Raw genomic sequence first — 57,671 nt, forward strand, 5'->3', positions numbered from 1 at the left:
TACTATTCCCAACTCGTGACCGGTAGACCGGCCGGATCACAGAAACCTGAGGGTGCATGAAACCCGGGACGGTTCAGTGCTTGCCTGGTGCGCTCAGATGGGAACAATCACGTTTCACCCGTGGCCAGTACGACGGACAGATGATCCAGGTTCTGTTGATAGGCCGGACGAGTTGCGGATTGATCTCGACCCCCAGCCCGGAATTCCGTTCACAGAGGTAGTTCGAGTGGCGCTGGCCGCTCGCGACTTGCTGAGCGAAGTCGGGATGACTGGTTACTGCAAGACTTCAGGCGGACGAGGTGTCCACGTCTACGTGCGGATAAGGCCTGATTGGGGATTCGACGACGTACGTCATGCGGCCATCGCCTTCGGCCGGGAGTTGGAGCGGCGCGATAAGGGAGTAACCACCGAATGGTGGAAGGAACTTCGCGGCAACAGAGTGTTCGTTGACTACAACCAGAACTGTCGAGATCGGACGATCGCTTCAGCTTGGTCGCCGCGGGCGCGCCCTGGCGCTCCTGTCTCGACGCCGGTGGCGTGGGAAGATCTGGAAAAGACTGACGATCCAAGCGTTTTCAACATTACGACCGTGCCAGAACGTTTCAGTGAGATAGGTGATCCGTGGTTAGGTATCGACGAAAAACAGTTTTCGCTTGGTCCACTACTGAGGCTCTGGGAGTCGGATCCGGTCGAAAAGAACTTTCCCCCTGACTACCCGAAAATGCCTGGGGAACCTCCGCGCGTACAGCCTAGTAAAAAGGTATCGGCGAACTGGGATGCAGATGGCAACCACCTTTGAGTGATCCTTAAACGGAATTGTCGCTTCACGATACGAGGGCGGCGCGGCCGACCGGCCAATTTGTTCGACATCAATTACGCCAGCGGGAGGCATGAGGTGAAAGCGATTCGGTTTGACAAACACGCGGAGCGTTGCTGCGCGAGGTGGAGGCGCACACGATGCGGTCACCGGCACGGATCACCCCGATAGTGTAAAGAGGTGCGTTTACTCCGGGTGCATCTTTATGGGTATCGATCGGTGGAGTTCCTCGACTTCGAAGTCGGGCCCTTCACAGTTCTCTTCGGGAAGAACAACGTCGGCAAAACCAACGTGCTTGAAGCGTGGCTCGGCATGCTGAACCCCGGGCAGGCCAGAGTTGTGCGTGGGACCCCTCAACGTCTCGACGACGGGCCTTCCGGCGCGTTGTACGTTCAACTGGAACCTGGATTGTCCTTCGATGACCGGGTATTGAAGGTGGCATCTCAAGCAACAGGCTTCGCCGCACCCGATCGAATCGCATTTACCGGTGAGGGACTGCTCCTAGCTGACCCGTTCGACTACGCCGATGACGGCATAGTGCACTGCTCGCATTGGCAAGGCGAGACAATCGAGGGTCCTAACGTTCACGCGGTCAACATGGACTGGGACTTCGAGGACCTCCACACCCGCGTCGAGACGAAGATCGAACACCTCGCGTCCACGCTGCTCACGGGACGCGTGGAATCGGTTTGGTTGGAGTCCGTCGAGGACTCATTCGCCTACCGGCTCCATCCTGAAACGCAACGCCTTCTAGAGCAATTCAGTTCGCTGGCAACGGATCTGCTCCCGGACTTCGTGGACGGGGGCATCAACGCGTTTATTAAGGTGCCGGGCGCCTGGGGCAAGTCGAAGATCTCCATCGAGTACGTACAACGCGGACAGGGCCAGTGTTCGGACGAGGTTGACACCGCCGGACACGGCGCCGCTCGATGGATCGCGGCCGCCTGCCAACTAGCGCTGCATCTTATGGAGAACTTTCCGGACATTCGAACACTGCATGATGCCGGCTTCAAGGGTTTCTCTGGCCATGTGCTGATAATCGACGAGCCCGAAGCTCACCTGCATCCCTCAGCAGTCGAGAGCGTCGTCCGCTGGTGTCAACGCGTGGTCTCCCACGGATTCAACGTCGTGGTGGCGTCACACCACGACGAGTTTCTCCGAGCCCCCAGCGAAGATGTCACGCTCGTTCACATCACGAGGGACGAAGACTTGATTGAAACCTGGGCGCGCACCCTCACCGCGGCCGATACCCGCCAACTCCAGGAACTTGCGGCCGATGTGGGGGTTCACCCTGCTACGGCACTGTCACTGAATCGGGGGATCCTGTTCGTTGAGGGTCCATTGGACGTGGCGGTTTTGGATGAGTACGCCGGCGGAAAGTTGGACGCCGCCGGCGTCAAGCTCATACCAATCCATGGGACAAAGAACCTCGAAGGTCTCATCTCCGCCGAGTTGGTCACGAACCTCGGGATCAAGTACGGAATCCTTACCGACGCGACGATTACGGCCACAATGAGGGATCGTTCCGGAAATAAGAGGTCGTCCGAGGAGCGGAAAATACTCCGAATACTGCAGAGAGCCGAGGAGGAGGGTCTACCGACGCCGGCGGTGTTTGGCGTGCCGGAGGCAGATCTACTGTTCTGTTTGCCGCCACAAGCGATTAGTGACTACCTCGGGCGACCGTTCCCGGAATGGAAGGCCCTCGTCAACGAGTGTCGAAGCGTGTTAGGCAAGGGGCCATCGGAGTCGGTCAACTGGAAGACATACGCCAACGAGAGGTACGGGCTCCCGCTTACGACTCCGGGCGGTGTGAGAACAATCGTACGCAACCTCGACCTGGCCCGGATCGAGTTCCCATCGATTAACGCAGTCGTCGCCCAAATAGTGAACTGGGCCGCCAGCTGAGCGCCGGTGAGGCATCGCACGTTACATCTCGCGAGTAGGGCGACGATTGGGTCCCACACTCGCGCAAACGATCTGAGCCCTCTACCGTCTGCCGTTTCTCTGACGGCGCGGCTTCCCAGATAGATGCCCGGCGAGCTACTCTGGGATTGTGCAGTCAGGCAGCCGCCCCTCCGCTCAGCGCCGTCGCGACCCGCGTGGTGACACCGACCTCGTCGTCGCCAGTAACTTCATTCGTGCAGTTCGGGACTCTGGATACGTCAGCATGTCCACCGCCTTGGCCGAACTCGTGGATAACTCGCTGCAGGCGAGTGCTACATCCATAGCCATTACGATCGGACGTCCTGATTCGGGCGACCTGCCGGAAATCAACGTCGTTGACAACGGACTCGGTATGAGCCGTGCCGAACTGGAAACCTGCTTGCGATTCGGTGGCACGGGCCGCTTCGACAGCCGCGAGTCGTTCGGTCGGTTCGGAATGGGGTTGCCAGCGGCGTCTCTCAGTCAGTCCCGACGGATCGAGGTGACCGCCTGGCAGGCGGGACGGACGCCACAGACGGTCCGGCTCGACGTTGACGATGTCGTCAACGGCGTGCCGGCCGGATTGCGACCACGACGATCTGGAATGCAGACCACTAGCCCCAACGGTTGCATCGTTTCGTGGCAGCGCTGTGATCGCGTTGAGTATCAGAGACTCGCATGGCTCGAGCGTGCACTTCATCGCGACCTTGGCCGCGTGTTCCGGCGGTTTTTGGACGCTGGCGTGTCCATTTCGATCAACGGCACACGGGTGAAATCTCGCGATCCGTTGCTCCTGCGCAGGACCGTCGACGGGCACAGTGCGGCACTTGCGTTCGAGCCAACACGATACGAATTGGCGACGGCAGCGGGAGGTACCTCGTTCGTCGAGGTTCGTTTCAGCTTGTTGCCCGTTGCAGCATGGCATCGCCTGGACAACGCCACGAAGCGACGGACAGACATCGTAGGCGGCGGCGGGGTATCGATAATGCGGGCCGGTCGCGAGATCGCGTTCGGATGGCACCTCATGGGCGGCAAGCGCAAGGAGAATTACGACGACTGGTGGCGCTGCGAAATCGAGTTCGAGCCGGATCTCGACGAACACTTCGGGTTAACGATCAACAAGCAGGGGATACGACCGTCGAGTCAGCTCAGAGAGGCTCTTGAACCCCAACTCGAATCCGCGGCGCGTTCACTAAACGCCCGCGTCAGACAGGAATTCGAGGACATCAAGTTCCGCGCGGCGACCGCCGTGTCCTGCCGGATCGCCGAGGCTACCGACCCCCATTTGCCGGTAATCACTCATGCTCGCCGGAGGAAGTCGGGCAATGGCGGACTGTCCTATCGGTTGACGTCAACCGCATTGCCGTCGGAGACGATGCTGTCCACGCGCCTGGACGACGGAATCCTAGAGGTAACGCTGAACGTCGACCACCCGGCCTACGCGGCGCTCTACGGGCCATTACAGAGTCTCGCCGACGGATCCGCCGAAAATCCCCTTCGCACTGCGATCGAATTGCTCATTCTGTCGTTCGCGCGCAGTCACCTCTCCAGCGGAGGGCATGCAGATCAGACCGACCTTCTGGCAATTTGGAGCGACACGTACGCGAGGATGCTCCAGAGAATATGACCGAACCCAAGTATCTGCCCCTGGCCCTTCCCCGGGGCGCATCACGCCGTGAGCGCACCGGTTTCAAACAACTGTGTGCTCTGCTAGCGAGCACCCCACGCGCGCAGATCGCCGGACGCGATCACGCGTGGTGGATCGGTGCCGCCGGGCTCGGCGACCTCTACGACCGGCCCTACCTGGCCGCCGCAGCCCACACCGCGATTGATCTGATCGACCAAGGTTGGAAGGTCGACGTCGACAAGTTTGGTGCCTTGTTCTCGCCGCCGGTGGTGGGCGCGGACCGGGAAGCGGAAAAGGCGAGGGTTCGCACTCAGGAGCATCTTCGTCGCGACCTACAACTGCGTAAGCCAAGCGTGCGCCGCTTCGTTGAGCGAATGGAGCGCGCGCGCCTGCACGACGGACGACTAGTATCCGTGTTCAACCTGATGCGCGACGGCCGTGAGCTTGCCGCGGCGCTCAGTAATGCCGAGACCCCCGCAAGCGTGATCCAGCCGTACGTGCAGATCGTCGACGGCGGGAGTTGCGAATACACCGGGTTGGCATTGCAGGATGTTTGGCGGTATTTCAGACACACCTGGTCGAATGCGTATGCGACGGTTCCGGGACGCTCAATGCAGGTGCTCGTTCGCGACGCTGCCACCGAATTCCACGCGGTCATCGGCATCGCGGCGATTTCGAGTCCGGTGGTGCAGATCGCCGAACGCGATCGCTGGATCGGTTGGGAAACCGATCAGTTCGTCGCCGAGGTAGACCGTCAGCCCTCAGCGGCGGTGGCGAGATGGCTCCGACGGCGCATCAAGACCCACCTTGAGGAGATCTACATCGTGGACCTTCTCCGAGACGGGGTCATACAGCACGCGGACCTGTGGACGCCAAACCCCGAGGTGATAGCTCGACTGCGTGCGGACGCCGAACGCCACCGCCGTCGGCACCACCGCAACAGCGTCGTGCGTCACATCAAGAACATCGGCATCGGCGAGTGGGCCGCTCGCGCAGAGACGGATCTCTTCCGCAGCAAGCGGTCGACGGCTTTGGCAGACACCCTCGAAGCCGCGCAGGCCCTCGCTCCCTACTTAGAACCCCGCGCCACCATTCGGGGCCTTACCGACGCGCTAGCCGACCCGAAAGCCAAGGCCCAGATCCGCAAGCTGGTGCGGCGCGCCCGCGGCGAGCGCGTTGGAACTGTAATTGCGGACCTGACCGTGTGCGGCGCCGTCGCGCCGTACAACGCGTTAGCCGCGGGCAAGTTGGTGGGCGCACTGGCCGTATCGCCGACCGTGCTGCAGGCTTACAACCGCAAGTACGGACGCCCCAGCGAGATCGCCTCGGCGATGGCCGGTCGACCCGTTGTGCGAGAGACGCGCCTCGCCTTCATTGGGACTACCTCGCTGTACGGCACGGGTTCGAGTCAGTACAACCGGCTGTTCTGGCCACAGGAAGTCATGGGAGGACCAGCCGGCGAGCGGATGGGTTTCGTCGAACTGGGCCGATCCCGCTCCTTCGGTACGTCTCACGTCAGCGACGAGACCACTGATGCCCTGGTCCGGCTGTCCTCGTTAACCGGTGGCACAGTGCGCGTGAACAGTCTGTTCGGTGAAGGAGTAAGCCCGCGGCTGCGCAAGGTACGGATCGGACTGTCCACGCTGGGCTGGCCAGCCAACGAACTCCTCAAGCACGGTCGGGAACGCATCGTTTACGGAGTGCCGCTCGTCCGTAACCTCAAGCTCTACGCCCTCGGCGTCGAATGCGAACCGGACTACCTCGTTGACGTCGACATGCCGGATGCGGACGAGCAAGTGGGTCGGTGGTGGTTCCAGCGATGGGGATTGCCCCGCGCGCAGCAGCCGAAGGTCATCGCTGACATCCGAACTCACCGCACCGTGATGCCGATCAGACACGGTGCGCGCGTTCCCCTTCCGGACGACGACACGCTGCTCGAATTGCCCTACGCCGAGGATGCCGGGGAACTCTGATCAGTCCGCGGCCGGGGCGGCGCGTGGTCCGTTGACCGGTTCGACGCGGCGGAACACCTCCGCGCTAGCGGACATGTACGCAACGGTGATATCACCATCGGTATCGGGGTCGGTATGCGCCCGTAGTCCCAGAATCCGCACGGTATCACCGTCCTTGAGCGCCGCCGATGCTGGCGTGGTTCGCAGCAGAAGCAGACGTCGCCCCGTCCCTGGGGACAGCATCCAGCGACTATTCACTCCGTTTGGCGGGCCGACGACCGCCTCGAGATCGAACCACGCACCGTCGGGAACCTCTGTCGGATCCGCGGCCACGTCCTGCCAGTACGTGTCGCACAGCTGCCGTACGTGACAGAGCGCGCATCCCTCGGGACTCGGTACGGCCGTAGGCACGTCGTCCTCTTCGGCACGGTCCGCCGCCGCGATTCGGTCTATGATCTCCCTTTTCTGTGCGTGGAGTTCATCGGCGCTCGGCCCGATCAACGACACATCCACACGGGGATAGGACACGACGAGTTCGGTCGCCGGGATCCCCGCAGGGTTGGCGGTGCGGTCCAGGCTCCACATCAATGCGTACATCTGCACCTGCTCGATGTGACCGGCATCTTCGACGCCGGTCTTGTAATCGACGATGCGGGCGTGGGAATCGGTCACGACGATTAGGTCCACTTGACCGTGCAGCCGCACCCCTTCGGCGGTTAATGGCACCTCCGGGTGCGCCCCCGTCGGGAGGGGGCGACGCCGAGGCGGTCTCGGCAGACCGTATTCGCCACCGTGTTCGCTTGGTGCGGCGGGCGGGTTCGCTGCGAACGTCAGCCGACTGAGGTGCTCCTGGACCTGTGCGCGTCCATCGGCCACGCGGGCGCCGAGATCGCGAGTGAGCCGCCGTCGCCGCTCGGCATCGATGCGGGGGTTGTCCATCAATCGCTCGAGCCGTCGGGCCAGCGAGCGCTCGACGACCGCGGTGAGGCCGTTCAAGCCACGGAGAACTCCGATCGCGGCAGGGCCGGTCGCCGACCGGCACCCGTGGTCGGCCAAGGCCGTGACGATCGTTTCGAGCGCATCGTGGATCACGTCGCCCATTAGAGCCGCGGTGGTGGGGAGCCGCGGATAGCCTCGGCCGCCCCACAGGTCCGGATAACGGGCGCGGGAGAGCGCGTACTTGCGCGGGCAGGCTTCGACCTCCTTGAGCGCCGAGTAACTCCAGTTCGACGGCGGTGCCGGCAGCAGCGCTTGTGATGCGGCGACGCCCGTCTTATATACGCGCCTGGACTCTCCTAGCTCAGCCACTGCAGAACCTGTTGGCTAGCGAAGGGCAGGTTGCGTGCGACGACCATAGCGTCGATGGGATGGACAGGCACACTGCCGAATTCCATGGCGTCGGTGAGCGCCTCAGAGGACAGCATGGTCTGGCTTAGTGGGCTGTGAACGGCGAAGATCCACCGTTGCACCCCGCGCTCGGCCAACACCGGCGCCACGACGTCACCGATGCCCTCGATGTGGATGGTCGCGTTGCGTGTAAAGGTAACTCCGTCCACCAGTCGGCCGTCGAGATCAGCGAATAACTGGTCAGCGGCACGCCCAAGGCGCGCCGTATCGAGGTTAGGCGGTGTTCCGTCGAGGAGGTATCGGAGCAGGCTCGCGCCAACCCTGCGGTCGAGCAGCCCGTGTTCGAATCGGTTGCGAAACGACCGCAGGCAGCGGTAGCACGACTCGTCACAGTCTGCCGGGCACTGCTCCAGTCGTGCCAGCGTGTCCTCGTACAGGACTCGGTCGAGTGTGCTCAAACGCCTCGTGAAGCCGGCTCCGCCGGGAAGGGTGTCGTAGAGGTATATCTCCGCCTCCAGGCCGTTGCCGGCGTTCTGGGTGAGCGCGGGACGGAACTCCGCTTGAATCTCGGCCGCCTCGATCTCCAGTCGGTCGGTCGCGGCGATCGTCAGCGCCTCGGCAATGGTCCGCAGCGCTACCTGGGTGGAGAGCAGTTCGGGTCTCAGGGTCAGCGGCGGTTCTACGCTGAGTCGGACGAGGAGGACATCCGAGACGAAATCGGTGCCGAGCACCAGTCCGTGGGTGGAGCGCGACCCCGGGCAATCAGGTTCCTCGTCGGGATAGGGCTTGCGGTGGGTGCCGTTTACCTCCCCCGTCGCGCTTGCGGTCGGTTCGATAAGACCGCAGATGGTGCAGTAGCTGTAACCTTCCCCGCGGGGTCCGGTATTGGTGACCAACAACGTATCCCGCCGATATGTTTGCTCAAGGCGGTCGGTGATATGGGTCCAGTCACTCGCGTCGGAAGGACCCTCGGCGACCAGCTTTGCGCGGGTGGCATAGCTCGGCTCCGGAACGTCGTCAGGGCTGGTGCCGGGGTCCTTGGTTACCGGATGCGCGAAACCGGGTGGCCGCATCCAGTTCATCGCTTTACCGAATCTGCCCTCTGCTCCGCACGCGGGACAGTCGATCTCGTCGCCGCGCTGCGCCTGATCCTGTCGGACGTGGCGCGCGTAGCGGCACACCTGGCATTCGAAGTAAAGTGACCGGTCACGCCAAGCTCGGGCACGTTCAGTGAAGAACGGCGAATAAATCGCCCCCGAGGTCCACTCCCGACCGTCGATCCAAACCACCTTGCCAGGCGCGTACTGCGTCAGCGCGACGGTCAGACCCTGGGTCGGTGCGTAGAGGTACTCCACATTAAATCGCCCGGAACTCTCCCGGTCGAACACATGAAATCCAACGACGTCGGTGGGAAAGGCGTACCGCGGGAGGACGCCCCTGTAGAGCAGCCGATCAAGAAGGTTCTCGGTACTGCGGCTCACATGGGGCGCCTCAGCGGAGTCCTCAGCCGGTTGGTCGACCGGATCGCTCGCCGCGTCCTCGCTCACTGTGGCACTCCGTTCACGTCGTTGGCAGCGTCGTCGCCGCCCTGATCCAAGGCAGCGTCGAGGTCGGTCAGCGTGCGTGACACGATCCCGTCCAGCACGGCTCGGCGATTCCCCTCCGCGAGTTCACCGGGTAACCAGGCGTCGATGTCGGCGCGCAGGCCCTCCTTGTGCGTGCGTAGCCACTCCTCAAAGTCAGTGCGGTTCAACGGCGATGTGGTGCCAACAAACTGGCGAACCGTTCCCAGCACCTCGAACAACTGCCGCTGCTCATCAGGGGCGATGTCCGGCAGACGATCCCGCAGATATCGCTGCAGCAGGTAGGCCACCACGTGGCGGCGGGCGATCTCGTCGTTATCCATCGTGAGCACCGGGTCGTCGACTTCGCCACGGATCATCTGATCAGGCGTTCGGAAATAATGGTCGTCATGGGTGTCGGCACTTCCGAACGCCAGCACCGTTGCGACGGCGTTACCCCGGCGACCGGCCCGGCCCGCGCGCTGCTGGTAATTCGCCCGTGACGGCGGCATGTTCCGAAGTGCGACTCCCGACAGGGTGCCGATATCGATCCCAACCTCCATCGTCGTCGTGCAGGACAGCACGTCGATCGCCGACCGCGACGATCCACCGGGCCCCGGCAGAGCGAGGTCCACGTCCTGGAATAACAGTTCGTATTCCTCGGCTTTTGAGAACACCGCGTTCGAGTGCGCAGCGTTGAGCTGCGCTGTGTGCTCGGCGGCGATGATGTTCATTGGTGGTTCGGGCGGATCGCTCAGCGCGCGTATCGAACTGGCGCGGTAGTAGCCCTTGCGTGCGTGGAACACCGGATCGGTCTCAGGGTCCAGCACCCGCACCTCATCGGCGCGGCAGCTGACGCAGCGCACGGTCCCTGGATACGGACGCTGTGTGTGGCGGCAGCGTTCGCAGTAGCCCCACTGTCCACCAGTCAGCAAGGCGACCCTTGTTGCCAGCAGGCGGAAGGTGTTAGTGCCCTGTGGTTCACAGAACGTCGCCAGCAGAGTCGGCAGCCACGATCGTCGGAACGCGTTCTTATTGGGTGTGGATTGCAGCCATCTGTCCACCACTGTGAATCGGCCCCCGTGAGGCCTGACGCCGCCCGGGGTGTTCACCCAATCGCCGTTCATCCCCGGTATCCACACTCCGCGTCCCGGAAGGCACCATTGCGCCAGCCACAGCCGCACCAACGCACGCTTGGACTCGTCGGTGTCGGCGATTCCCGCGATGGACGGAAGTTGCGGGAACAGCGTGTCGGCGAGGTTTTCGCGCTCGGCGATCGACGCCAAACCAAGCGAGGACAAGCCGTAGTAGCGATCGGTCAACGTGTCGTAGATCGTCCTCAACAACGACTGCGGCGGATGCGCGTTGACCATAAGCAGTTCCTGACGCGCGTCGGCGTCTCCGTCAAGGGCCCCGCGCCCGATCGCCGCGCCGACCTCGTCGAGTGCGTGCATGGACTCACCGGGCAACAGTTCAGGTCGCAGCCGCACGTTAAGTCGCCGCGCTCCCACCATGACTGCCAGGAACAGCCGGTCCAGAGCTAACTGCCGACTGACGCCGGGCAGCGCGGCGAGTTCGCTCCACCCACGCAGGACCAGCGGGCGGATGACGTCGCGCATCGCGTACTTCTGCAGGTTCGGTGCCAGCCGCGCGGCGACTTGCCGAGAGTCGGAGAACGCCAGAACCTTACGTCCGCGTAGCGGGGCGAACACCGAGTAAGGCTGCGCCCCGGGCGGTTGCACCTCGATCTGACGTGTAATCAACGCCTGGAATGGTTGGTCGCCCTTTGTCTGATGGTCCTGCACCGCGGACCGACGACCTGCCGACCGCCCGCAAACGCCACATGGCTTGAACTCTCCATTGGCCTCACCCTGATCGTCACCGTCGGCATCGTCGACGGCCTCACCACTACGTTGTCGCGGCAGAAAAACACCACGCATGCGTGGGCCTTCACGGTCTGGATTGAGCCGTCCCGTAACGAGATTGAGTTCGGCAGGCTCCACATCGCCGGTCGCGGGGCGCTCGAGCAACAGGTCTAGGGGATGCAGAAGTGGGATCGACCCCGATACCGACTGGAACTCCCCTCCCGGCTCATGCCAGAGGTAAGTCGGCTCCACGACGTCGTCGGTGTACCCCCGCGCATAGGCCGACCCGCAGTGCCGGCAGGTGTACAGCTCGAACACCCTGGCGCCGCAGTCACATGTGGCCCGCGGCTGCGCGTAAAGCGCACCCACCGGGCTTGGATTGGGGTGAAGCTCGCGATCAACCGATGTGCAGTCGGGGTCCAGGCAGGCCCACAGTCCCGGGAGCCCCCGATAAAACGCATGCACCCGGCACGGCAGCAGACCCGCGTCGTCGGCGGATCGGCGCGCCGCGCTGCCCAACGCCACGAGTGTCGAGGCCGCGCGGTCTGCTGACGCGGAGTCCAGTTCGGGGAAGAGGGCGGCCCCAAGTTCATGGACGGGTTGCGCCCTCCGCATCGTCTCGTTGACAAGCAGTCCCAACGGGCCGAAAGCGTCGAGCGCTTCGTAGAGCAGTTCACCGACGGTCCGGTGAGGGTCGAGCGCGACGCCGCAGTGGGTAAGCAAACTGCTAACCGCCGCCTGACGGTCACCGTCGGTCTCCGCGTCAAAAAACTGCTGGAGCGAAACGGCGTTGAGCGCATCGGCATTGGCGGCGTCGCCAACGTCGGCATGGGGTCGAAGGGCCAACGTGCCTCGGACGGTGATGAAGTCGTCAACTGACTTGCCGCTGAGTTGCGCGGCGAACTCGCGTGCGTAGTCCGGGCTGTTGAAGCTGGCGCTTGTGCAGATCACTTGCAGGCGCTGCGCGTCGATGCCGAGGCGAGAGCGCAGCCGCCGCAGAAGCAGCGCGACTTCCGCTCCGGCTGCGCCGCGGTACAGATGGGCTTCGTCGATGATCAGCAGGAAACGTTCGGCCGGATTGTCTGCCAGCCACCGCTGCGTCTCGTCGAACACCGGGCGCTCCAACGGCCGCATCATCATGTATTCGAGCATCGAATAGTTAGTGATCAGCACATCCGGGGGTGTCTGCAGGACCTCGTGGCGGGTCAGCAGTTCCGGGTCGCCGGGCTGGAGGACCGCGCGGATGAACTCACCGGAGTTGTTCTGCCAGTGGCTGCCCTTCCTGCCATACCACTGCTTCAGATCTGGTTTGGCAGGCCACTTGCCCTTTGCGATGAGCGTGTCCTTCAAAGTGACAGCCTGGGCGTGCCACGGCGAGGTCGGGTCAGCGGCCTGGTCGATCAGGTAAATGTAGAAGTCCTCGATCGCCGCGAGACGCCGCTGATCCTTGGACACTGTTCGGACGCCCGGATACAGCGTTCGACTCGTGTACCGCGCGAACCGGGCCGGTCGGTCGGCCCACGCCGCGAAACGGGCGACGACGCGGGGATCGCCGAGCAACAGGCGAAGTCGACCGAGTTGATCGTTCACCAGGGCGTTCATGGGGTACAGGATCAGGGTCCGGACTCCCGGCTGCGCGAAGGAATCAGGCCGATTGGCCGCCTCGGTGGCCAATTTGGCCAGCATCGGCAGCAGGAACGACTCGGTCTTCCCGGACCCCGTGCCGGTGGTGATCGCCAGACTGTAGCCATCGCGCACCGCACGCTCGAGTGCCTCTGACTGATGGGTGTAGGGCGGATCGAACAGAATCCGAGGAAGCGGCCCGGCTGGCACCGACAGTTCTCGCAACAGGCTCTTGGCGGCGTCATCGATATCCACTTGGTCGAACGTCCGGCCCGTCTGGTAGCGCGGCGTGCTCTCGAAGAACGGCGTTCGGAACAGCACACCCTCCTCGCCCAACAACAGGCGGCGTTGATCAATCAGAGTTGGATGGCTGATGTGGTAAGTCGCCTCAATGTAATCGCTTAGCGCCGACTGGATTTCGGACACCGTCTCGGCGATCGTGCGAGCTGGGGCGTTCACGCTAGAGTTCTCCGTCCGTCGGCTGCACCCAGAGCATGTCGCTAAGGTACTTTTGCAGGTCATGGCTCGCCGCTGGTGACGCGCGGAACGAGACCAGCGCACCGGCCGAACGGTCGACAACGTATGCGGCCAATTGGATCCGACGCTCCGCCCAACCAGGCAGCGGTGAGAAGAAATCTAATATGACGTCGCTGCCCGTGTCGCCGATGTGGCGGGTTCTTACCCGTTGCGGGTGCCCTAACTCCGCATCGATCGCCGCCTGCAACCGCCAGGCCTCGTCGCGACCCGCGGCCCCAGGGTCGTCGATCGGAAAGTCGACGATACGCTGCGGCACACCGTCAGAGACCCTAAGAACACACCAGACGTCGGCGCCATACGCCTGCGGACGCCGCGCGACGAAGATGCCAGCGTCGGCGGGAACCAGGGGACGCCACCTGCCCCGGTAGTACGTCACCGACGCTTGCGGATCGATCACGCTGTACTGGGGGGCGAACGCACCGGCGGACAATCCACCGTCCAACCGTGTGTTCGTCGCGGCCAATAACTCCGAGGCCGCGACTGCCGCGGGTTGCCCTACCCAACGCTGCGGGCTGACGCTCTGCAAACCAAAGCCGCGCAGCACGTTCCGCGCGTCGATGTCGTCGACGGCGATCATGCGGGTGTGGCCGTAGTACTCGACCCAGCCCCGGTCGGCCTCGATCAGCGGCTCACCGTAAGGCCGCACGCCCGCGATCAAGTACAGTCCCGGCTCCTTCTGCACGTACGTAGGCGGACCTAGGTAGAGCAACCGAGTTGCCCGCGCCGCGTCAGGGCGTAGTTCAACCAGGTCGCCGCCCGCTACGATGAGATCTAGGACGGTCATGACGTCGGGGCGCTTAAGTACATCCTCAGGAGCCAGTGGCCGGATCACCTCCAGTACCGCATCGACGATCCGCCGAGGTGGGCAAGGGCAGAGGAACGACGCGGCGCGACGCAGGGACGCCGCGATAGCCTCGGTGGAAGTGATCGCGAATCCAGCATCGGCGAGTCCCAAGGTGCTTAGCGCGAGCGCTTCGCATTCATCAGCGCTCATCACCACCACGGTCATCAGTGTGCCCCCCGTCGTGTCGGCTCGTCCTCGCTGAAAGCCCTCGCTCCGAGCACGGCGAATCGCGCCGCGCGTAGCAGCACAGGCGCGCGTACGACCGCCGATACGATCTTGGAGCTCTGGTCGGCGTCCCAGTCGCACAGCGCCGATAGGTCGTCTGCCAGGTGCATCAGGTACAGCGACGAATCAGCGACATCGTCCAGGCCGGTGCGACGCAGCGTCGAGGCGATCACGTCGGCGAACCCCGATCGCAGTTCCGCCGGATCAGACCAACGCCACAGGCGTCGCGAGATCTCACTGGCAAGCGCTTTCTGGCGTTGGTCAATGCCAACAGCCGCCTGCAGATCATCGATGTGGTCCAGAGGTCGCTGCGCCGCATTCAGCCGACGCTCGGCCGACCGCCAGTACGAACCGCCGAACTCCGAGGCGATCTCCCGCACGATCGCGTCCAAGACATGCGCTCTGCGGTTGTGGGCGAACGGGTCTGCGGGCAGGTCCGCCTCGCTCCACATTCGGTGGCACAACGACAAGCGGTGGATCTCCTGCGAGGTCTTGGCGCGGATCTCGACCTTGGGCCGCAGCCGGCCAGCGCGCATCACTGCGTTGGGTTGGGTGGGCAGCAGAACTGACTCCACCACCTCGCCCGCCACTGCGCGCAGTAGCCCGCCCAGTGGCGGGATCTCGATCGGCGCACCGCCATCTTGTGGCGTCGGCGTCAGCGGGTCTTCGAATGAGTAAAGCTCGACCCGCGTTGCGGCACCATCGGTTCGGTCGATCAGGCGCGCGATCCGGCCATGACCGTGGTGGCGGCTGATCTTCCATCGCAACGGGCGGAAGCCTCTGTCGGCGTGGATGGTTGCGAATCCGACCCCCGACCGGGCCACGGCGATCTCGACGGATTCGGCTTCGTCATAGGCGTCACGGAAGCTGTTGTGCTCGCGAATCGAGCGCGCGATGCTCAGCCACCGGTTCTCGTCGACGGGAAGCTGCACGGAGCGCTGGATGTGGACCAACTGCCCCCCGGTGTCCGAGCGCAGCGTCACGCGCAGGTCAGCGGCCAGGCCCGCCGGCCCTAGGACCGAGAGCGTAGCGCGTCCGTCCCACAGATCGGCCATCGACGGCCTGGCTGGCGAGGCTAGCACGCGCAGACCTTCGGCCTCGGTCGCGCTCTCGGAACGGACCAAGGGGTCGCGAACGGTGATGAATAAGTCTTCGGATGCGCTGAGGACGTTGTGGCCGGCGAACAACCGGACCCGTAACGCGTGCGCGCCAACTTCCAGATTCCCTAACCCGACGAGCACCCGACTCTTCCCCGCGGGCCACTCCATGAGGTATGTGACGCCGTCGAGGGTGAGTTCACACTGCGACGGATCGGAATTCGCAGTGATCGCTATGGCAGCGTGTTCGCCGGCCGACCACTCCATCAGGCCTCCACCGTCCCACGCACTTGGAACCACGCCAACGGGGCTGACGATGATGTCAGTGACGACATGTAGTCCGATAGCAATTAGCGCGGCGCGGTCCTCGTCGCCGATCTGATCGGGGACCTGCAGGCGCTGTGCGCGCATGCCGTCGACGTCGAGCGACGTCGGGCTCGACCATTCGAGACCCGGTGCGGGCTCAGACCCGGGCTGCACCAGAATGTAGGTCCGGCCGGGCCGCAGGACACGGGTCCGGACCTGCTGAGCAAGGCCGTTCACGCGTTCGATGAACAGCCAGATCGGTCCTCCGCGGACGACGCACAGGTCCGCCAGGACCCGGTTGATGTGATCGGGGGCTCCCAGCACCTGTAGGAAGGGCGCGTCCGGTCGCGGCCATCTCAGCAGGCGAACGGACTGACCGGCGAACAGCAAGCGCCCCCTTGCCAGCGGCGGCCCATCTAGCCCTTCGACGGTTGTGCGGCGCGATCGCAGGTGCTCGAAGGTCTCGGGCAGGCGTCGGCTGATGACGGTCAGGTCCGGGAGGACGGCGTGCAATCGCCACGCTCCGTCGCGGCGACGCAGTTCCAGCCCGACGTCGGTGGGACAGGGCGCAGCCACGCGGGCGGATTCCACGTCGCGGGGATTCGTCGAGCGCGCCGAGGATCGAAACCCTCTCGCCCGCACACCGCTCGCCGCTCCTCGCGCTGAATCCAACCAGCGGCGTGTCACCGACTCGCGCGACATACTTTCAGCGAGGCGTTGCTGTGTCGGTGTCGACAGATACGGCGACTCAGCGGTCTCGCCCAGCAAGGCTATTGCGACCGACCCCAGCAGAGCGGTGTTCTCGCAGAAAATTCGGAACCGCTCGGTGTAAGAGGCGGTTCTGGCCGCCAGGCGAGCCCCGAGTGCCTCCGGGTCCCTGAGCAGGTCGCTCGTGAGCGCCGCTCTGAACTCGAACAGCAGCTGAGCCAGGTTGCGCTGCAGATACACTGGAAGGACTGCGTGGGTGATCGGCCAGGCAATGATCGGGAAATGCTCGGCAAACGCACCGCGGGGACGCACGCCGTTGAACTGGTCGGCGAACTTGATGAACTGCGAACGAATCCAGCTGTTGTTACCAACCTCTGTCCAGCGCGGTGTCTCATCGGCGAACGTGACCCAGTACTCGCCGCCCTCGTAGCCGTACCCCGACTCCGCAGCGTAGACGGCGAACGGTAGCCACCACTTTTTGTAGCTAGTGCCGAATCCCGCCGCGACCGCCGCCCGAACGGCGTCTTTGAGAGAACCGAGGTCCTCATCGTCCAGTCCGTGCTCCAAAGCAAACACCGGCGCGCCGGGGGCGTGTGTGTTCCGGGCCCCTGCGAGTTGGCCGAAATGCGACTCGAGCCGGCCGTGCAGGCGTTCCAGAGTGCCCTCGATCGTCACCCTGCCTACCTGTTCCATTGAATGGCCCCTCCCCCGGCCTGCCACGTTGCCATCGGCGCCCAAGTAGTGTGGCGCACCGCACCGACATTTCGCGGCACCTTCGGTATTGCGCCGACCCAGACCCATTGCAAATAGGCTGGCCATCGGTTGCAGCGACGTCTTGGACACCCTCGTCGGTCGATGACGGACCGGATTCAAGTGAGCGGCTGAGCTTAGGAAGGAGATTCGCCTCGTGTTTCGCTAGCCTCGCGCGCCAGGCGTCGCAGGTGCCTATGCAACGCGGGGTCACCGACCAGCGTGCCGGTCGCAGATCCGTGACTTCCCTGACGGGTCGACCCCTGTGAGGTGATGTGGTAGCCACGGCAAGCACCGCACCAATAGACGCGCCCCGATTCGATCGTCTCGACCGAGCGCAGGTTCGCCAGCGCCTCTGCGGCTTCGCGCTTCTTCCCGTAGACCTGCTTACCGGGGCTCCGGCAAGGCACGGCGGCGTCATGCCCTACTCGCAAACGCTTTCCGCGGGCGTCGACGTGATACCAACTTCCCTCGCGGGATCGCAAGATGAGAGCACCGCAAGTACGGCAAGCGACGTCTTTGGTAGGCATACGCAAGCCCCCCCGGCGCGGTGCGCGGTTCTATCGGCCAAGCAACGGCTAAGTCTATACGTGCGCGGGCGGCCCACCTCATGAAGCATCAGCAAATCTAATTCGAGTCATGTCGGCATCGGGCACTGCGGCGCCTGGCGCTTCGTGCCTTGCCAATTATTAAACCTCGGATCCGGTATCGAACGAGTGCAGCGCATGCACGGCATTGCCGGACCATCAAGATGAGCCGGACTCATTCAGCGGGAATGCACCAGCACTTCTCTTGCTAAGTCTGTCCAGCTTTCCCTGCAGCCTTGCGCGGTCGCGAATGCTCACCTGAAGTTGCTCTGATAGAGCCTGGACGACGGCTTCCAGATCTTTCCGCTTGTCGCGTGCTTCTGCGTACTTACGCTCAGCGTCGAGCGCCCGCTCCAGCATTCTCTGGAGCTTCTTGTTCAATTCAATCTGTTGCGGAGTGACCACGTCGTCCTGCTTGGCGACGGCCCTGTCCATCCAGTCGGCAAGATCGCTCAGTGCACCGCGCACGAGCCGGGTGCGTCCGACTCCGGACTCGTTGGCCAGCGCCGCGACACTTCGCTTACCTTGATTTATCGGTTTTGGCGCGGGCTCCCCTGTGAGCAGACTCCGCATCGCAACTAAGACGGCCTTACGCGTGGGATTGCGTTCACCGTTGATTTCGTCGTCCGTCGGAGGCCAATCACGTTGCGCCACAGGTATGACAGCGCCGGAGGTCATGCCACGTCTCCATCTGTAGGCACGTTCGACGGTCTTGAGCTCTGAGGTTGGTCCTTCTCCAAAACGCGGGCCGCTTTGGCTTCCTCCGCAGACATGATCTTCAGCAACGGCAATGCTGTGTTCTCGTGTTTAGAAATGTGCTCTTCGAGGTGCGTGATCCGCCTGGTGATCCGCGCCGCCAAGATCGGGTTCACGTTCTGCAACCGATCTCGGAGTTGGGCAGCCTCCTTCTTGTCCTGCGCAACCGTGGTATCGGTGTAGACCCTGCTGCCACAATAGGTTCTGCAGTCATTGCGGTTAGGCTCGCCGTCGTTCTCGCGAGAGCACGCCATGGTCTCAGGCCTCAACGGGTCGGCAAGACAGAGGCACGCGTGGCCGGGATTCTCTCGCACAGCCATGTCTGGATCACTACGCAGCCGGCGTTCTTCCTTTTTCGTCAGATCCGCATACGTGCCCGGGAATTTGCCAGCGACAAATCGATTTAGCGCCTGGCCGAGCCGCTTGGCCGCAGGGCCAGACGCTTTCAGTCCGTTCTTGGCCGCGTTCGCGTGGTTCTGGAGAGCGTTGTACATGGCCTCGGTGCGCTCGTGATCCATTGTGGCCGCCATACCGGACGTGATGGTGGAGCCGTAGCCATCAGTAGTAGTCGACTGCATGTGCCCAAACTGGACACCCGCCGCAGCGAGGCCATCAGGCTGATTAACGATATGCCACGCAACGCTGCGACGAAAGCGGTCGAGCGTGACGCTTCCGGCCGGGTCCGGGTTGATGTTATGGATGCGATCGATGCCGAGTGCGGTGCGCAACCCATTGGCGCACTCGATGAGTTCGTCAACCCACCGAGTCATCGTTGCGCTCGTCAATCCTGGCTGACGACGTGACTCCGGGTGAGCCAGCAACCCGCTCGAGCCGGTCACATCGGCGAGGCGTTCCAGTGCCGTGATAGCGTCGGCGCCGGGTTTGATGGTCGCCCACACCCACTGCTTGCCGCCGCGGTCCTGCTGGTCGTCGCCGTCGCGGACTGCCTTGAAGATGCGACCGTCGATCCGGTATGAGTGGGCTCCGTCCGGACGTGGAACCGTACGTAGTGCACCGCGCTGCAGGTTCGTGCACTCCTCGCCACGCATCCCCGAACACGTGCAAATCAGAATCGCCGCCGCCGCTTGGAGAACGCGTTGTAGTTTTCCGATATCTCGGTAATCGATCAGCGGAAGCCAGGGCCGCCCCTCGATGAAGCACGTGACGGGTACCGGAATCGGCTGCGGCACAAACCGATCGACTGAAAATGTGCCACCGCGTTGCCTACGCCAGCTGCTGAAATCGCGAATGTTAATCTCGGCCTCATGCACCGCAATGAGGTACTGCGCAGCGACATAACCGTCGATCTCGCCTTGGGGCAGGACCCCGCCACGCAAAGCCACGATCTGCTCGACTGCGTCGAAACCCGCGCGTGAACTCTCGCGAACTTGCGGGCGGCTCAATGCTGCGTTCAGCCACGTCACGGCGGCGACGATGTCCGGGGCGCAGCTGAGAATCTGCTGGGACCACCACAGCAGCGGCGCGAATGTATCCGGGTGGATGATCTCCTTGCTATTGTCGGCTGCACGCGCACGACGGCCAGCTCCAAGGTTTGCGGCAGACCACGACGGCTCAACCATGCGATCGGCTTCTGGTAAGTCGTCGGCCAGGTGGGCAATTACTGCTATGTACCCGAGGGCCTGAGCCTTTCGCGCATGACTGGACCGACTTTCGTCAGCAATGACGCCCGACGCATACTCGTCGAGCAGGTCGACACTCACATCGCGAAGTTGGGTGATTTTGTGTCGGCCAAGAAAATCGGCGAGATGACGCATCGCTACGAACCGCGCGTGCACAGATGAGGCCGCCGGCCATGTCCGGCCATTGTTGCCTGCGAGGTAGGCAACTGGCGCGGGCCTGTTGATGATCAGCCATATGACGCGCTTGAACGTATCAATCAGTTGGGGCGGGATCCGATACTGCTGCTCTTTCGGCCCAGGTATCCAGTGCAGGTTCTGGACGGTACCGCGTGTGACCTCCATAGGGCGGAGAGACCATCTGTCGTCGGTGAATATGCTTCCTGGAAGGTCGGGGCGCTTAAGCCGCAACGGATGCACGACGACCGGTCCGGCCTCGACGGCCGCCCAATCGACGGCGCCGGTGTGGTTGCCAGAAGCAAGGTCATCCGCGCCTACTACAGATCGGGTCATGTGTACTTTCCGTTGAGGAGAAGATGGATTTCGGTTCGGTCCTCGTCGGTGATGTCACGTTCGGCGGCAGCATATTCGCCGTCGGTGATGAGCGTCCGGTCATCAATGAGGGCGACGAGGCACCCGTAGGCCATGGCCCGGAAATCCGTCCAGTCGGGTCCGTCGGTGGAGGCGATGGCCTCCAACTGGTGGCGCAGTTCGATGAGCCGGGGAAGGTGGCGGGGGGTTGCGAAGGCGTTGGCGCATTGCAGGCATAGCAGGAAGTCGTCGCCGCAGGGTTGCCCGGTGAGGGGGTGGTGCTCCCAGTCGACGCACCCGCCGATCGTTGTATCGGTGTTGGTCATCGCGAGGGCGCGCTCGTAGCGCATCTTCAGGTGGTTCTCAGCGTTCTTGATCACCGCCCACAGCCCGGTCTCCACCGCTTCGGTCATGAGCCGCTCGCGTTCGACTTCCGATGCTTCGATGTAGGTGGTGGACCAGGTTGCGCGCGAATGTCCCTGCGGTGTCCGGTCGATCAGCACGCGGACGGTCTTGCGGATGCGGGTGAACGAGATCGGCTCGTCCTGGTTCGGCCACCACGTGAGCCTGCTCAGCTTGAGGTGACTAGGGGTCAGGCCGACCGACGGAGAAGACTCCAAAGCCTTCATGGCAGGCCAGTAGACGATGAGGCGGTCAGCACCAGGCAGATTGTTCGCCGCCAAGTAGTCCCGTCCCGGCTGGGTCATCTCGATGATCTTTGACATTGCACGGCGGGCATTCTTCGGTATTGCGTGGGCGTCGTATGGGTGGTCATGTCGCCGGCGCTTTTCGTCTTCGACGCCCCAAATCTCCTCTCTGACACCGAGGCCCGGGGCGGCCGAGGGGACCTTCCGCTCGTTGATTGGGGTGAAGTTCGCCCCCTCCAGGCAGGCGATGAGCACGGCGATGGCGACGGCGCCTTCCTGGCTGACGAACAGCATCGGTCGTGCCTTGTTGACCCCGGAGTATCGGTGGTCGGAGAGGGTGATTCCCAACGCGTCGCGGGTAGCGTCCGATAGCGGGGCGCCAGTAGTGGCGACTTCACGTAGAGCGTCGGCACGAGCCTTATGCTCGGGCGAGAGCTTAGTATCGTTGCGCCGCCGCAGCATCAGCTGGTTGGGGTGAATGCGTTGAAACTCAGCGTTGACGGCGGCGGCCGCCGCCTTGAGGATTGCGTCGTAGAGATCCTGTGAATAAGGCTGACTTTCGTCAGCGTCCCGCTTCGGCAGCCGTCGGTTCAAATGCCTGGAGAGGTCGGGGTGGAGCCGATGCGGATATCGGCGTATCAGCTGTCTCACCGCGACCAGCTGCCTGTGCTGGGTGTTGGACTTGGTTCCCTTCGTCGCCAAGTGCAGCAGGTAGCTGTTCCACCGATCCGGGGTCAACTGTTGGAGCTCGCGTACCTCGTGTTCACCGCACCACCGTGCGAAATACTTGATCCGGTCACGGTTTTGCCGTGCCGACTGGGCACTCTTCCACGTTCCGTTCACTCCTGTCAGGGCCTCGATGGCATCGGCGAGTTGCACCCTGAGCTTCGTGTCGCAGGGCCACTCCCGAAGGTCGATTACGGTAGGTGCGTAAGAGCCGGGCAGAGTGGCGACCACGACCTCCGGATCGTCGCGACGCGCGACAACGCCGTCGGCGGACTCTCGGCGCTTGGGCGCTGTCACGATTTGGACCCGGTCAAGTCGCGAACTTCGACGAGGTCCTGCGCCAGGGCCGATACCAGATCGCCGGTGGTGGTCATCCGTTCGTTTGGGGTACCAAACAGTCGGTCGAAGCGCAGTCGTTGCACCCTAGGCATGTAGATGTTTCGTGTCGTCTCGACCGACTTGTGGCCCAGGACGTCTTTCACGGTGCGGAATACCTCGTCGTAGCGTGACCCGTCCCCGTAGGAGACGCTCTCGTCCCATCCGTGCGAATAATCGAGCCGCTGATGCAGTTGCACCGTGAGCGCCAGCGCAAAGCTGAATCGGAGGGAATGCGGTGTGACTGTCAGCTCGTCACTGGCTGCCGCGCCGGTGTCTTCCAGTGCTGACCAGAGCCTTTCGTTCGCGGCATCGAAGATCCCGATCCAAGAGTCGTGATGGAACGGGGTTCCAGACTCGCTAAGCCACAACGCCATTGGTTCCGGGTGACCTTCGCGAAGCCAGAATAAGCGTCTCCGGACCTCTGGCTTCATCGTGTTTAATGACATGACGGCACCGTCATCGCGGATGGCGTCCAGGGTTCCCTTGCGCGAGCGGCGGACCTCCGTCACCCAGATGATGCCCCCGATCTCGTCATAACGGCTCTCACGTATCGCCCGGCGAACGGCGGCTGCCCGCGCAACCGCCACATAGCTGCGAACCGTCCGCATCACAGTCGGCGGCGCGTACCACATCCGGGCCTTGCCGTACTTGGCGATCGCTGCCGGCAGCTTCGCCTCGATCACCTCCGCCGGCGGCAGTTCCGCCACCAGTAGTGAACCGGCTTCCTGAACGCGTAAACCGGTTGAGTAGATGAAGTCGGTGAATGCTGTGTTGCGCAACGAATTGCGGGCACGGCACGATTCATCGTCGCCTGCGGCTTGCCACTGGCTTACACCGACTCGTTGAACGCCGCGGCCACGTAGGCCAACATCGCGCCATAGACGGTAGGTCCCGGGGACGATCCACCGATCCCGTTCGGTACGCACGAACGCCGCGTTCGCCCTTACGCCTGGCAACTTCGTCGCGCCGCGCCCGCCGGGCACCGGGCTCGCATCGATCACAGGTCCATGAGGTGTAATAGGAATCTTGCGGCTCAACGCCCAGTCGTACAAGCCCCTGAGCGCGAAGACGGCCTTGTTCCACGTTGCTCCCGTCACCGCATTGGCGGAATTAAGTTGGTCGGTTCTGCGCATCTTGTAGTCGACGAACTCTTCTTCCGTAGCTTCTAGCCAGGTCATCGGGTCAGTTTGTTGCCCGAGAAAACCACACCACATGGCGATCTCGCGCGCATAGGTCTTTCGGGATGACGGATCCAGCGAGGTGAACTCTGGGCACGAATTGAAATAGAGCACAAGCCATTCGTCGAGCTCACCGTTACCCGAGAGCAGAATCGGCGTGCCCTTTACAACCCCCGGCGGGTAAGCGTCAGGGGTTAACGGACCGCACGCGTCCAGGACGTCGGAGTACCCCGTCGGCCACGTTTCCCGGCGTTTCGTTATCAGAACTGTCCACGTCTTTGCTGGTGCGGCGGCGGAGAGCACTCCCACACCGTAAGCCGGGTCCGGACCTGTTCCCCCTCGACACGCCCGCACATAGCCACTTCCTAGAGAACTCCGACGGATACGGCAGATCCCCCAGCCCGCGGTCCTCGTCGGCCTGCACCATCTCGAGCAACGGTTCCAGGGAATGCGCCACGTCATCGATGCCGGCCCACGGATCGTCGCGCTCCGCAAGCAGTTTCGGCACGGTGGCCATGGTGTAGTCGTCGGGATCGGCGTCGGCGAGCTCGGCCCACGACAGCGGCGTCGACACCGTGGCGATGGGCGTCTTACGCACCGAGTACGCCGAGGCGAAGGTCCGGTCCCGCGCGTTCTGGTTGTAGTCGATGAACAGCCGCTCGCCGCGCTCTTCCTTCCACCACGACGTCGTCACCGCGTCGGGCGCGCGCCGCTCCACCTCGCGGGCCAAGGCGATGCCGGCCCGGCGGACGGCGATGAAGTCCCACTCCGGCTTGATCCGGACGAAGACATGGACGCCGCGGCCGCCCGACGTCTTCGGATACCCGGTCAGGCCGAGTTCATCGAGGATCGGTTTGAGCACACCGGTGGCGATCTCCCGGGCCTCGGTGAATCCGGTGCCGGGCTGCGGATCGAGGTCGATGCGCAGTTCGTCGGGGTGCTCGACGTCCGGACAGCGAACCTGCCACGGGTGCAGCGTGATGGTGCCCATCTGCGCGGCCCAGATGATGGCCGACGGGTGGGTCACCTTGAGCGCGTCGGCGGTGCGGCCCGACGGGAAGGTCACGGTGCAGGTCTTCAGATAATCCGGATGCTTTACCGGAACGCGCTTTTGGTAGATCTCCTCACCCTCGATGCCGTCGGGGAACCGTTGCAGGTGCGTGGGCCGGTCCCGCAGCAGCGTCACCATCCGCTCGGCGACGGCCAGGTAGTAGTCGACCATCGTGCGCTTGGTGCCCTTGCTCCCGAGCTGCGGGAAGTACACCTTGTCGGGGTTGGTGAGCCGGACGGCGACCCCGTCGACGTCGAGTTCTTCTGCGGCACTTGCCATCACGAGTTCTCCAGGACGTCGTACAGGTCGTAGTTCAGCGGCACGTCGAGCTGATCGAAGGTACAGCTCTGCGGGTCCCGGTCCGGACGCCAGCGCCGGAACTTCACGGTGTGCCGGAAGCGTCGACCCTGCACGCTGTTGCCCTCCATCTGGTCGTACGCCACTTCGCATACCCGCTCAGGACGGATCGGAATCCAGGTCTTGTCCGCGGCGGAATTCCAGCGGCTGGGTTCACCGTCCTGCGCGTCGCCGGTGCGCAGCGGTTCCAGTTCCGCCAGCAACGCGATGCGGTCCTTGACGGTGAAAGACGCTGCGCCACCGACCATGTGGAGATTGCCTTCGTCGGTGTAGAGCCCCAGGAGGATGGACCCGATGCCCTCACCACTCTTGTGGATGCGGTAACCGATCGCCACACAATCCGCGTCCCGGGCGTGCTTGACCTTCACCATCTCCCGCTTGCCCGGCAGGTAGGCGCCGTCGAGGCGTTTGGCGACCACGCCGTCGAGTCCCGCGCCCTCGAATGTGGTCAGCCAGTGTGCGCCGAGTTCGGGGTCCTCGGTGGTCCGCGTGACGTGGCACCACTGCTTCTCGCTCACCAGGTCCTGCAAGGCGGCGCGGCGCACGCGGAACGGTTCGGCCAGCAGGATGCGGTCGCCGTCGGCCAGCGCGTCGAAGCCGATGAAGTGCGCCGGCGTCTGTTCCGCGAGCATCTGCACCCGGCTGGCCGCGGGATGGATGCGCTGGCTGAGTGATTCCCAGTCGAGCCGGATGCGGCCGTTGATCTCCCGCGGCACCACCACCTCGCCGTCGAGCACACAGCGCGGCGCGATCTCGTCCCGCAGCGCCGCAAGCAACTCCGGGAAGTACCTTCCCAGCTCTTTTCCGTTGCGCGACTGGAGCACCACTTCGTCGCCGTCGCGGAACACCAGGGCGCGGAACCCGTCCCATTTCGGCTCGTAGGACCACAGCCCGGCCTCGTCCGGCACCTTCACGGCGGCCTTGGCCAGCATCGGGTCTATCGGTGGCTGCACGGGTAAGTCCACACTCTCCATACTCACGTAGACCGGCGCGGGTGGGCAATCTCATCGCGCGGCGCGTTAGATTGCGGTCGTGTCCCAATCCCCCGCCGGCCGGTTCGCGCCGAGCCCGTCTGCCGATCTGCACATCGGCAACGTGCGGACCGCGGTGCTGGCGTGGTTGTTCGCGCGGTCGACGGGCCGGCGGTTCCTCGTCCGAGTCGAGGATCTGGACGACCGCACCTTCCCCGATGTGGCGCAGCGGCAATTGGACGACCTGGCGGCCGTCGGACTGACGTGGGACGAGCCGCCCGAATACCAGGCCACCCATGAGGGCCGGTATCTCGCCGTCGTCGATGACCTCACCGCGCGCGGCCTGACGTTCGAATGTTTCTGCAGCAGAAAGGACATCCTGCAGGCGCCGCGCGCTCCGCATGCGCCCGAAGGCGCGTACCCGGGCACCTGCCGCAACCTCAGCGACGACGAGCGTGCCCAGCGCCGCGCGGCCGGACGACCGCCGGCCATCCGATTACGTTCGGACACACACGAATACACCGTCACCGACCTGCTGCACGGCACCTACACCGGCGTCGTCGACGACTTCGTGCTGCGCCGCGGCGACAACGTCCCGGCCTACAACCTGGCCGTCGTGGTGGACGACGCCGCCCAGGGCATCGACCAGGTGGTCCGCGGCGACGACCTGCTGCCGTCGTCGCCGCGACAGGCGTATCTGGCTGCGCTGCTGGGCTATTCGCAGCCCGTCTACGCGCACGTTCCGTTGGTTCTCAACGCCGAGGGCAAGCGGCTGGCCAAACGCGATGGCGCGGTGACGGTTTCGGAGATCGGCACGGAGGCGGCGTTGGCACAGATCGCGACGTCGCTGGGCTACACCGCAACGACGCTCGACGGCATGCTGGCGCAGTTCGACCCGGCCAGGCTGCCACGCGAGCCGTGGATCTTCACGGCTACCCGCCGAGAATGAGCTTGTGTGCCAGTATCGAAGCGGATGTGACACATGAGCTCAGTTTCGGCCCGGGCCTACACACGCCGCGGCACTCCGAAGACCTTGGCCAGCAAGAAACCGCGTACCGATGCCGGGATGTTCGTCATGAGCGCGGCCTGCAGCTTGGGCCCCAGCCCGACGATGTACCGCGGCCTGGGCCGCCGGGCGGTGAGCGCTTCCTCCACCACCGCAACGACTTTCGCCGGGTCGACGGCCATCTTCTGCGACAGCGGCACCGTCTTCTTGAAGCCGGCGATATGCCGGCTGTACAGCGCGTGATGCGCGGGCGAGACTCCCGACTCCAGTTCGGCGACCATGTCGTCGGCCTTGCGCCACATGTCCGTATCGGTCTGCGCGGGCTCCACGACCACGACCGGAACACCCCACGGCCGCATCTCGATGCGCAGCGCTTCGGCACCGGCTTCCAGTGCGAACTTGGACGCCGCGTAGGCACCCACCATCGGTGTCGACAGCTGGCCGTTGACGCTGGAGATGAACACCACGCGGCCTCGGGACTCCCGCAACTTGGGCAACACCGCCGCCGTCACGGCGAACTGACCGACCACGTTGACGTCCAACTGCTTCCGCCAGTCCGCGGGGGTGAGTGTCTCGACGGGACCGGCGACCACGATGCCGGCGTTGTTCACCACGGCGTCCAGCCGATCCGGCAACGCCGCCGACAGCGCCGCGACATCATCGTCGGAGGTGACATCGAGGATCACCGCCGAAATCCGTTGCGGGGCCAGCGCCACGACCGCGGCAGCATCGGCCTTGGTGCGGACTCCGGCGATGACATCCCACCCGGTGGCGGCGAGGTGCTGGGTGATGGCCAGCCCGATACCGCGGCCGGCACCGGTGACGAGAACTGAAGGCATGTTCGCGAGGGTAATGGCCGGGATCAGACCGTGACCGGCAGGGTGGCCAGGCCCCGCAGCGTCAGGTTGGGCTTGTAAACCGGTTCACCCGCCAACTGCGCGTCGGGGAATCGTGCCGCCAGCGCCGACAGCGCCACAGACGCCTCCAACCGGGCCAGCGGTGCGCCGAGACAGAAGTGCGGGCCCTTGCCGAAGGCCAGGTGCTTGATCACGCCGCGGTCCGGGTCGAATTCGCCGGGCCGGTCGTACATGCGCGGATCCCGTTGTGCGGCAGCCAGAAGCAGCATCATGATGTCGCCCTTGGGCACCGCCACGCCACCGATCTCGATGTCCTCGACGGCGACGCGGCTGGTCAGTTGCACCGGCGGATCGAACCGCAACGTCTCCTCGACGATCGTGGACGCCCGCGACGGATCGGCTGCCAGGGCCGCCCAGTGCCGCGGGTTGCGCAGCATCGCCAGCGCGGCGTTGGCGATGAGGTTCACCGTCGTCTCGTGCCCCGCGATCAGCAGCAGATTGCAGGTCGCCACGATCTCTTCGGAGGTCAGTTGGTCGCCGTCCTCCTCAGCGGCGATCAGCGCGGAGATCAGGTCCTCCCCCGGCGAACTGCGCCGCTCCTCGATGAGATCCCGCAGATACCCGCGCAGCCACAGCCCGGCCTCCATGAGGTCCGTGTTGTCCTCCGCCGGCTCGTCACCCGCTGCCACGAAGGGGTCCAGCCCACCTGCCAGCAGCGCCGACGCCCGGCTGAACAGCGGCTCGTCCGCCATCGGCACACCGAGCAGCCGGCAGATCACCGCCACCGGCAGCGGATAGGCCAGGTCGGCCACCACATCCATCGTGCCCGTCACGCCGTCGAGCAGCCCGTCGACCATGGTCACGATGTCGGCCTCGAGGGCCTTGATCACCTTGGGCGCGAACGCCTTCTGCGCCAACCCGCGCAGCCGGGTGTGATCCGGCGGATCGAGGAACAGGAAGCCCGGCTCACCGAACGGGCGGGCCGGCCGCTGCCCTGCGGCGATCTGCTTCTGCGTCACCGTCGACTTCAACCGGTCGTTGGCCGATGCCGGGTGCCGCAGCACCTCGTCGCACTCGGCGAAACCGGGAAACACGACCAGGTTCGCGTCGGGCAGCGCCAGCGGCCCGGCCTCGAGGAATCGTTCGTACAGCGGGTACGGGTCAGCCCGGTTGCCCGGATCCATCAACCCGAGAAGCAGCGTTTGCGGGTCGATCACTCCAGGTGCACCAGTCATACCGCCAATTGTGCACAGCCCGGGATCGTCGCAGGTGGCCAGCTATCGGGACCCGTAATAGCGCCCCAGCACGTGGTCCCGCAGCTCGTCGAACTCACCGGCGATGATCGCAGCGCGGATCTGGTCGACGAGCCGGATGATGAAGCGCTCGTTGTGGATGGTGCCCAGCGTGGACGCCAGAATCTCCTTGGCCTTGAACAGATGATGCAGATACGCCCGGGTGTAGTTGGCGCACGTGTAGCAATCGCATTCGGCGTCAATGGGATTGAAGTCGCGCTTGAACCGGGCGTTGGTGATGTTGAAGCGACCGGTCGCCGAGTACATCGCGGCGTTGCGGGCGACCCGCGACGGCGACACACAGTCGAAGGTGTCGGCGCCGGCTTCGATGGCGGCGAACAGATCATCGGGCTCACTGATGCCGAGCAGATGCCGTGGTTTGTCGGCGGGCAGTTCGTCGGTGACCCAGCCGACGATGGTCGCCAGGTTCTGTTTCTCGAGGGCGCCACCGATGCCGTAGCCGTCGAAGCCGTGCCCGTCCTCGTCGACGATGCCGACGAGCCCCTTGGTGGCCTGCCGGCGCAGGTCCTCGTACTGCGCGCCCTGCACCACCCCGAACAGCGCCTGCGCCGGCTTGCCCGTGCGTTCGATGCTGAGGCGGCGGTGTTCGGCCAGGCACCGCACCGCCCACCGGTGGGTCCGTTCCATCGAACGTTCTTGATAGGCACGGGTGTTCACCAGGGTCGTCAACTCGTCGAAGGCGAAGATGATGTCGGCGCCCAGCTGATGCTGAATGCCGATCGACACCTCGGGCGTGAACCGATGCTTGTCACCGTTGAGGTGCGAGCGGAACGTCACCCCGTCCTCGTCGACGTGGGCCAGCCGCTCTTTTCCCTCGGCGATGATGTCGTCGGCCTGCAACCGGGCCGTGTCCATGGCCAGTACCTTCTTGAAGCCCACCCCGAGCGACATCACCTGAAAGCCGCCGCTGTCGGTGAACGTCGGCCCGGGCCAGTTCATGAAAGCACCGAGCCCGCCCGCCTCGTCCACCACATCAGGCCCCGGCTGCAGGTACAGGTGGTAGGCATTGGACAGAAGCGCCTGCGCCCCAAGTGATTTCATGGTCTCCGGCAGAACGCCCTTGACCGTCGCCGCGGTACCGACGGCGATGAACGCCGGGGTCTGGATGTCACCGTGCGGCGTGTGGATCACCCCGGCCCGGCCACGCCGGTCCGGCAGCTGCGCGGTGACTTCGAAGAACTGCTGACTCACCGGTGTATTCAATCAATTCCCCGACCCGACACCCGAATGCCGGCTAACTACGCGGAAACAAACAGGTCAGGACGGTTACAGGGATTTTCTGTGAATTTGGTGAAAGGCCCGTTGGCGAACCCCATAATGCACTGGATGACCCGCCGTCCGGACGGTTCGCACTAATTAGGAGCACAAGTTATGAAGCGTGGTTTGGTTGTCGCGGTCGCTGGTGCCGCGGTTCTGGCCGCCGGCCTGACCGGCTGTTCCAAGGACGACAAGAAGTCGTCCGGCTCGTCGGCCACCGCGTCGGCCTCGGCGTCGTCGGCTGCGGGTAACTCCACCGCAGGCTCCGGCACTGCGAAGGTCAGCATCGACGGCAAGGCCCAGGACGTTCAGGGCCAGATCGGCTGCACCACGGCGGCCGGCAACGTGGTCATCGCCATCGGCAACGCCTCGGGCGGCCTGGGCGTCACCCTGACCGACGCCGACCCGCCCGTCGTCAAGACCGTCGGCCTGGGCGCGGTCAACGGCGTGACGCTGGGCTACACCGACGGTGTCCCCGGCGGCGAGGCCAAGGCCACCAAGGACGGCAAGACCTACAAGGTCAGCGGCACCGCCACCGGCGTCGACATGGCCAACCCGATGGAGCCCACCAAGAAGCCCTTCGAGATCGAGGTGACCTGCCCCTAGCAGGTACTCACGACAGACACGGGTGGTGTTCCGGATTGCCGGAACACCACCCGTTCTGCGTTGCAGGAGAAGTTGCAAATTCCCGCCTAAAGGCCTGGTCGCGGGAGTACCGTCCGGTTCACGCCTAGCCGGGGGAACGCCGATGTCAGTGCAGATGTGGCCAACCAGAAGTCCCGCCGTTCGCGGTGTGCCGCGCATCTTCCTGTTGGTGGCGCTGTGCTGTGCGCTGCTGGTGAGTCCCGCCACCAACATCACGTCGAGCTTCGTCGTCGGCCTGATGAACACGGTGATCGGCATCGGCGGGCGCGGCGACCCGACGTCGGCCAACATTCCGGCCAAGCTCAACCACACCGTGGTGCCGCCGGGCTACGCTTACCTGCCCATCAACTACCCCGCGTCGATCCAGCTGTCGGCGAGCACGACCGTCTCCGGGCCGAAGGTCTACAACGCCATCACGTCCCGACCCGGCGAGCAGCTGATCGTCGCCGGCTACTCGGAGGGCAGTCTGGGCGCCGAGTGGGCCAAACGCCGGCTCCTGGCCAATGGCACCGGCCCCGCACCCTCGCAACTGTCGTTCGTGATGATCGGCTCGCCTTTCGCCGGCAACGGCGGCATCTTCGAGCGGTTCCCCGGCATGAATGTGCCCTTCATCGTCAACAACCAGGGCCCGTCCGCGCCGTCGCCTTACGACACCACGTTCTATACGCGTGAGTACGACCCCTACGCCGACTTCCCGGCGTATTTCAATCCGCTGTCGTTGGCGAACAGCCTGCTCGGCGTGATGTACGCGCACCCCGACGCGTACTACGACTCGTACATCCCCGGCACCACGCCCGCCATCATCACCGTCGTGCCCGACAACGGCGCCGGCGGAACGGACACCTACGTGTTCATCAGGACTCCCGATCTGCCGCTGCTGGTGCCGCTGCGCATCGGCGCCGGTGCCATCGGATTGACACCGCTCGTCAAACCGCTGCTGGACGCTGTCGAGCCGCTGCTGCGGGTGCTGGTCGACATGGGCTACACCGACCGCGAAAACCTGAATCCGGCCAAGAAGACACCGTTCTCGTTGTTCACTCCGCTGTCGAAGATCGTCGAGACGCTGAACGCGATACCCGGCGCCCTGCAGGAAGGCGCCAACAACTTCGTCGACGACATCCGGGCCGAACTGCACCTGCCGCCCCTGGCGGCGACACCGACGGCCACTCCGCCCGTCGCTTCTCTGGACGTCTCTGCCAAGAAGACCGCGGCGCCGGTGGCGGCGACCGTCGAGGACAAGCCGGCGGCGAACACGAAGGTCGACGACACCGACACCAAGACCGACGTCAAGACGGACCCGAAGACCGACGTCAAGGCGGACCCGAAGGCCGACGCCAAGAGCCAGCCGGCGCAATCGCCCGCCGCGACGCCGGCCACCGACACCGATCAGAAGTCGGCCGACGCCACCGAGCCAGAGACGAAATCGACCAAGCCCCAAGCAGATCCGGACACGCCACCGGCCAAGTCGACGAAGCCGAAGACCGATCCCGACGCACCGCCGGTGAAGGTCACCAAGCCGAAGAAAAAGAAGAACGCGCCCACCGCGGACGCCGACACCCCGAAAGATGCCCCGAAGACCGGGCCGAAGACGGGTGCCACGGCCGCAGCGAAGGACACCCCCAAGACCGAGCCCAGCCCAGCCGCGGCCTGAGCCGCCGTCAGGACGTCGGTTCGGGCCGCGTGATGCGCCAACCGAGTTCGGCCCGCGACCGGATCCCCAACTTCCGGTAAATCCGGGACAAGTGCACCTCCACCGTCTTGGCACTGACGAACAACTTCGCCGCCACCTCACGATTACTCATCCCCGACGCCACCAACTCGGCAATCCGACGCTCCGAAGCCGTCAGCACCGCACCCCGATCAGACCGCTCATCGATCCGACCCAACGCACGCCGCGCCTGCTCCGCCCACAACGGCGTACCCAACCCCTCGAACGCCGCCAACGCCTCCTGCAACGTCACCACCGCCACCGCCCGCCGACGCTGACGACGCTGCAACTGCCCCAACACCAACACCGTGCGCGCCCGCTCAAACGGCATCGACAACCCGTCATGCTCGACCAACGCACACTCAGCGACCGCAACCGCCTCATCCACACGGCCCAGCGCACCCAACACCAGAGCCCGGCACCGCCCACCGACCGCCAACATCCACCCACGGCCCAACCGCCGGCCATTGGCCTCCAAAGCCACCACCAACGACTCGGCCTCAGCCAATCGACCCAACCCCACCAACGCCTCCACCGCATCAGGCACCCACTCGGCGACGTAAATCTCCGTCGCCTCGGGCCGCTGCGCGAAGGTCGACAACAACGGCTCGAGCGCGGCCAGCGCGGCGTCGTAGTTGCCCAGCGAGAGGTCCAGGAAGCCGAGGGCCATGATCGCCCATCCGGTCAAGATGAAGCACTCGGACAGGGGCACGGTGGCAAGGACGTCGCGGACCGCGTCACGCGCGGTGTCCTCCCTCCCCGCATACGCGGCGCACCGCGCGCGCATGACCAGGGCCGCGGTGTGGTGGAAGCCGCCGAGATGCACGGCGCGTTCCATGGCGTCGTCTGCCAGCAGCGTGGCGGCGGCAAGGTCCCCGCGCCAGATCTCGTTGTGGACGGCGTTGATCGCGACAAAGTTCTGGTCGGTCTCCACTCCGCCGTCGATGCACTGCTGCCTGATGGCGCGGAACTCGGCGCGTGCCGCATCGAGTTTCCCGGTGCACGACCACAAGGTGGCCCTGTGCATGCGGGGCAGGAAGAATGCCGACGTGGCCGCGTCTCCGTCGTCCAAATCGATTGCCCGCTGCAGACTTTCCTCGTCGACGCCCTCGCCCAGCCAGAATCGCACCAAGGTCCGCATGCTCAGCGCCTGACTCAGCAACCCGGGCTGCCCGAGCCGGGTTGCACAATCGGTGGCTTCGTCGATTCGGCGTGCCGCGAGCGCGTGCTGGTCGATGTTGTAGAGCGCAAACGACATCGGCACCAAGATCTGCACCCGCGCCGCCAGATCGGCTGCGGCCTCATCGAGAGCACACTCGAGCAGTCGAGCTGCCCCGCTGTGACTTCGATCAACGATCTCGATGGCGCCGAGCAAGCTGAATGCTTGCGCCCGAACCGGTCCCGGGACAGCTTCTCCCACCGTCCGATTGAGCAGCGCTCGGGCGCGGTCGGCGTCGCCGGCGTTGTAGTGGTGGCTCGCCTGGCGGATCCGGCGCTCGGGGGTGTCGCCGCCGAGTCCGGCTGCCAGATCGAGCAATTCGGCCGCGGCGGCCGGGGCACCCCGGATGAGCGCTCTCTCCGCGGCGATGTCCAGGGCCTCCAGCGTGTGCGGATCGCCCCGCGTGACCGAGAGCGCGAGATGACGGGCGTGCAGCTCCGGATCGTCGATGGCCGCAGCCAGCCGGCGATGCGTCGCACGCCGTTGCGCCGGGGTCGCGGCAGCATAGACCCCGGCCGCCAACAGTGGGTGCGTGAAGCGAATTCGCTGCCCCTCGATCCCGACGATCCCATTGGCCTCGGCGTCCTCCAACAGCGCCACGACGCCGTCCGCCGGCAAATCCGTCACGCGGGCAACAAGTTCCACCGACGGGGTGGCAGCACACGCCACCACCAACAACGCCTCGCGCGCGTCAGCGCCGACGCTGCCGATCCTGTCCTGGACCAACTCGGCGAGCGAGCCCGGCCATGACATCTCGCCTGTCGACGTCGGAGTACCGATCGTGCGGGCCAGTTCGAGCGCATAGAACGGGTTGCCACCGGAAATCTCGTGAATCCGGACCATGGTGGGCCGGGGCAGACTCAGCCCCAGCCGCTCGGCGAGCAGACCGTGCAATTTCCCAAGGCTCAAGGGCGACAACTGGATCCGGGTGATCGCGTCCGCTCTCGGCAGCTGCAGCCACGACACCGGGGCACCGCGTAGAGGTTCGGTGCGGACCGTACCGACCACGGCGACCCGGCCCACCAGTCGCCGCGCGGCGAAAGCCACCACCTGCCGGCTCGAGGTGTCCAGCCATTGCAGATCGTCGATCGCGATGATCACCGGCGACTCATCAGCCAGCCGCTCGATCACCGACAGGAAGCCGGCCGCCACCGCCCGCGGATCCGTCGCCTCATCATCGTCACCCGCCCCGCGCAACAACACCCGGTCCATCGCGATCCGCTGCGGGGCAGGCAAATCCGTCAACACTGCGGTCTCGACGGCGCCCAACAGATCGGCAAGCGCGGCGTAGGCCAACACCGACTCGGCCGCAGCCGTACGCGCTGACAACACCCGGACGCCCGAGGTGCGTGCCTGATCGATCACCGACAACCACAGCGTCGTCTTCCCGATGCCGGCCTCACCCTCCAGAAGCAAGGCGGCGGGCCACCGTGACGAGGCCAGGAACTCGCCGATCACTCGCGGCTCGTCCAGGCGATTTCCCAGCACACCGCGATTATGCGCTGTGAAATTCCTTGGGGATACCCCTACGGAAACTATGCGTCAGCCCGGAAACTCGATGTCTTTCGCCACACTGAGACGCTGCGCGGGAAACCCGGCCCGGTCACATGTCCGGGTGACGATGTCGGCGGAGTCGGCCACGAAAATCCCGAAAGCCACCTCGTCGTTGGGCACCGAAATCACGGTTGCGACGCGTACCGATGCCTCGGTGGTGGACAGCGACAGGGCTGCCGCAGCAAGCGTCGCGGCCGCTTCAGCAAGCATCGGCCCGATGAAACTCGGGTGGTACCACTCGACGAGGTAGCACGGCTCCACCGGAAGCATGAACGCAACGTATGACATGGACCGCGCGAGCGAAATAAGGGTTCTCCCTAACCCTGCCGCTAGCACTTCATCGGGGTTCGAGAGTGCGCACAGATCGCGATCCCCCGCTAATCGCGATCTGTCCGCACGCTCGGCGCCGCCGAGCCACTCTCAGCGATCACCCAGCCAACACTTTACATACCATTGGTCTTGAATTACGATTTCCGCAGCACCTGTCCATTCATGGGGGGATCACGTCGCGAAAGGCGCCAGACGTGACCGCAACACATCTCAGGGAGCGTCGGCCGTGGTCACGGTCGAGGACTTCTCACGCGTAGTCTCCTCGATCTACGATTCCGCGGTCCAGCCAGAGCGATGGACCGCGACAATGGCCCAACTCCACACCATGTTCGAGGCAACCGGTGGGGCTGCCCTGGTATTGGCCGATGGCGTGAGCCGCGCACCCCAGAGCGTCACCATCCCGACCGACGCCCTGGCCGAGTACGCCGAGTACTACCGTCACATCGACTACCTCCTCGAGGCCGTCGAGAACGGGCCCGTCGGGTATGTGCACAGCTGCCAGGAACTCGCCGAGCTGCAGCCGCAGGCAGAGTTCCTCATGGACTGGATGCGGCCGCACCGACTCGACGACGGGCTGTTCGTCCGCCTGACCGATGGACCGCAGCCTGCCACCTGGCTCGTCGCCACCGAGAAACGTTCCGACCCGTTCGACACCCCGGACCGCGTCCACCTCACAGAGGCACTGGTCCCCCACTTCCAGCGCGCATTGCGCATCCAGCACGACCTCAGCGCGGCCACCCATCAAATCCGGAACATCTCGTCGGCGATGGACAACGTCACGCGCATCGGGATGGCCGTCGTGGACTGCACGTTGTCGGTGCGATACCTGAACACCGCGGCCGAGAACATCGTCCGCCGGCACGACGGATTGACCATCCGGGAAGGCTCGTTCGAGTTCGCGCACCCGCCCGCCGACGCAGCGCTGCGCCACGGCATCAACGCCGCACTCGGGCAGACCGGATCGGTGGTGCGGGGCGGCACCTCGCTGTTGTGCCCGCGCCCATCGGGCCTGCGCCCGTACGTGATTCACGTGCTGCCGTTCCAGCACGTGACGGCTCCGCTCGCCGAATCGCGGGCGCTGGTGCTCATCCTCGATCCCGAGCGACACCCGGAACCGGACACCGAGATGCTGCGCCGCCTGTACGGGTTGACGACGGCCGAAGCGGCAGTGGCCATCAGGCTGATACAGGGCGACGGCATCAAGCCCATCGCCGAGAGCATGTGCCTGTCTGCCGGCACTGTCCGAACCCACGTGCAACACATCTTCGACAAGACGGGCACCCACCGCCAGGCCGAGCTCGTGCGCACGCTGCTCGCCATATCCCTGTAGTGCGCCAAGGAAATACGCCAATCGACTGATTGCACCGGCGGGCCCGATGCCGGAGCCTTTTTCCAAGGAACAAGGAGGCCTCATGGGCAACGACACCACCGGACCTGGAATCCAGCGCTGCGACGTCTGCATCGTCGGGGCCGGAATCGCCGGTCTGAACGCCCTTTTCACCACCTCCCAGTACCTGTCGCCGGGTCAGCGGGTGATCCTGCTGGACCGTCGGCACCGACCGGGCGGCATGTGGGTCGACACCTACGACTACGTGCGCCTGCACCAGCCACACCCGTTCTTCACCGTCGGGAACATCGGGTGGACACTGGGCGCCGAACCGTCGCACCTGGCCACCAAACACGAAGTGCTGGCGCACTTCGACCATTGCCTCGACGTGCTGCGCCGGCGCATCGCGGTGGACGAATATTACGGCTGGACAATGCAATCCGATGCCGAGGCCGACGGCGTGGTCCGCATCCAATGTGCTTCCGACGACGGCCGGAGCATGGTCATCGAAGCCAAGCATCTGATCAAGGCCACCGCAGCCGACGTCGAACCGAACGACCCGCTGCCGGTGTCCAGCACCAGCGTCCACTCGGTGTCACCGAACTACTGCGACATGCGCGGCGGTGACATCGACGCCAGCGGCGCGCCGGTGTGGGTGATCGGCAGCGGCAAGACCGCGATGGACACCGCGTACGCACTGATCACCCGTCACCCCGGACGCGAGGTGAATCTGCTGGCCGGTTCGGGAACCTACTTCGCGCACCGCGACCGCCTGTTCCCGACCGGCGGCAAGCGATGGTGGGGTGGACTGACGTTCAATGCCTTGGTCGACGACCTGACGCGGCTGTTCGACGGCACCAACGAAGAAGAAGTGGCCCGCCGCTGGCGGGAACGCTGCGGGGTGTGGGTGACGCCCGAGACCGGCAATTTCCTGCTCGGGTTGTTGTCGACGGCGGAGCGCGACGCCATCGCCGCCGGTCTGGCCGACATTGTCATGGACCATTTCGTGGATGCCGTCGATCGCGACGGGCGGACCGAACTGCAGTTGCGCAGCGGCGCCGTCCGGGAGATCGATCCGGACAGCTGGATCGTCAACTGCACCGGGTACCTGCTGAAGCGTTCGGGGCCGTACGAGCCCTACGCGTCGCCCAGCGGCCGGGTGCTGTCATTGAACAGCAGGGCGGCGACACTGCATCTGACGACGTTCATGGGCTACTTCCTGCCCCATCTGATGTTCACCGGCCAACTCACCGAGGTGCCGCTCTACGAGCTCGACATGATCGACCTGCGGCGCAAGTGCAACGCGGTGTTCCCCCACACCTTGATGACGCTGGCGCTGCACAATCTCAGCCTCTTGACGGATGCTTTGCCCGCCAAGGTTTTTCAGGACTGCGGGCTGGACTTCGCGAAGTGGTATCCGATGCCACGTCAGCTCGTCGGGACGGCCCAGTTCCTGGCAACCCACCGCCGTCGGCGTCCGCACCTGCAGCGCACCCTGGATACCGTCGCGCGGCGGTTCGACGTCCACTGCGCCCCGCTCGAGAGGAACAGCGCACGCCTACTCAGCCAGTGACAGCTCCGGCGGCGGGACCCGCAGACCGCGGGTGAGGACCAGTAGGTACACCACGCCGATCGCCATCCAGATCACCCCGAGAGTCAGTGCCGCACTGCCGAGTTGGGTGAGCAGGTAGACGTCGACGATCGCGCCGATCAACGGAATCGCCACGTACGTCAAGGGATTCAGTCGCTTCTCGTGGCGATGCCGGACAAAGTAGCCGATCACCGACAGGTTCACGAGCGTGAAGGCGGTGAAGGCGCCGAAGTTGATGAACGACGTCGACGTCGCGACGCTGAGGAACACCGCCCCCAGGCCGATCAGCCCGCACAGCACGATGTTGAAGACGGGCGTGAAGAACCGGGGCGACAGCTTGCCGAAGAACTTCTTGGGCAACACCGAGTCTCGGCCCATCGCGTACAGCAGCCGGGACACGCTGGCCTGCGCGGCCAGGCCCGAGGTGAACTGGCCGATGATCAGACCGGTCACGAAGAACGCGGCGAACAGCGCCCCGCCGATGGTCCGGGCGGTGTCGGCGGCGAGCGAATCGGCATTCGTGAACGTGCCGCCAGGCTGGACGAGCGTCAGGACGTAGGCGACCGCGACGAAGACCACGCCGCCGATGAGCGCGACGAGCATGATGGCGCGCGGGATGTTGCGCTGCGGATTCTTGGTGTCCTCGGTGAGCGTGCTGACGGCGTCGAACCCGAGGAACGAGTACGCCGCGATGGCCGCGCCCGCGGCGATCGCGGAGAAACCGCCGGTGCCGCTGAACGGTGTGCCGGACAGCAGCGAGCCGGCGCCGTGGTGAGAGACCATGTGGGCCACCGCGAAACCGACGAACAGGGCGATCACCAGGAACTGCAGGGCCATCAGGACCAGATTGGCCTTGTCGGCCACCTTGAGTCCGAGGATGTTCAGCGCGGTCGTCAGAACGATGAAGAGCACGATCCACACCCACGCCGGTACCGACGGGAATTCACCGGTCAGGTACGCGGCGCCGATCAACCAGATGACCAGCGGCAGGAACAGGTAGTCGAGCAGGATCGTCCAGCCGACCAGGAACCCGAGCCGCGAATCCAGCGCCTTGCGGACGTAGGTGTACGACGAGCCCGCGACCGGATAGTGCACCGACATCTTCGCGTAGCTCGCGGCGGTGAACAGCATGGCCACGGTGGCCAGCAGATAGGAACCCGCGCTGGCGCCCGCGGACGCCTCGGCGATCACGCCGAAGATGCCCAGGACGATGATCGGCGCCATGTAGGCGAGGCCGAACAGCGTCACGCCACCCAGGCCGAGGGTGGCGTTGAGGTGGCCGGCCTCGTCGGTCTGCTGCGCGGTTTCGGTCATGAGCGTCCTTCGGGGTTGACGGTCTGCGGCTGCCACCGCTGTTGCACGAGCTGGCCGCCGTAGACGGGCAGTTCGATGGGGTCGTCATCGGCGTGCAGCTGTTCCCACACCCGGTTGACCCCGGCGGTGCCATGGGTCCGCACCGCCGTCACCCGGTCGAGGTCGATCGTCAGATACGTGACCTCCGGCTCGGCGTGGGCTGCCTCAGCAAGTACCTCACCCTCGGGTCCGACGTAGATGCTCTGCCCGCGCCCGAGTGGCCCGGCGGCGTTGACGCTGAGGTAGTAGATCTGGTTCGTGATCGCGTTGGCGCGGGCCAGGACGAGTTCCTGCGCGCGGTCGTCGGACGTCGTCTTGACGATGTTGAACACGACCTCCGCGCCGAGCCACGCGATCTGCCGGGTCGCCTCGGGGAACCAGCTGTCGTAACAGATGTTGACGCCCATTCGGCCGACACCGGGTACATCGAAGGTCGTGAAACCGGCGCCGGACGCCCACGGTTCGTGCGGGCGCCACGGGAACACCTTGCGGTACGACGAGACCAGACGACCGTCGGGGTCGAAGACGAGAGCGGTGTTGTAGACCCGGCCGTCGTCGCCGCGCTCGGCGATCGAACCGGGCACCAGCCAGACGCCGGCGTCGGCGGCCACGGCGCCGAGCCGCTGCGCGAGCGGTCCGGTGAGCGGCTCGGCAACCGCGTCGAAATAGGCCGCAGGGTCGTCGGCGCCGTCGCTCGCGCCGAGCAGGTGAATCTCGGGGAAGACCACCATCTGGGTGTCCGGGTGCTCAGCGCGGATCGCCGCGAGCTCCGCAGTCAGTTCGGCCACCGGGTCGTCGCCCTGCAGTGGGCTGGCCTGGACGAGGGCAACCCGCCAATGTCTGCTCATCTCACCTCACCGTCGGCGGTCACGGCCCTAGTGTGCGCCGGGACACAGTTCAACGCTCGGACAATCTGGGGATTTTGCGTGTGCCCATTCGACATTCCGTACACCGGCGTGGTTTTCAGCGATGATGCGCGTCGAAGAACTGCCAGATGGTGTCGGTCGCATTCAGGGCGGTCGACGGGGGCGGCAGGTCACCGAGCCGTTGCGCCAGCGGGCTCGGGATGCCGCCGGGCCACTGATGGCCGGCGCCGGCGATGCTGATGAGTTCGACGGTGCGGCCGCCGGAGCAGTCGGCGGTCTGTGTCGTCACGGCGCCGGCAGCCGATGTCACCGGGGCTGCGCACGCGTCGATGCCCCGCCACGTCGCGTTTACCGCGGGCACCGACGGCCCGTCGACGTTGGGCGCACCGGTGAGCGTCCGGGCCTTGCCCGGCCCGCCGTCGAACGGGACGCGGTCGTCGGCGGTCCCGTGGATCTGCAGCACCGAGGTCGGTGCGGCGTGCGAACAGTCGGTCAACAGCGTCCCGGCGACGGGGGCGACCGCGGCGAACAGGTCCGTCTGGCACGCGAGGCGCAGCGCCATCATCGCGCCGTTGGACATCCCGGCGACGTAGACCCGGGCCGGATCGATGGGCAGCTGCGCTTCGATCGCACCGACCATGGCGGTGATGAACCCGACGTCGTCGATGTCGCGGTTCTTCGGTATCCCGCAACAGGTCCCGGCGTTCCAGGCGCGATCCATGCCGTCGGGATAGGCGACGACGAACCGGCCGGCGTCGGCCTCGGCGTCCCAGTTGTAGGCGCGCTCGGCCTGCGCCCCGTCGCCGTACCCGCCGTGCAGCATGACGACCAGCGGCGCCGGGCCGCTGAGCCCGTCGGGCCGGTAGAGGTGGAAGGTGCGGGTCAGGCCACCGGACTGCACCGACTGACTCGACGCGTTTGTCGGGGCACCGGAGGCCGGGCGCGTGCCGCAGCCGGCGAGCGCCGGCAGCGCGAAGACGAGCATGACGGCACTCAGTGCCCACAGCAGCCGGCGGCTCATGCGTCCATGGTGCACCTCGCATCCGACCCCGCCTGCCAGAATTGAGCGGTGACTTCGGCAATTCGCGTCATCCGCGCTGACGAACGCTGGCACTGGCGCAACGAGTGGCTGGAATCGTGGCAGTCGTTCCCGGCGACCGGCAACTTCGATCTGGCGGCCAACGCGCACGGCCTGCTGATGATCAACAACGAGGACACCGTCGACCCCGGTGAGAGCTTCGACGCGCACGACCACCGGGATATGGAGATCATCACCTGGGTACTCGAAGGCTCACTGGTACACAAGGATTCGTTGGGTAACGAGAGCACCATCTATCCGGGCCTGGCCCAGCGGATGAGCGCGGGCACCGGCCTGCGGCATTCGGAGCGCAACGGCGCCGGGCGGCAGGAACGTCAGCGGCTGCGGGTCGTCCAGATGTGGATTCCGCCCGAGGAACTCGGCGGCGCTCCCAGCTATCAGGAAGCCGACATCTCCACAGCACTCGCCGGAAATACGTTGATTCCCATGGCTTCCGGCATGCGCAAGTACCGGGACGACGCCGCCATCACCTTCGGCAACAGCTATGCCGCGCTGCACGTCGCACGGTTGGATGCCGGTCACGCGGTGCAGGTGCCGGACGCACCGTACGGCCACGTCTTCGTCACCCGCGGGCAGGCCGAATTCGAAGGCTCCGGTCCGCTGTATAGCGGTGACGCCGTGCGACTCACCGCGACCGGCGGACAACGCATCACCGCGGCCGACGAAGGCGCCGAAGTGCTCGTCTGGGAGATGCACACCGTCGCGGTGAACGTATAGCTAGCGCCCCAACCGCGCCAAGGCGACGGCCGCGGCATTGGCCCCGCACATGCCGTGCCCGCCCGGCCCCGGTGGCGTGGCCGCCGAGCAGATGTACATGCCCGGGACACCGATGGTGTATGGCGACAGCGTGGTTCGCGGCCCGAAGGCCAGCTGCCGGATGTCCTTGGCGCCGGTGTTGATGTCGCCACCCACGTAATTGGTGTTGTAGACCGACATCTCGGTGGTGGACCGCACGGCCTGTCCGACGATGCGATCGCGGAATCCGGGGGCGAACCGCTCGATCTGCGCGATGATCGGCTCGGTGGCGTCGCCGCTGTAGCCATTGGGCACATGCGCATACGCCGACACCGGATTGACGGTGCCGACTGAGCGCTCCGGGTCGGCCAGGTACTGCTGGAACGCCAAGACGAAGGGACGGTGCGGCATCCGGCCCGCGTGGATGTCCCGCTCGGTCATGGCGATCTCGGCGAAATCACCGCCCAGGTGCACGGTGCCGGCCCGGCGGGCCGCCGCGCTGGTCCACGGCACGTCGCCCTCCACCGCGAAGTCGACCTTGAAAGCGCCTGGGCCGTAACGGAACCGATCGAAGGCGCGACGCACGCGCGCCGGCAGCCGGTCTCCGAGGATCCCGGCAATGGCAGTCGGCGACAGGTCGAAGACGGTGATGTCGGCGGGCGGCAACTGGGATGCAGCGGTGATCCGCACGCCCGTCTCGATCTTGCCGCCCAACTCGGTCAGCACCGCCTCGAGGGCGTTGGTGATCGCCTGTGATCCCCCGGCGGCCACCGGCCAGCCGTTGGCGTGCCCGGCGGTGATGATGCCCAGCCCGATCGCCGAGGTGAGCGGGTGGTGCAGCGGCTGAAAGGTATGTGCGGCAACGCCTCCGAACAGGGCACGCGCCTGCGGCGTGCGGAAGACCCGGGCCAGCGCTGCCGCAGGCAGCACCGTCGGCGCCCCAAACCTGGCGAGCCCCAACGGATGTCGCGGCACCCGCAGCAGCGGACCCATGATGTCCTCGGACAGGGCATCGAACCGGCGCGACGGTCCACCGAACAGCATTTTCCACCGCGGTCCGTCGGCCCCGAGCCCGGCCGCCGTGGTCTCGACCGAACGGTAGAGGGCGCCGGCGGAGCCGTCGTCGAGCGGGTGGACGCAGTCGATGTCGGTCCACTTCCACTGCAGGCCATGGCGATCCAGGCCGAGGTCTTTGATGAACCTGGAGCCGGCCGGCATCACGTGGATGGCGGCACAGTCGTCGAACACCAGGCCCGGTAGGACGTACTCGCTGGAGCGGACGCCACCGCCGATGCGGTCGGCGGCCTCCAGCACCGTGACGTCGATTCCCTTGGCGGCCAAGGTGATGGCGGCGGCGAGCCCGTTGGGCCCGGCGCCGACCACAACCGCATTACTCATGCGCGATCCGCCTTCGCTACTCGCTGGCCCCTCATCAGTGCAGGACTCCCGCCCGCTGCCACGTGACGTTGAGCGGGATCGGGCCGTTGGGCAGCCACGGCTGCTCGTCGACCAGATCCTTCACATTCCACGTGCCACGCTCGATGACGCCCAGTGCCGCGTCGATCACCTTGTACTCCTGCGTCATCTTGTGGATAGGCTGCGACTCCACCCAGGCGATGACGAACTCGCCCGGCTCGAACTGCGCCTCTGACTGGATGGCCCGGATCAGGTCTTCATTGTGCAGGTGCCCGTCACCGAAATTGAAGCCGATGATGGTGTTGCAGGACATCTCGCCTTCACGCACGGTGCGGGTGTCGATGTCGGGCAGGCATTTCAGCAGCACCGAGTACAAACCGCGGCCCTGGCTGTGCATGGCCCGCCACGCCGTCACCTGCTGCGTGAACACTTCGGCGGTCAGCGGGTCCCATCCGAAGGCGACGTACTGGTCGGCCGAGTTGGGCGACGACCGGGTGACGCGGTTGAGCTTCTGCTCGGCACCGGGTGTGAAGGTCCACACCGCCGACGCCCAGTTGCCGGCGTACTGGCGCATGGCCGGCAGGAACGACACGAGGTCGGGGCGCAGGTTACCCAGGATCGGGAAGAACGACAGCGCCGCGGCGAGCACGATGGCCAGCCAGCCCGGGTTCATGTCCCACACCGCGTAGCCGTCCGCGTTGGGGAAGCCCAGGAACAGGAAGATGGTGGCGTACGCGAACAGCACGTTCCATTCCACCGGTACCGCCAGCGGGAACGTCGAGATGATGAACAGGTGGAAGCTGACCATGATGGCGGCGGCCGCGATGGACACCCACGGCCACGGCGAGAACAGAAGTGCCAGCGGTGCAGCGATTTCCACGATGCTGCCCGGCCCGTGCGCCATGAAGGTGGCCAGGTGCGACGGCCGCAGGTCCTCGGGGAAGTTGCGGTAGTGGGCCCGCTTGAGCCACTTGAACGGGATGGCGGGGCTGTTGCTCACCATCGGCGGAATGACGTTGGTGAAGTGCAGGCCGAATTTCGAGACCCCGGCCCAGATCCAGACGGTGCCGATCAGCAGCTTGCCGGCGATGATCATGTTGACGAACGGCAGCGTGGCGAAGAAGATCAGCGCCGGCAGATACTGCTCGCCACGGCCGGCGAGGAAGATCGTCTTGTCCCGCAGGCCGATCAGCACGAACAAGATGATCGGTGCAATGAACAGCGCCGGGTTGACCAGTCCGGAGGTGTTGTCGGGCAACGCTTTCGACAGCGATTCACTGGGCACGCCGGGCAGCACCAAGGCGATGAGCACGGTGGCCATCAGGGCGAGGTACACGACGATGTCGAACCAGGTTCGCCGGTCGCCATTCGTGAACGGCACCGCCTTCCACGGCCGCAGCCGAATGGTGTTGGGCTTGGCCCAGAATCGGAACCCGCCCGTCATCGGCTTGGTCTTGCCGGCCAACGGTCCCCAGGAGCCGGCGAATCCGACGAGTTCCAGCAGGACCGTCCACAGGATCACCTTCTGGTACACGATCGGCTGGTCCCACCACTGCGAGACGTGCCAGAACGCCGGCAGGTGTGATGTCGCGGTCGCGATCGTGACTCCACCGATGGCGTAGAAGACCGTGAGTTTGACGATGTAGAGGACGTGGATCATGCGCGGTGCGCCGTACCCTTCGTCCACCCACTTGAGGCACATGATGCGGAGCCGCTCCTGCAGCGGCATGCGGAGAAACTCTTCCAGGTCGACCTTGGGCAAGGTCGGTTCGATGAATCCCATGAGGTGAGCTCCTTTGCTGGTATCAGGCTAGATTCGCGGATCGGCGTCGGTGAGGGTTTTGCGCAGGGACGGCTTGTCGATCTTGCCGACGGGGTTCTTCGGCAACGTCTCCAGGACCGTGATATCAACGGGCAGTTTGTATTTCGACAGTGATGCCTGCAGGTGCGCGGTGATGTTGTCGACGTCGAGTTCGGCCCCCGGATGCGCGGAGACGAACAGCACGGGCTCTTCGCCGTAGAGCCCGCTTGCGCGTCCGACCACCGCGGCCTCGGCGACGCCGGCGACCTGGTGCACGACGGTCTCGATCTCTTTGGGGTAGATGTTCTCGCCGCCGCGGATGATCATGTCCTTGGCCCTGTCGACCAGGACCAAGTACCCGTCCTCGTCGAACCGGCCGACGTCGCCGGTGTGCAGCCAGCCATCCTTGAGGGTCTTCTCGGTCTCCTCGGGACGGTTCAGGTAGCCGCGCATCACGTTGGGTCCCTTGATCACCACCTCGCCGAGTTCCCCCTGGGGCACTTCGGCGCCGGCGAGGTCGACGATGCGAATCTCCTGACCCGGCAACGGAATTCCGACGGTGCCGACCTTGCGGGGCCCGTTCAGCGGGTTGCCGGTGCTGGCGCACGATCCCTCGGACAGTCCGTAGCCCTCGACCAGTGGGATGCCGTAACGCTTTTCGAAACCCTCCAGCAGTTCGATGCTGGCCGGCGCGGCGCCACACACGGCGAACCGCACCGCGGAGGTGTCGGGCTGCACCTCGGGCGGCAGACCCAGCAGCATGGTGTAAATGGTTGGCACCGCGGAGAAGTAGGTGGCGCGGCTGGATTCCAGTCGGGCGAAGAAGGTCTCCGGGTTGAACCGGCCGGCGATGGTGGTGCGGCCACCCGCGAGCAGCGGCGACAGCACGCTGACAACGATGCCGTTCACGTGGAACAGAGGCAGGATGAGCAGGCTGTGGTCGGCGTCGGTCAGCTCGAAGCCCTCGATCACCATGGCGCACATGGCATTCAGGTTGGCGTTGTCGAGCATGACGCCCTTGGGCCGTCCGGTCGTGCCGCTGGTGTAGATCAGCAGGGCCAGGTCATCGTCGTTGCCGGCCACGGGATCGGCGGTGCGGGGCTCGCCACCCATGTCGTCGACGTGCAGCACTGTGACGTCGGAGTCGACGTCACGGTCGACGACGAGCACGACCGCGCCGGCGTCGGTCACCTGATAGGCGACTTCGGCAGGCACCAGGGTCGGGCTGATGGGCGTCGCGACGGCGCCGAGCCGCCAGGTGGCGAACAGCGCGACAACGAAGGCCGCGCGGTTCGGGAGCATGATGCCGACGACATCGCCGGCGCGCACACCGCGCTGATGCAGCGCCCCGGCGGCGCGCTGAACGGCATCGAGAAATGCGCCATTGTCGAGGTCGGTCTGGTCGTCCGCGACGGCCGGTGCGTGGGGCGCCGCGGCAGCGCGACGGTCGGGCAGGGTGGCGAGGTTCATGTCATAAAAATAGGAGTTTGTGGTGCGCACCACTCCGTCGTGCGCCGATCAACTTTGTCGGCCGATTTGTACGCTCGACACAAACTCTGGCTCTACAGTCGGCACATGGATCCGGCGGTCAGCGAGGCCAACACCACGATCATGACCCGCCTCATCGCGCGCCAGGCCGAGGTCGCGCGCTCCGTCGGGCACCGTCTGGCCAGCGATATCACCGAACTGCGCGGCGACCCCGAGATCATCGAACTGCTCCGCGCCAGCGTCGGCGGCAACGTCGAGACCATCTTCCACGCGCTGCGCTACGACATATCTCTGGAGAACATCGAAGCGCCCACCGCGGCCCTCGAGTACGCGCGCCGACTCGCGCAGCGCGGCGTACCGATGAACGCCCTCACGCGCGCCTACCGGATCGGCCACGCGCTGGTGCTCGACGTCGCGGCCGAGGAGATCAACCGCGCCGGGTTCGCGCCCCAGACCTGCCTGGCCATCTACGAGCGCATGACGTCGGTGACGTTCCGCTACATCGACTGGATTTCACAGCAGGTCGTCACGGTCTACGAGGACGAGCGCGACCGCTGGCTCGCCAACCGCAACAGCACACAGGCGCTGCGGGTGCGGGAAGTGTTGTCGGGCAACGACTCCGACCCCGAAGCCGTCACGGCCGCGATCCGCTATCCGATGCGTCGCCATCATCTGGCCGTGGTGCTGTGGTGGCCCGCGGGTAGTGGCCAGGTCACCGGGCACGACGACGCGCTGGCCCGACTCGAACAGTTCCTGCGCGCGGCCGCCGATCATGTCGGCACCCAGGGCAGTCCGCTGTTCCTTGCCGCCGATCAGCGGACCGGCTGGGGCTGGCTGCCGTTGTCGGGCGCCACCGCGGACGGCGCGTCCGCACAGCTGCGACAGTTCACCGACTCCCAGCCGAGCGCCCCTGCCGTCGCCGTCGGCACCCCGCTGCCGGGCGTCGACGGCTTCCGCCGGTCGCACCGGCAGGCCCTGCGCGCGCACAGTGTCGCGGTGACGGCCGACCTGACGGGTGTCACCGCGGCCGATGACCCGGGCTTCGCCGCGGCCGCGCTCCTGGGCGAGAACCAGGATGACGCACGGGAGTTCGTCCACACGGTCCTCGGGCCACTGGCTGGGACCGGTGCCAATGACGCCCGGCTGCGGGAGACCTTGCAGGTGTTCCTGCGACACGGCGGTAGCTATACAGCCGCGGCCGACGAGTTGGTGGTGCATTTCAACACCGTCAAGTACCGCGTCGGGCGGGCGCTGGAGCGGCGGGGACGGCCGCTCGGCGACGACCGGCTGGACGTCGAGATGGCCTTGCTGCTGTGCCACTGGTATGAAGCCGCGGTTTTGCTCGACGACTAGCGGGCCGCCCGCCAGCAAGACCGGCGCCAGCACCAACTGCCAGCATATTCGCAGCACGAGTGATCGAATCGAGACTGCCAGCAAACCAAGGCGTGTTAACCAGCTGGTTCACTGCTGTAACGGACGCGCCGTAGCCGGCGATACCAGGGTAGTGGTCGGAGGAACCGAGTACGACCCAGTAGGTTCACCTGGCCACACGCGAGAGAACCATGATTGGAGTATCACTAATGCGCAACTCAGGACGTTTGATCGGATTTGCTGCGGCATCGGCCCTGGCGCTGGTCCCGCTCGCCGTCGCGGCCCCGGCTTGGGCCGACGACGAGGTTTCCGGTGAAACCGGCGCCGCGGTCGCTACCCCGATCGGCAACGGCAACGCCGGTGGCGGCGCCGGCTTCGGCGTGGAGAACCCCTTCTGGCACCCCTTCGATGCCTCCAGCAACGCGGGCGGCGGCGCCGGTGTGGACACCCCGCTCGGCGGTGGCGAGTTCAACACCGCCACGGGCACCGACGCCGGCTTCGGTGGTGCGGGCTTCGACACCAACACCGGCGCGGCGATCAACACCCCGCTGGGTGGCAGCAACTTCAACACCGGTGCGTCCACCGACTTCAACGTGCCCAACCCGGCTGACTTCATCCCGAACTTCGGTGGCGGCGCCAACGCCGGCGGCGGCGCGGGTGTGAACACGCCGTTCGGTGGCAGCGGCTTCAACGCCGGCGCCGCCAACGAGTTCGCCGCGCCCGCCCCGGCCGACTTCATCCCGACGTTCGGTGGCGGTACCGGCGGCGGCGCGGCCGTCAACACCCCGGTCGGCGGCAGCGGCTTCAACACCGGCACCTCCGGCGAGATCGGCCCCGACGGCGTTCAGGCCGGCACCAACTCCGGCGCCGGCGTCGCGACCCCGGTCGGCGGCTCCAACTTCAACGGCGGCTCGGCCTTCACCTTCGGCCGCTAGTTCCTGATCACATAGGCCAGGCACCCGAGATGGGTGCCTGGCCTTTGTGTTTCCGGGATCTCAGCGGGCGGGCTCTTGCTGGTCGCAAAAAAGCCCCTCACCTGCGGTGACAGGTGAGGGGCTCTATGGCGGTGGCGGAGGGATTTGAACCCTCGGTGGGGGGTTACCCCACACACGCTTTCGAGGCGTGCTCCTTAGGCCGCTCGGACACGCCACCGTGTGGCAGCTTACCGAACCCGGGCCCCAGTCCCTAATCGCTGGTCGCGTGACGCCGAAACGAGGCTTGCGTCCGTGACCTTAGCTCTAGTTGGGCGTCTTTGGGACTACTCGCACGGGCCTCGGGCCAGAAAGTCCGTAGCTTCATTCACTGGACGCTCGAAACCGCTTTGACTGAAACCAGGTACCTTTTCCCGCTGCGACAGGTCCCTGGTTTCAGTCGCAACAGGTTGATCGCCCATTCGACTGAACTCACGCACTTTCAGCCGGAACTCGCTCATGCGACAGCAAGGGAATCAGCGCTGCCGGGCGAAGAACCCCTCCATGAGCGCCGCGCACTCGGCCTCCAGGACCCCGCCGCGTACCTCGGGCCGGTGCGTCAGCCGGCGGTCGCGGACCACGTCCCACAGCGAGCCGACGGCGCCGGTCTTGGGTTCCCACGCCCCGAACACCACGCGGGCCACCCGGGACATCACCAGCGCGCCGGCGCACATGGTGCACGGCTCGACGGTGACGGCCAGCGTCGCACCTTCCAGCCGCCAGCCGTCGCCGTGCACCGCGGCAGCCGCGCGCAGCGCCAGGATTTCCGCGTGCGCGGTCGGGTCACCCAGGGATTCGCGGGCATTGGCGGCCCGAGCCAGCTCCACCCCGTCGGCCGAAAAGACCACCGCTCCGATCGGCACGTCGTCGGCACCGGCGAGTTCGGCGGCCTCCAGGGCAGCGCGAATCAGCCGTTCATCAGTGGAGCTCACCGCCCCAGCTTGTCCAATACCGCCACGAGTTCATCGTTGAAGCCCATTTCCTGGGCGATGCGGCTGAGTTGTTCGTCGGCGTACTCGTCGTCGGCGAGGATCACGCCGAGCACCGCCTCGGGCAGGCCCAGGTCGGACAGCAGCCCGAGATCACCTTCCTCGAAGGGGTCGTCTTCCTCGAGTTCTTCCAGGCTCAGGTCGGCGTCGAGCTTCTCCAGCACGTCGGCCGCGATGTCATAGTCCAGCGCCGCGGTGGCATCCGACAGCAACAGCCGGGCCCCGGAGGGCGCGGGACGGACGATGACGAAGAACTCGTCGTCGACGTTCAGGAGGCCGAAAACCGCCCCGGCGGAACGCAGTTCACGAAGTTCGGTCTCGGCGGCGGCCAGGTCCACCAGCGCCGCACGCTTCAGCGGGACGCAACGCCATGCGCCGTCCTCCCGGACGACCGCGACCCCGAAACCGTCGGGGAGATCGGCAACCTGCTGCTGTGCCTGCGCGCGCTGTACTCCCATGCGGATAACGCTAGTCCGCACTCTGCCACTTGACCAGCGGTCCCGTATGTACCCCACCGTGGCCGTGTGCAAACCTTGGAAGGTGACAACTCCGGTGTGTGTGCTCGGTATGGGACTCATCGGCGGTTCGCTGATGAGGGCCGGGCAGGCCGCGGGCCGCGAGGTGTTCGGATACAACCGCTCGATCGACGCGGTCCGGGCGGCGACGGCCGACGGCTTCGACGCGACCGAGGACCTCGGCGCGGCGCTGAAGCGCGCTGCGGCGAGCGATGCGCTCATCGTCCTGGCGGTGCCGGTCCCCGCGCTGCCGATCATGCTCGAGCGCATCCGCGACACTGCCCCGGATTGCCCGCTCACCGACGTGGTGAGCGTCAAAGGCAATGTGCTGCAACAGGTTCAGGAGTACGGCCTGCTCGACCGCTTCGTCGGCGGACACCCGATGGCCGGCACCGCGCATTCCGGCTGGGCGGCGGGCACCCGCGATCTGTTCGCCGGGGCACCATGGGTGGTGAGCGTGGACGACCACGTCGACCCGCAGGTGTGGGCCCAGGTGATGCATCTGGCGCTGGACTGCCGCGCGGTGATCGTGCCCGCCCGCTCCGACGAACACGACGCCGCGGCGGCCGCGATCTCGCATCTGCCGCACCTGCTGGCCGAGGCCCTGGCCGCGACCGCCGGCGAGGTGCCGCTGGCATTCGCGCTGGCGGCGGGGTCGTTCCGGGACGGCACCCGGGTCGCCGCCACCGCGCCCGACCTGGTCCGGGCGATGTGCGAGGCCAACGCGACGGAGCTGACGGTGATGCTCGACCGGGCCATGGAACTGCTGAGCCAGGCCCGCTCGTCGCTGGTGGAGGCGCAATCGGTGGCCGAGCTGGTGGAGGGCGGCCATGCCGCGCGGGTCCGCTACGACAACTTCAGCCGCCCACAGATTCTCGCGACGACCATCGGGGCCGAGGGCTGGCGCGAAGAGCTGGCCGCCCAGGGCCGCGCGGGCGGGGTGATCAGATCCGCTCTGCCAGTCCGGGGTAGTCGAGGATGAAGCCGTCGTCGTCGACGGTGATCGCGGTGTCGGCGACCGGTGAGTCCAGCTTGATGGGCTTGCCCGGCCCGTCGCTGCTGTAGCCGATGGTGACGGATTCGACCGTCAGATCCGGCACCCGGACGTAGACGACAGGCAGCGACACCGACGCCGTGCGGTTGTGCAGGCCGGTACGCCGGATGGGCAGCGCGTTGAAGAACGGGCTGAAGACCACGTCGACGTCCAGGGCGCCGTTGTAGGCCGCCCGCCGGGCCTGGTTCTGGTGGTCCTGCACCAGCCACATGTTCTCTTCGTCACGCGCGATGGACAGCTGCCGCTCGCGCTGCGCGAGGGTGACGGTGAGCGACAGCCGTTTGGTCGCGCCGCTCTCGTCGGTCACCAGGTCATAGGACGCGCTGAACGCCGGATGTATGTCTGTGGCCGCCGCCACGATGCGGCCGTAGGCCTTGATTCGGTTGCCGGACAACTGGACCCGAACCGACTCCATGCGCGACACGTCCTGCGCGCGCCAGGTCAGGATCGCCGGCCAGGCGGGTTCTGCAGCTTCGGGGCTGGCATCGGACTGCGGTGCGCTCACCCGTCTACCGTAGGCGACGAAGGCCCGGCTTCGCAGTCACGATTGCAACTCCGGCCGGACCCGGCCGCGAGACCCGCACAGCCAACGCCAAGGCGGCATCGAGCGCCAGCGCGAGAGCTGCCACCAGCAGGGCGCCGACGAGGGCGAGATAGAACTGGCGCACCTTGATGCCGTCGATCAGGAACCGGCCCAGCCCGCCCAGGCTGGCGTACGCGGCGACGGTCGCAGTCGCCACCACTTGCAGCGTCGCGGTCCGCAGCCCGCCGACGATGAGCGGCATGGCGTTGGGCACCTCGGTGCGCAGCAGCACCTGGCGCTCTGTCATGCCCATGGCGCGGGCGGCGTCGACCACCACCGGATCGACGTTGGCGATCCCGGCATACGTCCCCGCCAGGAGTGGCGGGATGCCCAGCAGCATCAGCGCGACAGTCGGCGGCACCAGGCCCAGTCCCCACAGCAGGACGCCGAGCAGCAGGACGCCGAGGGTGGGCAGGGCGCGCAAGGCGTTGACGCCGCCGACCACCAGGGCCGTACCGCGACCGGTGTGCCCGACGTACATGCCCACCGGAATGGCGACGAGCGCACTGCAGAGCACCGCGATACCCGTGTACTCCAGGTGCTCCAGCAGCCGCATGCCCAGACCCGCCGGGCCGGTCCAGTTGGCCGCGGTGAAGATGTAGGCGAGGGCCTGGTGCAGGAAGTTCATGCCGGCGCCTTCGCCCGGGTCCAGGGGGTGGCCAGGCGGCCGACGCTCAGGATGACGAGGTCGACTATCACCGCCAGCACGAAGATCGCGATGATGCCGGCGATGATCTGGTCGCTCTTGTCGGCCTGGTACCCCTCGGTGAACCAGGTGCCCAGCCCGCCGATGCCGATCACCGAGCCCACCGACACCATCGAGATGTTGGTGACGGCGACCACGCGCATGCCTGCCGTGAGGACCGGAATCGACAGCGGCAGTTCGACTCTCAAGAACCGGGTACGCGGCCGGTAGCCCATGGCCGTGGCCGCTTCCCGGGTGTCCGCGGGCACCGCGTCGAGCGCCTCGGGCACCGTCCGCATCAGCAGGGCGACGGTGTAGAGCGTCAGGGCGACCAGGACGTTGGCCTCGTCGAGAATCCGCGTCGGGATGATCAACGGCAGCACCACGAACAGCGCCAGCGACGGGATGGTGAAGACGATGCTGGCGGTGATGGTGCTGAACCGGCGCAGCCGCGGCCGCTGCCGCACATAGGCGCCCAGCGGCACGGCGATCAGCACGCCGATCAGCAGCGGCAGCAGCGCCAGCCGCAGGTGTATCTGCGTGAGCAGCCACGCGCCTTCCAGGTGATTCAGCAGGTATCGCACTGCTTGCCCTTGCGGCTCTTGATGATTGCCAGCACGTCATCGAGGCTCACACCGCCGATCACCTGGCCGCGCTCGTCGACCGCGACACCCAGACCCGACGGGGATGACAGGGCCGAGTCGAGCGCCAGCCGCAGCGTGCCGTCCGGCCGGAACAGCGAGCCACCGGCGATGGTGCTGTCGTACAAGGACTTTCCGTGCCGGTGCAGACCCACGCCGTTGGCGTTGATCCACGCGTACGGAGTGCCGTCGGCGTTGACCACCAGGGCCCATTGGCCGTCGGTGAGATCGAGCGCGTCGACCGCCGGTTCGGCGACGGTGCGGATGTCGCGGAGCTTGAGTCCGTCGGCATCCCGGAACTGCAGGCCGCGATAGCCACGGTCGGCACCGACGAAACCCGCGACGAATGCGTTGGCCGGGTTGGACAGCAGCCGCTGCGGTGCGTCGTACTGCTGCAGGGTGCCACCGGGCCCGAACACCGCGACGCGGTCGCCGAGTTTGACGGCCTCGTCGATGTCGTGGGTGACGAAGACGATGGTCTTGCGCAGATCGCTTTGCAACCGCAGGATTTCGGCCTGCAGGTCTTCGCGGACGACGGGGTCCACCGCGCTGAACGGCTCGTCCATCAACAGGATGGGTGGGTCGGCGGCCAGCGCCCGGGCCACCCCGACGCGCTGCTGCTGCCCGCCCGACAACTGGGCCGGGTAGCGGTCGGCGAGCTTGACGTCGAGTCCGACCCGCTCCAACACGCCCAGCGCCTTTTTCCGTGCACTGCGCCGTGATTCGCCTTTGAGGACCGGCACCGTGGCGACGTTGTCCACCACTTTGAGGTGTGGCATGAGCCCGGCGCTCTGCAGCACGTACCCGATGCCGAGGCGCAGCCGCACCGGGTCGACGGTGGCGACGTTGGCACCGTCGACGGTCAGGGTTCCGGAGGTCGGGTCGATCATCCGGTTGATCATCCGCATTGAGGTGGTCTTGCCGCACCCGGACGGCCCGACGAACACCGACAGCGTCCCCTCGGCGATCTCGAGGGTCAGTTCATCGACAGCGACGGCGCTGCCGTAGCTCTTGGTGACCTTGTCGAACGTGATCATCGGCTCACCGGCTTGTCGAATCCGTTGTCCTGGACCCACTTTTTCGCAGCCTGGTCGGCGTCGACGCCGCTGTTGCCGGAGACCGCGGTGTTCATCTCGATGAGCGCTTTCGTCGTGAGTTTCGCACTGACGCCGTCGAGCACCGTCTTGAGCAGATCGGACTTCTTCTGCGACGCCACCAGCGGCACCACGTTGGCGGCCAGGAAGTTGTGTTTCGGATCCTCGAGCACGACCAGGTTGTTCTGGACGATGGCCGGCGAGGTGCTGAAAATGTCTGCCGCGGTGACGGTTCCGTCGACCAGCGCCCGCACGGTGGCCGGTCCCCCGCCGTCGCTGATGGCGATGAAGTTGGCCGGCGCGATATCGAGGCCGTACTTGGCTTTCAAACCGGGCAGGCCCTCGGTCCGCTGCAGAAACTCCGACGGCGCACCGAATTTCACCTGGGGCGAATGCTGGGCCAGATCACCGATGGTCTTGAGGTTCCACTTCTTCGCGGTCTCGGCCGATACGGCCACGGTGTCGGTGTCTTCGGCCGGCGAGGGAGTCAGGATCGACAGATCACCCGGAAGCACTCGCGCGAGCGCCAATTCGACATCGTCGGCGGCGGTGGCTTTGGTCTTCGGGTCGAAGTACTGCAGCAGGTTGCCCGTGTACTCGGGGATCAGATCGATCGAATGATCCTTCACCGCAGGGACGTACGTCTCGCGGCTGCCGATGCCGAACTGCCGGCCCACGGTAAAGCCGTTGGCCGCCAACGCCTGCGCATATATCTCGGCGATGATCTTCGACTCGGGAAAGTCGGCGGACCCCACCACGATCGACTTGAGATCGCCGGAGATGCTGCCCCCACCGAGGGGATTGGCACTGCCGCAGCCCGTCAACAGGGCAGCCAGCAGTACCGCCAGAGCGGTCAGAATTCGCGCCACCCGAACGTCCTTTCGGCGTCGTGCACTCAGGCCGACCCTAGCGTCATTCGAAAATTGGTGCCGCAGTTCCCGGCATCCGGCCACTAGAACCGTCAAGATGGTGCGTATGAGTAGCGATCACGCGACTTCCCCAGACCCATCGGAGTCGACGTCCAGCCCGGCAGCTGTGCCCGCCGAACCTCCGGCACCCAAGTCCCCCAAGCCGGACTCGGCCCCGGCCAAGAAACCCAAGACACCCGAATCCGCGGTGAAGTTCACCCGCACCGCGGCACTGTGGTCGGCGCTGGTCCTCGGTTTCCTGATCCTGATCCTGCTGCTGGTGTTCGTCATCCAGAACGACACCCCGGTCGACATCGTGCTGCTCGGCTGGAAGCTGCACCAGGTGCAACTCGGCGTGACCATCCTGCTCGCAGCCATCGCCGGCGGCCTCCTGACCTTCGCCGTCGCCACCACCCGAATCCTGCAACTGCGACTGGCCGCGAAGAAGAACCTCAAGGCCGGGCTCTAGCTCCAGTTTCAATCCCCCCGCGGGTAGTCCAATCCCCCGCGAGCGGCCGTGTTTGTACGTCAACACGCCGGGTCAGCCGGCCAATTTGCGCACGCTCGTCGCTGCCGAGCGACCGTGTTTGTACGTCGACACGCCGTGGCAGCCGTGCATTGTGCGCACACTCGTCGCTGCCGAGCGGCCCCAAACTGCACGTGAAATGCCGCGTGTCGCCGTACAGACACGGCCGCTCGCGCTAAGGGGGCAGACCAGGGTGACGCTAGGTGAGGGCAGCGAGGCCGGCGGCGATGAGCGGGGCGACGGCCTCGCCGACGGGGTCGTCGTGGCCGGCTCCGCCGGCGGCCATCCGGGCGCGGAAGTCGATACCGGCGGCGATGATCGCGAGCTTGAAGTAGGCCAGCGCCAGGTAAAAATCCCAGTGATCGAGAGGCTGCCCGGCCGCGACGGAGTACTTCTGGGCCAGCTGGTCCATCGGCGGAATCTTGTCCGAGGACCAGGCCGCGTCGGAGTGCACCATCGAGAACATCGGGTGCCGGTAGACGCACATCAGCGCGGCGTCCGACAGCGGATCACCCAGGGTCGACATCTCCCAGTCCAGCACCGCCCGCACCTTGGTCGGGTCGACGGCGTCGAGCATGGTGTTGTCGATGCGGTAGTCGCCGTGGACGATGGCGCTGCGACTCTGCGGCGGCAGCTTCTCGGCCAGCAGGCCGTGCAGCCGGCGCACGTCCGCGTCGCGCGGATCATCCGGCAGCCGCACCAGGTCCCACTGCGAACCCCACCGCCGCACCTGCCGTTCCAGGTACCCGTTGGCCTTCCCGAAGTCC

43 protein-coding genes, 1 tRNA gene and 1 pseudogene (1 of these 45 running past the window's edge) are annotated in these 57,671 nt (G+C 65.7%); 14 read left to right on the forward strand and 31 right to left on the reverse strand.

From position 1 onward, the window contains the following. Positions 1-52: 52 nt before the first annotated feature. The 4 genes from ACJH7A_RS21445 to ACJH7A_RS21460 all read left to right on the forward strand — a co-directional run bounded on the left by ACJH7A_RS21445 (position 53) and on the right by ACJH7A_RS21460 (position 6,340). The gene (locus tag ACJH7A_RS21445; protein WP_406802657.1) at positions 53-799 is read left to right on the forward strand and encodes a DNA polymerase domain-containing protein; all 747 of its coding nucleotides are present in this window, start codon (positions 53-55) and stop codon (positions 797-799) included. Positions 800-1,036: 237 nt separating this feature from the next. After that, entirely contained in the window at positions 1,037-2,722 is a 1,686-nt protein-coding gene (locus ACJH7A_RS21450) for an ATP-dependent nuclease (protein WP_406802658.1), read from the forward strand. Between the two features lie 148 nt (positions 2,723-2,870). Then, complete coding sequence (locus ACJH7A_RS21455) at positions 2,871-4,367, forward strand: ATP-binding protein (protein ID WP_406802659.1); 1,497 nt, start codon at positions 2,871-2,873, stop codon at positions 4,365-4,367. Further along, positions 4,364-6,340, forward strand: coding sequence for a Druantia anti-phage system protein DruA (locus ACJH7A_RS21460; RefSeq protein ID WP_406802660.1), 1,977 nt, complete (start codon positions 4,364-4,366; stop codon positions 6,338-6,340). Before ACJH7A_RS21455 ends, ACJH7A_RS21460 begins: the two co-directional genes overlap by 4 nt. On the opposite strand, the gene ACJH7A_RS21465 is transcribed toward ACJH7A_RS21460, so the two are convergent. From ACJH7A_RS21465 to ACJH7A_RS21515, 11 genes and pseudogenes are all read right to left on the reverse strand, one after another. Next, entirely contained in the window at positions 6,341-7,627 is a 1,287-nt protein-coding gene (locus ACJH7A_RS21465; RefSeq protein WP_406802661.1) for a PD-(D/E)XK nuclease family protein, read from the reverse strand. It lies immediately after the preceding gene. Next, positions 7,615-9,213, reverse strand: a complete 1,599-nt coding sequence (locus ACJH7A_RS21470) for a DUF1998 domain-containing protein (RefSeq protein ID WP_406802662.1) — start codon at positions 9,211-9,213, stop codon at positions 7,615-7,617. Before ACJH7A_RS21470 ends, ACJH7A_RS21465 begins: the two co-directional genes overlap by 13 nt. Beyond that, positions 9,210-13,175, reverse strand: coding sequence for a DEAD/DEAH box helicase (locus tag ACJH7A_RS21475; protein WP_406802663.1), 3,966 nt, complete (start codon positions 13,173-13,175; stop codon positions 9,210-9,212). Before ACJH7A_RS21475 ends, ACJH7A_RS21470 begins: the two co-directional genes overlap by 4 nt. Before the next feature lies 1 nt (position 13,176). Next, complete coding sequence (locus tag ACJH7A_RS21480) at positions 13,177-14,262, reverse strand: hypothetical protein (RefSeq protein WP_406802664.1); 1,086 nt, start codon at positions 14,260-14,262, stop codon at positions 13,177-13,179. After that, positions 14,262-17,108 (reverse strand): hypothetical protein, encoded by a 2,847-nt coding sequence (locus ACJH7A_RS21485; RefSeq protein ID WP_406802665.1) that lies wholly within the window; start codon positions 17,106-17,108, stop codon positions 14,262-14,264. The genes ACJH7A_RS21480 and ACJH7A_RS21485 overlap by 1 nt, the downstream gene beginning before the upstream one ends. An 821-nt stretch (positions 17,109-17,929) precedes the next feature. Beyond that, complete coding sequence (locus ACJH7A_RS21490; protein ID WP_406802666.1) at positions 17,930-18,448, reverse strand: hypothetical protein; 519 nt, start codon at positions 18,446-18,448, stop codon at positions 17,930-17,932. Next, positions 18,445-20,676, reverse strand: coding sequence for a hypothetical protein (locus tag ACJH7A_RS21495; protein WP_406802667.1), 2,232 nt, complete (start codon positions 20,674-20,676; stop codon positions 18,445-18,447). Before ACJH7A_RS21495 ends, ACJH7A_RS21490 begins: the two co-directional genes overlap by 4 nt. After that, entirely contained in the window at positions 20,673-22,364 is a 1,692-nt protein-coding gene (locus tag ACJH7A_RS21500) for a hypothetical protein (protein ID WP_406802668.1), read from the reverse strand. Before ACJH7A_RS21500 ends, ACJH7A_RS21495 begins: the two co-directional genes overlap by 4 nt. Next, a complete protein-coding gene (locus tag ACJH7A_RS21505) occupies positions 22,361-23,737 on the reverse strand; it encodes a hypothetical protein (RefSeq protein WP_406802669.1) in 1,377 nt (458 codons plus the stop codon). Before ACJH7A_RS21505 ends, ACJH7A_RS21500 begins: the two co-directional genes overlap by 4 nt. A 250-nt stretch (positions 23,738-23,987) precedes the next feature. After that, positions 23,988-24,953 (reverse strand): annotated as a pseudogene (gene ligD, locus ACJH7A_RS21510) (non-homologous end-joining DNA ligase); the annotation flags it as partial. Beyond that, entirely contained in the window at positions 24,953-26,005 is a 1,053-nt protein-coding gene (locus ACJH7A_RS21515; protein ID WP_212814531.1) for an ATP-dependent DNA ligase, read from the reverse strand. The gene ACJH7A_RS21515 and the pseudogene ligD, both read right to left, overlap by 1 nt. A gap of 58 nt (positions 26,006-26,063) precedes the next feature. Here ACJH7A_RS21515 and gluQRS point away from each other — a divergent pair, with 58 nt between their 5' ends. Further along, positions 26,064-26,951 carry a tRNA glutamyl-Q(34) synthetase GluQRS gene (gene gluQRS, locus ACJH7A_RS21520; protein ID WP_346415868.1) on the forward strand — a complete coding sequence of 296 codons (888 nt, stop codon included), beginning with the start codon at positions 26,064-26,066 and terminating at the stop codon, positions 26,949-26,951. Positions 26,952-27,007: 56 nt separating this feature from the next. Here gluQRS and ACJH7A_RS21525 read toward each other — a convergent pair whose 3' ends face one another. Genes ACJH7A_RS21525 through tgt form a run of 3 tightly spaced genes read right to left on the reverse strand, consistent with a single transcriptional unit; the run spans position 27,008 to position 30,369 of the window. Continuing rightward, positions 27,008-27,847 carry an SDR family NAD(P)-dependent oxidoreductase gene (locus ACJH7A_RS21525; protein WP_346415869.1) on the reverse strand — a complete coding sequence of 280 codons (840 nt, stop codon included), beginning with the start codon at positions 27,845-27,847 and terminating at the stop codon, positions 27,008-27,010. A gap of 23 nt (positions 27,848-27,870) precedes the next feature. Further along, positions 27,871-29,100 carry a cytochrome P450 gene (locus tag ACJH7A_RS21530; RefSeq protein WP_406802670.1) on the reverse strand — a complete coding sequence of 410 codons (1,230 nt, stop codon included), beginning with the start codon at positions 29,098-29,100 and terminating at the stop codon, positions 27,871-27,873. A gap of 42 nt (positions 29,101-29,142) precedes the next feature. Then, complete coding sequence (tgt, locus tag ACJH7A_RS21535) at positions 29,143-30,369, reverse strand: tRNA guanosine(34) transglycosylase Tgt (RefSeq protein WP_346415871.1); 1,227 nt, start codon at positions 30,367-30,369, stop codon at positions 29,143-29,145. A gap of 180 nt (positions 30,370-30,549) precedes the next feature. Here tgt and ACJH7A_RS21540 point away from each other — a divergent pair, with 180 nt between their 5' ends. Next, positions 30,550-31,041 carry a lipoprotein LpqH gene (locus ACJH7A_RS21540; RefSeq protein WP_212807411.1) on the forward strand — a complete coding sequence of 164 codons (492 nt, stop codon included), beginning with the start codon at positions 30,550-30,552 and terminating at the stop codon, positions 31,039-31,041. Between the two features lie 142 nt (positions 31,042-31,183). Next, positions 31,184-32,731 (forward strand): PE-PPE domain-containing protein, encoded by a 1,548-nt coding sequence (locus ACJH7A_RS21545; protein ID WP_346415873.1) that lies wholly within the window; start codon positions 31,184-31,186, stop codon positions 32,729-32,731. A gap of 7 nt (positions 32,732-32,738) precedes the next feature. Here ACJH7A_RS21545 and ACJH7A_RS21550 read toward each other — a convergent pair whose 3' ends face one another. Together ACJH7A_RS21550 and ACJH7A_RS21555 are read right to left on the reverse strand one after the other, a co-directional pair. Beyond that, positions 32,739-35,495, reverse strand: coding sequence for a LuxR C-terminal-related transcriptional regulator (locus ACJH7A_RS21550; RefSeq protein WP_346415874.1), 2,757 nt, complete (start codon positions 35,493-35,495; stop codon positions 32,739-32,741). Positions 35,496-35,549: 54 nt separating this feature from the next. Beyond that, complete coding sequence (locus ACJH7A_RS21555; RefSeq protein ID WP_212807413.1) at positions 35,550-35,831, reverse strand: hypothetical protein; 282 nt, start codon at positions 35,829-35,831, stop codon at positions 35,550-35,552. 367 nt (positions 35,832-36,198) lie between these two features. On the opposite strand from ACJH7A_RS21555, the gene ACJH7A_RS21560 reads away from it, so the two are divergent. Together ACJH7A_RS21560 and ACJH7A_RS21565 are read left to right on the forward strand one after the other, a co-directional pair. After that, entirely contained in the window at positions 36,199-37,221 is a 1,023-nt protein-coding gene (locus ACJH7A_RS21560) for a helix-turn-helix transcriptional regulator (RefSeq protein WP_212807414.1), read from the forward strand. A gap of 82 nt (positions 37,222-37,303) precedes the next feature. Then, complete coding sequence (locus ACJH7A_RS21565) at positions 37,304-38,791, forward strand: FAD-dependent oxidoreductase (protein WP_212807415.1); 1,488 nt, start codon at positions 37,304-37,306, stop codon at positions 38,789-38,791. Here the strand turns inward: ACJH7A_RS21565 and ACJH7A_RS21570 are convergent. The 3 genes from ACJH7A_RS21570 to ACJH7A_RS21580 form a co-directional block, all read right to left on the reverse strand. Further along, the gene (locus ACJH7A_RS21570; RefSeq protein WP_212807416.1) at positions 38,777-40,123 is read right to left on the reverse strand and encodes an APC family permease; all 1,347 of its coding nucleotides are present in this window, start codon (positions 40,121-40,123) and stop codon (positions 38,777-38,779) included. The two genes, ACJH7A_RS21565 and ACJH7A_RS21570, sit on opposite strands and share 15 nt — an antisense overlap. Next, entirely contained in the window at positions 40,120-41,010 is an 891-nt protein-coding gene (locus ACJH7A_RS21575) for a carbon-nitrogen hydrolase family protein (protein ID WP_212807417.1), read from the reverse strand. Before ACJH7A_RS21575 ends, ACJH7A_RS21570 begins: the two co-directional genes overlap by 4 nt. Before the next feature lie 115 nt (positions 41,011-41,125). After that, on the reverse strand, positions 41,126-42,049 hold the full coding sequence (locus tag ACJH7A_RS21580; protein WP_406802671.1) for an alpha/beta hydrolase family esterase: 924 nt from the start codon (positions 42,047-42,049) through the stop codon (positions 41,126-41,128). A 48-nt stretch (positions 42,050-42,097) separates the two neighbouring features. On the opposite strand from ACJH7A_RS21580, the gene ACJH7A_RS21585 reads away from it, so the two are divergent. After that, positions 42,098-42,844, forward strand: a complete 747-nt coding sequence (locus ACJH7A_RS21585; protein ID WP_406802672.1) for a pirin family protein — start codon at positions 42,098-42,100, stop codon at positions 42,842-42,844. Here ACJH7A_RS21585 and ACJH7A_RS21590 read toward each other — a convergent pair whose 3' ends face one another. Genes ACJH7A_RS21590 through ACJH7A_RS21600 form a run of 3 tightly spaced genes read right to left on the reverse strand, consistent with a single transcriptional unit; the run spans position 42,845 to position 47,549 of the window. Continuing rightward, positions 42,845-44,260 (reverse strand): phytoene desaturase family protein, encoded by a 1,416-nt coding sequence (locus tag ACJH7A_RS21590; RefSeq protein ID WP_406802673.1) that lies wholly within the window; start codon positions 44,258-44,260, stop codon positions 42,845-42,847. A 34-nt stretch (positions 44,261-44,294) separates the two neighbouring features. Beyond that, positions 44,295-46,061 carry a DUF3556 domain-containing protein gene (locus ACJH7A_RS21595; RefSeq protein ID WP_406802674.1) on the reverse strand — a complete coding sequence of 589 codons (1,767 nt, stop codon included), beginning with the start codon at positions 46,059-46,061 and terminating at the stop codon, positions 44,295-44,297. 27 nt (positions 46,062-46,088) lie between these two features. Continuing rightward, the gene (locus ACJH7A_RS21600) at positions 46,089-47,549 is read right to left on the reverse strand and encodes a class I adenylate-forming enzyme family protein (protein ID WP_406802675.1); all 1,461 of its coding nucleotides are present in this window, start codon (positions 47,547-47,549) and stop codon (positions 46,089-46,091) included. Between the two features lie 105 nt (positions 47,550-47,654). Between ACJH7A_RS21600 and ACJH7A_RS21605 the strand changes: the two genes are divergently transcribed. Together ACJH7A_RS21605 and ACJH7A_RS21610 are read left to right on the forward strand one after the other, a co-directional pair. Then, a complete protein-coding gene (locus tag ACJH7A_RS21605) occupies positions 47,655-48,920 on the forward strand; it encodes a helix-turn-helix domain-containing protein (RefSeq protein WP_318983930.1) in 1,266 nt (421 codons plus the stop codon). 227 nt (positions 48,921-49,147) lie between these two features. Beyond that, a complete protein-coding gene (locus ACJH7A_RS21610) occupies positions 49,148-49,873 on the forward strand; it encodes a hypothetical protein (protein WP_406802676.1) in 726 nt (241 codons plus the stop codon). A gap of 126 nt (positions 49,874-49,999) precedes the next feature. Here ACJH7A_RS21610 and ACJH7A_RS21615 read toward each other — a convergent pair. The 3 genes from ACJH7A_RS21615 to ACJH7A_RS21625 form a co-directional block, all read right to left on the reverse strand. After that, positions 50,000-50,090 (reverse strand) — tRNA-Ser (locus ACJH7A_RS21615). A gap of 295 nt (positions 50,091-50,385) precedes the next feature. Then, positions 50,386-50,841 carry a nucleoside deaminase gene (locus tag ACJH7A_RS21620; protein WP_406802677.1) on the reverse strand — a complete coding sequence of 152 codons (456 nt, stop codon included), beginning with the start codon at positions 50,839-50,841 and terminating at the stop codon, positions 50,386-50,388. After that, positions 50,838-51,356 carry a tRNA adenosine deaminase-associated protein gene (locus ACJH7A_RS21625; protein WP_318983932.1) on the reverse strand — a complete coding sequence of 173 codons (519 nt, stop codon included), beginning with the start codon at positions 51,354-51,356 and terminating at the stop codon, positions 50,838-50,840. The genes ACJH7A_RS21620 and ACJH7A_RS21625 overlap by 4 nt, the downstream gene beginning before the upstream one ends. 94 nt (positions 51,357-51,450) lie before the next feature. Here ACJH7A_RS21625 and ACJH7A_RS21630 point away from each other — a divergent pair, with 94 nt between their 5' ends. After that, entirely contained in the window at positions 51,451-52,395 is a 945-nt protein-coding gene (locus ACJH7A_RS21630) for a prephenate dehydrogenase (protein ID WP_406802681.1), read from the forward strand. On the opposite strand, the gene ACJH7A_RS21635 is transcribed toward ACJH7A_RS21630, so the two are convergent. The 5 genes from ACJH7A_RS21635 to ACJH7A_RS21655 are packed head-to-tail and all read right to left on the reverse strand — an operon-like array spanning position 52,358 to position 56,339. Next, on the reverse strand, positions 52,358-52,972 hold the full coding sequence (locus tag ACJH7A_RS21635; protein WP_061004974.1) for a putative glycolipid-binding domain-containing protein: 615 nt from the start codon (positions 52,970-52,972) through the stop codon (positions 52,358-52,360). The genes ACJH7A_RS21630 and ACJH7A_RS21635 overlap by 38 nt on opposite strands. A 4-nt stretch (positions 52,973-52,976) precedes the next feature. After that, positions 52,977-53,678, reverse strand: coding sequence for an ABC transporter permease (locus ACJH7A_RS21640; protein ID WP_406802678.1), 702 nt, complete (start codon positions 53,676-53,678; stop codon positions 52,977-52,979). Continuing rightward, entirely contained in the window at positions 53,675-54,319 is a 645-nt protein-coding gene (locus tag ACJH7A_RS21645) for an ABC transporter permease (protein ID WP_061004978.1), read from the reverse strand. Before ACJH7A_RS21645 ends, ACJH7A_RS21640 begins: the two co-directional genes overlap by 4 nt. After that, positions 54,304-55,413, reverse strand: a complete 1,110-nt coding sequence (locus ACJH7A_RS21650) for an ABC transporter ATP-binding protein (protein ID WP_138251047.1) — start codon at positions 55,411-55,413, stop codon at positions 54,304-54,306. The genes ACJH7A_RS21645 and ACJH7A_RS21650 overlap by 16 nt, the downstream gene beginning before the upstream one ends. Further along, complete coding sequence (locus tag ACJH7A_RS21655) at positions 55,410-56,339, reverse strand: ABC transporter substrate-binding protein (protein WP_406802679.1); 930 nt, start codon at positions 56,337-56,339, stop codon at positions 55,410-55,412. The genes ACJH7A_RS21650 and ACJH7A_RS21655 overlap by 4 nt, the downstream gene beginning before the upstream one ends. Before the next feature lie 106 nt (positions 56,340-56,445). Here ACJH7A_RS21655 and ACJH7A_RS21660 point away from each other — a divergent pair, with 106 nt between their 5' ends. Then, complete coding sequence (locus ACJH7A_RS21660; RefSeq protein ID WP_135357489.1) at positions 56,446-56,847, forward strand: lipopolysaccharide assembly protein LapA domain-containing protein; 402 nt, start codon at positions 56,446-56,448, stop codon at positions 56,845-56,847. 256 nt (positions 56,848-57,103) lie between these two features. Here ACJH7A_RS21660 and ACJH7A_RS21665 read toward each other — a convergent pair whose 3' ends face one another. Continuing rightward, positions 57,104-57,671, reverse strand: partial view of a phosphotransferase family protein gene (locus ACJH7A_RS21665; protein ID WP_406802680.1) — the 3' portion only. It continues 455 nt past the right edge of the window; 568 of the gene's 1,023 nt are visible here — the last part of the coding sequence; the start codon falls outside the window, past its right edge; it ends in the stop codon at positions 57,104-57,106.

It is taken from the genome of Mycobacterium sp. SMC-17, from assembly GCF_045310915.1.
Taxonomy (GTDB): domain Bacteria; phylum Actinomycetota; class Actinomycetes; order Mycobacteriales; family Mycobacteriaceae; genus Mycobacterium.

Excerpts from the sequence above, each read along its gene's own strand:
- ACJH7A_RS21460 (WP_406802660.1), top strand. The coding sequence starts at position 4,364 with ATGACCGAACCCAAGTATCTGCCCCTGGCCCTTCCCCGGGGCGCATCA.
- ACJH7A_RS21480 (WP_406802664.1), bottom strand. The coding sequence starts at position 14,262 with ATGACCGTGGTGGTGATGAGCGCTGATGAATGCGAAGCGCTCGCGCTA.
- ACJH7A_RS21490 (WP_406802666.1), bottom strand. The coding sequence starts at position 18,448 with ATGACCTCCGGCGCTGTCATACCTGTGGCGCAACGTGATTGGCCTCCG.
- ACJH7A_RS21495 (WP_406802667.1), bottom strand. The coding sequence starts at position 20,676 with ATGACCCGATCTGTAGTAGGCGCGGATGACCTTGCTTCTGGCAACCAC.
- ACJH7A_RS21515 (WP_212814531.1), bottom strand. The coding sequence starts at position 26,005 with ATGGAGAGTGTGGACTTACCCGTGCAGCCACCGATAGACCCGATGCTG.
- ACJH7A_RS21525 (WP_346415869.1), bottom strand. The coding sequence starts at position 27,847 with ATGCCTTCAGTTCTCGTCACCGGTGCCGGCCGCGGTATCGGGCTGGCC.
- ACJH7A_RS21530 (WP_406802670.1), bottom strand. The coding sequence starts at position 29,100 with ATGACTGGTGCACCTGGAGTGATCGACCCGCAAACGCTGCTTCTCGGG.
- ACJH7A_RS21540 (WP_212807411.1), top strand. The coding sequence starts at position 30,550 with ATGAAGCGTGGTTTGGTTGTCGCGGTCGCTGGTGCCGCGGTTCTGGCC.
- ACJH7A_RS21545 (WP_346415873.1), top strand. The coding sequence starts at position 31,184 with ATGTCAGTGCAGATGTGGCCAACCAGAAGTCCCGCCGTTCGCGGTGTG.
- ACJH7A_RS21555 (WP_212807413.1), bottom strand. The coding sequence starts at position 35,831 with ATGCTTCCGGTGGAGCCGTGCTACCTCGTCGAGTGGTACCACCCGAGT.
- ACJH7A_RS21560 (WP_212807414.1), top strand. The coding sequence starts at position 36,199 with ATGGCCCAACTCCACACCATGTTCGAGGCAACCGGTGGGGCTGCCCTG.
- ACJH7A_RS21565 (WP_212807415.1), top strand. The coding sequence starts at position 37,304 with ATGGGCAACGACACCACCGGACCTGGAATCCAGCGCTGCGACGTCTGC.
- ACJH7A_RS21570 (WP_212807416.1), bottom strand. The coding sequence starts at position 40,123 with ATGACCGAAACCGCGCAGCAGACCGACGAGGCCGGCCACCTCAACGCC.
- ACJH7A_RS21575 (WP_212807417.1), bottom strand. The coding sequence starts at position 41,010 with ATGAGCAGACATTGGCGGGTTGCCCTCGTCCAGGCCAGCCCACTGCAG.
- ACJH7A_RS21580 (WP_406802671.1), bottom strand. The coding sequence starts at position 42,049 with ATGAGCCGCCGGCTGCTGTGGGCACTGAGTGCCGTCATGCTCGTCTTC.
- ACJH7A_RS21590 (WP_406802673.1), bottom strand. The coding sequence starts at position 44,260 with ATGAGTAATGCGGTTGTGGTCGGCGCCGGGCCCAACGGGCTCGCCGCC.
- ACJH7A_RS21595 (WP_406802674.1), bottom strand. The coding sequence starts at position 46,061 with ATGGGATTCATCGAACCGACCTTGCCCAAGGTCGACCTGGAAGAGTTT.
- ACJH7A_RS21600 (WP_406802675.1), bottom strand. The coding sequence starts at position 47,549 with ATGAACCTCGCCACCCTGCCCGACCGTCGCGCTGCCGCGGCGCCCCAC.
- ACJH7A_RS21605 (WP_318983930.1), top strand. The coding sequence starts at position 47,655 with ATGGATCCGGCGGTCAGCGAGGCCAACACCACGATCATGACCCGCCTC.
- ACJH7A_RS21610 (WP_406802676.1), top strand. The coding sequence starts at position 49,148 with ATGCGCAACTCAGGACGTTTGATCGGATTTGCTGCGGCATCGGCCCTG.
- ACJH7A_RS21625 (WP_318983932.1), bottom strand. The coding sequence starts at position 51,356 with ATGGGAGTACAGCGCGCGCAGGCACAGCAGCAGGTTGCCGATCTCCCC.
- ACJH7A_RS21640 (WP_406802678.1), bottom strand. The coding sequence starts at position 53,678 with ATGAACTTCCTGCACCAGGCCCTCGCCTACATCTTCACCGCGGCCAAC.
- ACJH7A_RS21650 (WP_138251047.1), bottom strand. The coding sequence starts at position 55,413 with ATGATCACGTTCGACAAGGTCACCAAGAGCTACGGCAGCGCCGTCGCT.
- ACJH7A_RS21660 (WP_135357489.1), top strand. The coding sequence starts at position 56,446 with ATGAGTAGCGATCACGCGACTTCCCCAGACCCATCGGAGTCGACGTCC.